This is a genomic window from Burkholderia territorii (assembly GCF_902833055.1).
GTDB lineage: Bacteria > Pseudomonadota > Gammaproteobacteria > Burkholderiales > Burkholderiaceae > Burkholderia > Burkholderia territorii.
In genome coordinates, this window is record NZ_CADFEJ010000001.1 from 571,001 (window position 1) to 628,424 (window position 57,424).

The window sequence follows — 57,424 nt, forward strand, 5'->3', positions numbered from 1 at the left end:
CGCCCCGGCACGGTGCGGCGGGCTGTGTACCGTGACGACGACGGTCGCGCGCGCCATCGACGAAGCGCGACAGGCCGGGAACCGGCGCGGCTTGATGTCGTGGTTGCGTGTTGGCACGGGCGTCTCTCCGTCGATTCGTTCGTCACAGGGGGGATTGTATGCAAATTTTCGGGAAAGTGAAGCGGAAAGATGATTCATCATGATTATTGCATCGGGAAAATTTGCGTCAAATATCGTGCGAGCGATGAGGAACGGCGGGAAAAGCGTGTAAATGTCCGGTATTTGGACGAGATCGTGTGCAGATTGTGCGTGTGAAACGGTTTACGACGTCAACGAATGTGGAATGGAGGATGGAATCAACACACCATGAAATGCGCCGGCGAGCAGGCCTATCCGATGCATGAGTCAAGATTGTCCCGGTTTTGCGTGTCACCGCGGCGAGACTCGATACACCGCGGTCCGCGCAAGCGGACATCACCTCGGTTTCACGACGCGCAATGCGAGCTGATGCGGGGGAGATCGAATCGCCTGGAAGCGATCGCATGCGTGAATCCGGGCTGCTGTGGGGAAGGGGAGTGGCCGCGCTGGCGAGCCCGCCTGCGCGATCCAGTCGTCAACGCGAATTCAGCGACGTGAAGCGTTCGTCTTCATATTCGACGGCGACCGTCGATTTCGGCGGCAACGTTCCGAGCAATACCGGACTTCCTCCCAAACCGCCTTCCATTTCTTTCTCCAGCTGAAAGGCAAGCCGCAGGTCTCGCATATCCTTTCAGGCAAGTGCGTGTTGTTGACCATCGCAAGTCTCGCGTCGAGAAGGCGCCGTGACGAACCCGCCGATCGACGCTACCCGCATCGATACGACGAGCCACTCGCCATCGCTCACCGTCCAGTCAGCGTCCATCGTCGCCCAGCAACTGACGGCGCAACGATTTTGCGCGCGTGCGCGGGTCGAGCCAGATCGCGAAGAACGCGCGCGCGAATGCCGTGTCGGTCACGTCGGCCGTGACGCGGCCGTTGGTGTAGAAGCGTGCGCCGCGCTCGGGAAAATACACGCCGCAAAGCACGTCGCCACGCGATACGTCGGTGAACGCACGTTCGAGGTCATGGCGCCATGCGTCGAGCGTCGCAGCCGGCAGCGGCACGGGTGCGAGGCGCTCGATCTCGTCCATGCCGGTCGACACGAGCCGCTCGCCTTTCACGTCGTGGCGGTAGGCCAGCGACAACGCAAACGGCGTGTCGAACCCGCCGGGAGGGCGGGGCGCCCAAAGCTGGGCGTCGTACAGACAGATGCCCAGCAAGCAGAACCGGCCCGATCCGATCAGGCGCGCCGAGGCGATATCGTCGACGCAGTTCGCGCCGGCGTACCGCGGTGCAGCCAGCGCCACGACCGTGGCGAGCATCGCGAGCCGGCGCCACATGTCAGCTGGCCGACGACACGATGAAATGCATCACATCGGTTCGTCGCTCGGCGAAACCCGCTTCGCAATAGGCGAGATACAGGCGCCAGGTGCGAATGAACGTCTCGTCGAACCGTTGCGCGCGCACCGAATCGACGCGAGCCTCGAACGTCGCCCGCCAGGTGCGCAGCGTGCGCGCGTAGTCGTCGCCGAATGCGAGCACCGGCTCGGCGGCGAGGCCGGCCCGCCGCGCCGCGGCGACGAAGCGTTCCGGGCTCGGCAGCATTCCGCCGGGAAAGATGAACTCGCGAATGAAGTCGCTCGACGCGCGGTACGCGTCGAACTGCGGCTCGGCGATCGTGATCGATTGGATCAGTGCGCGAGCACCGGGCTTCAGGCGCTGCATGAGCGTGTCGAAGTACGCCGGCCAGAACGTTTCGCCCACGGCCTCGAACATTTCGATCGACACGATCGCGTCGTATCGGCCGTCGAGGTCGCGATAGTCGCGCAATTCGAGTGTCACCCGATCGGACAGCCCGTCGCGCGCTATGCGCTCGCGGGCCAGCGCGTACTGCGCCTGCGAGATGGTGACGCCATGCACGCGGATGCCCTGCCGTGCGGCGTGCACGGCGAACCCGCCCCAGCCGCAGCCAATCTCGAGCACGCGCATGCCGGCGCGCAGGCCGAGCGAATCGACGATGCGCTGATACTTCGCCGTTTGCGCGTCGGCCAGCGACCGCTGCGCATCGCCGTCGAAGCAGGCGCTCGAATACGTCCAGGTGTCGTCGAGCCACAACCCGTAAAATTCGTTGCCGAGGTCGTAGTGCGCGTGGATGTTGCGGCGGCTGCCGGCCCGCGTATTCATCCTCAGCCGGTGGCGCAGCGCGTACCAGACGCGCGCCAGGCGGCCGCCGGTCACCGTCTTCGCGATCACCGGCTGGTTGCGGATCGCCGCGCGCAACAGCGCGACGAGGTCGGGCGTGTCGATCCAGCCGGCGCGAAAGGCTTCCGCGAAGCCGATGTCGCCCGCGCGCAGGATCGCACGGCACGCCCGCCAGTCGCGGATCTGCAGCGTCGCGGCCGGCTGGCAGTGCGGATCGCCGAACACATGCTGCGCGCCTTCAGGCGTCACGAGCGTCAGGTGACCGTCATGGATCCGCCGTAGCAGGGCAATGAACAAACGGGCCGAGAGCGGCATCGCCGGTTGCGATGCGAAAGACAGCAGGCGCAGCAAGGTCATGGACGAGCCTCGTGATCGGACATCGCCGAGCGGCCGCGAGACGGCGGGGCCGGCGAACGGGACAAGAACGAATCGGCAGCGGCGGAACGGCCGGGCGGCGTCTTGCCGTAAAACGGCACGCGCGCAAGCCACAACCGCAGCGCCTGCCAGTGGATGCGGACGATCACGTTGATCGCGTTCAGCGGCTGCCGGGCCAACGCACGCCATGCGCGTGCCGCGGTGAGCGGTGCGGACCGCATGCCGATCGCCGTGCGCAGCAGCGGGCCTTCGTCGTCGCAATAGTCGATCGCCACGCCCAGATGATCGCCGCGCTGACGCACGCGAAACGCGTAATCCCCGACGACGTCGCAAAACGGCGAGACATGAAACGTCTTGCGGCACACGAGCACGGTGTCTGCTTCGATCGGCGCGTGGCGCATCGCACTCAGCAGGTAGCCGTGGTGCGCGCCGAACGTGTTGCGTACGTCGGCGTACAGCGCGCGCAGCCGGCCCGCGCGGTCGTAGCAATACCAGAAGCTCACCGGATTGAATGCGTAACCGAAGATGCGCGGGATCGTCTGCAGCCAGATCGGGCCGTCGGCCGGAATGCCGGCCTGCGCGAGGACATCGCGCATCCACGGGCCCAGCGCCCGGCCGTCGCGCGGGCCGTAGTCGCGCGAAGCGAGCGCGAGCGGCGCCCAGCGATCGATGCCGAACCAGCTCGCATCGATCTCCCCCAACCGTTCGATGTCGCAGCAGACCTGGAAGATCGGATACGTGAACGCATGGCGCACCGGCCGCAGCCGTTCATGCATCACGGTGCCGACGAGCAGCAGGGCGGCCACGCCGTCGCGGACGAAGGGCGCGTTCATGGGCGAGCCCAGGCCGGCGCGATGCCGAAATCGTAGGCGACGCGCAACGCCGACTTCAGACCATCCTCGTGGAACCCGTAACCCGTCCATGCGCCCGCGAACCACGTATTGCGCCGCCCTTGCAGCATCGGCAGACGATGCTGCGCATCCACGGCCGCGAGGTCGAGCAGCGGGTGCTCGTAATCGTAGCGGCCGAGCTGCGTGCCGGGCGCGGGCTCGTCGACCGGATTCAACGTGACGACGACCGGCGAGCCGAAGGGCAGCGGCTGCAACTGGTTGAGCAGGTAGCTGACGCAGACCGGCGATTCGCCGCCGCCGTGCGCCGTCCGCCCGCTCAGATAGTTCCATGCCGACCATACGCGTCGCCGACGCGGCAGCAACGCCGTATCGGTATGAAGCACGGCGACGTTGCGCTGGTAGCGCACGGCGCCGAGTACGTCGCGCTCGGCGTTGCTGGCATCCGCGAGCAGCCGGAGGCTCGTCGGCGCATGGCAGGCGAGCACGACTGCGTCGAAACGCTCGTGACCGGACGTGTCGGTGGCCACCGTCACGCCCCCGTCGTCACGCCGTATCGTGCGGACCGGCGTATTCACGCGCACGTCGTCGAGCGTCGCGGCGATGCGCTCGACGTACTGCCGCGCGCCGCCCAGGACCGTTCGCCACGGCGGCCGGTTGTTGACCTGCAACAGCGCATGGTTCAGGCAGAAGCGCAGGAACGTCGCCGCCGGAAACCGCAGGATGTCGTTGGCCGCGCTCGACCAGATCGCCGCCGCCATCGGCAACAGGTAGTGATGCTGAAACGGTGCGCCGTAGCCGCCCGCGGCCAGCAGATCGCCGACCGAAAGACGATCGCGGCTCGCCGATTCGAGGTGATCGTGTGCGCGAGCATTGAAGCGCAGGATGTCGCGCAACATCCCGAGAAAGGTCGGCGAGAAAAGGTTGCGGCGTTGCGCGAACACCGTGTTCAGATTGCTGCCGGCCCATTCGAGCCGGCCGCCGTCGACCGAAACCGAAAACGACATGTCGGTCGAATGGGTGGCCACGCCCAGTTCGTCGAACAGTGCGATCAGGTTCGGATAGGTTCGTTCGTTGAACACGAGAAATCCCGTGTCGACGGGATGGCGTGCGCCGTCGAGCTCGACGTCGACCGTGTGCGTGTGACCGCCGAGATAGTCGGCGGCCTCGAACAGCGTCACGCGGTGACGGCGGGCCAGCAGATACGCGCTGGCCAAGCCGGCGATGCCGGCGCCGACGACGGCGATCCGCCGGCCGGGCGGCGACACTGAAAGATCCGGGTACATCGCGAATGGTCTCCGTCAATCACGAGAGCAGGTTGGGAACGACATGTGCGGATATACGGGGCGGGGCACGCAGCGGATGCACGTGCTGCCGATCATTCGCGATCGCCGGGCGACGCGAAGCCCGGCTTGCCGATCTGATCCGGCGTTTGCGGCACCCGCCTGAAGCGCGACGTGTCGTAGCCCATCGCATCGAGCCGCGCGAGCAGCGCGCGATAGGTGGCGTCGTCCATTGCCGGCTCGCGCGAGAAGATCCAGCCGAGCGTTTTGCCCGGGTAGCCGAGGATCGTGTACCGGTAGTCGGGATCGACGTACAGCGTCAGTTGCGTGACATATATCGGCCAGAACAGCCGCACGCGCCATTCGCCGCCGCCGCTGCCGGGCTTGACGGCGTCGACGAACCGATAGCGCTTCTCGGGCTGCGCAAAGCCGCCCTTGCGGCCGACGAATGCGTCGTCGATCCTGCCGTCGTCGCGCAGGCTCCATTCGGCCCGGCTGCCGACGAAATCGCGCTCGGCGAAGTACGGGATATTCGCGATCACGTACCAGCGACCCATGTAGCGCGGCAAATCGACGGGCACGGTCGACAGCGGAATGCCGGCGCGCGGATTCGGGTTCGGCGGGCTTTCCGAGCAGCCCGCAGCGCCGAGCGCGAGCGCCGTCGCGACCGTGATGGCGACGCGGCGGAACATCCGGCACGACACGGCGGGGCTCACGCGTGGCCCCGGCGCTTGTCGAACAGGTAGTGAGCGACGCCCCATTCCTGCCCGCCGGCATAGCCGAACAGCTCGGCGACAGCCATGTAGAACATCCGCCAGCGCTGGAACCAGATGCGGGCGTCGGCGCCGTACACCGTTTCGAGAATCGGCATGATCCGCTGGCGCGCCGCGTCGAGCGACTCGAGCCAATGATTGGCCGTGCGGGCGTAGTGCGTGCCGTCGAGCCACCATTGGCGAGCGATGCGCACGTCGTCCTGGAACCGCAGCAGCAGATCGGCGGACGGCATCGTCCCGCCCGTGAAGAAATGGCGCGACATCCAGTCGGTGTCGTCGCGCACCGCGAAGTGATAGGCGAGCAGCTTGTGCGCGAAGATGTGCACGAACAGCTTGCCGTCGTCGCGCATCCAGCGCGAGATCTTCGCGAGCAGTTGCCCGTAGTTCTTCATATGCTCGAACATCTCGATCGACAGCACGCGGTCGAACCCGGCCTCCGCGGGATCGAAGTCGAACTCCGCCACGTTGCCGGTCACGATCCGCAAATTCGTCAGCCTTTTCAGCGCCGCGCATCGTTCGATGAAGTGACGCTGACCGTACGAATTCGACAGCCCGACGATCTGCGCCGCCGGGTACCGCTCGGCGAGCCACAGCGACAACGAACCCCAGCCGCAGCCGAGGTCGAGAATGCGCTGGCCGTCCGCGAGCTCGGCGCGCTGCGCATACAACGTGAGCATTGCCTCCTCGGCCTGCGACAGCGTTTCGTTGCCGCGCGGGTAATAGCCGCACGAATATTTGAGCCTCGGGCCGAGATGCACCTCGAAGAAGCTGCCTGGCACCTCGTAATGCTGCGTATTGGCCGCATGCGTCTCGATTGCGATCGGGCTTGCTTGCAGCTCGTGCACCAGCGCGTCGAGCGCCGCGCTGCGCAGTTCTGCATCGTATGCGTGCTCGGCGCGCAGACGTTGCCGCATCAGTGCACGCATGCCGGCCCGAATCAGCGTATCGGGCAGCCAGCCGCGCTCGCAGCAGCGAATCAGCCAGGCGTCGTTGGGGGCGGACGTCGAGGCCGCGGAGGGTTGCGAGGTGGTGGCGGTCATGAGCGCGTACTCCGGTCTTGAGGGTGATCGGGGCGAGTGGGGGAAGTGTTGTCCGCCGGCCTCGGCGGCCACGGAACGAGGGCGCTGGTCGTGCGCATGTATTCGCGGTAGCCCGGACGCGTCTGCACCAGACGCGCTTCGAGCAACGGCAGGCCGGATACCTTGATCAGCAGCCATGCCATCAGGAAGGGCGGCATCAGCGTCAGCCATCCCCACGGCATTCCGATTCCCAGCGCCGCGTACGCGAGCCAGTGCACGCACTCGAAGAAATAGTTGGGGTGCCGCGAATAGCGCCACCAGCCGGCGCGGCAGACCTGGCCGCGATGCGCGGGATCCGCGAGAAATCGCTTGAGCTGGCGGTCGGCGGCAGCCTCTCCCGCGACGGCGACGATCCAGATCGCGATCGCCGCTGCAATCGCGAACCGGGACGGCGTTTGCGCGCTATATGCCGGGACGAAGAACGCGACCGACAGGAACATCGAGATCAGCGCTTGCAACTGGAACAGCCAGAACATGTTGCGCGACGCGGCGTCGCCCCACTGCAGACGGAATTGCCGATAGCGCGGATCCTCCGGCTGGCCGCGATTGCGCCGCCACAGGTGCCACGCGAGTCGCAGCCCCCAGATGCCGCCGCCCGCGGCCACCAGCGCACGGTTCAGTTCCGCGCCGGTAGCCAGCACCGCGACGAACATGGCGACGCCACCGAGCGTCGCGGCCCAGACCGGATCGATCATCCCGGCGTTCCGGGAATGCAATTGGGTGATCCACACCGCCGTGAACGACACGATCAGTCCGACCAGGGCGAGGAGGGCGACGGCGACGGCGGGCATACGGGCTCCGGGAACGCGATATTCCCTTATACGGAGCCGGGGACCGAACGGATGCAACCGGATGCGACGAGATCGCTGCGCACCCCGTCGACCGACAACGCAACGAACGCGCGCCGCCACGCTTGCCGTGTGGCGCGCGCGTCGCAGGCATCAAGTCAAGTGATGTGCATCGCGCCGGTGGCGAGCACCGGGCCGGTGGGTTGGCCGCTCGGGGAGCCGCCGTGAGGCTCGAGCGACACGGCGAGCACCGCGCGTGCGCCGAGTTGCGAGACGATCGCTGGCGGCAGCGTCATCGACGCGGGCGCATTGGACGCGAATACCCCGAGCGAGATCGGCTTCGCATTCGGCGGAATCAGCCACAGCTCCGTCGAGCGATCCGCGGCGATCGGCGGCGTGTTAGCCGGCACGACGACCATTCGGGCACGCTTCAGGTCGACCGTGGCGGTCCACTGTGCAGTGCCATCCGATCGTGCCAGCGTCGCCGCCATGTAGTGGCCGCCGTCGGCGGCCGGGCGCGGCGGCGCTTCGTCCATCCGGATCACGTTGACCGCGAGCAGCGCGAGCGCAGCCGCGCTCGCGCCGATGCCGACCCAGCACCACAGTCGAAGGCTGTTCCACCATCCGCCGGGCGGCGCGGCGTCGCGAGCGCGCGGCGGCGTGACGAAGCCAAGGTCGTGCTGGATCCGCGTCCAGATGCGCGCGGGCGGGTCGACGGGCGTGATGTCGTCCGCGAGCGGGGCGAAGCGGCGTTGCCAGCGCTCGAGCGTGGCTTGCAACGCCGGATCGCGCGCGGCGGACTGCTCCAGCTCGCGGCGTGCGTCTGCGTCGAGCACGCCGAGCGCGTATTCTGCGCAGCGCAATTCGGGATCGTGATCGGCCGGCGTATTCATTGCTCCAGGCATACCTTCAGCTGCATCAGGCTGCGCCGGATCCAGCTCTTCATGGTTCCGAGCGGCACGCGCAGCCGCGCTGCCAGCTCACTGTAGGTCGCACCGCTGAAAAAAGCCTCGCGCACCGCGCGACCCTGCTGCGGATCGAGCTGCGACAGGCAGCGCTCGAGGCGCTGACGTTCCTGTGTTGCCTCCGCCAGCGCGGCGGGCGTCGGATCCTCGTCGGGAAGCTCCAGCACCTGTTCGTCGTCGAGCTGCGCGTCGCGATGCTGCCGCAGACGGTCGATCGTCCTGTTGCGCGCCAGCGTGATCAGCCATGTCATCGCGCCACCGCGCGCCGGATCGAATGTCTCGATGCGTCGCCACGCCGTCGTGTAGACCTCCTGGAGGAGATCCTCGGCGTGGAGCATGCGCACGATCGTCCCGAACACGCGCGATGCGCTCAGCCGGTATAACTCCGCGAAGGCCGCCTGATCGCCGCCGGCTGCCCGAGCCATCAGCCGATTCAGATGTTCGCGGCGCGCGACATCCGCATCGGCATCGCGCGAAGGGGCTGACTGATCGAAGCCGCTGGCACCGCTCGGCGTGTCGCTCATGCGAAATGGATGGCGCGGATAGCCATGGTGTGAGTGTCGAGCGAAATATAGCACTGTCGGATGCATCCGATTGAACGATCGATGATGCGCGCCGCACGACGTGCAGGGCGACGCTCGTTGCAAGATCCTCAGTCAGATACGAGCGATGCGTCCGCGGGGATGCAGGCGCGCGTAACGCGGGGCGGATGCTGCGGACCATCGGTCGTTGAGTGCACAATGATCCGGTTTCGTGTCTGGAGAGATATTCAATGAAGCGAAGTATCGCTGGCCAACCGCGGAGGGCGGCGAGGGCGATCGTCGCGGGCGCCGCACTGGTGCTTGCGGGATGCGCAGGTGTCGCCGGCGGCCCAAGCGGCAATACGCACGTTCCGCAACCCGCGAAAGCCGTCGATCTCGATCGGTACGTCGGCAGATGGTACGAGTTCGCGCGCTATGAAAACCGCTTCGAGCGCGGATGCGACGGCGTCACGGCCGAGTATGCAAAGCGGGAAGACGGTCTCCTCGGCGTGCGCAATACCTGTCGCGAAGATAGCCCGGACGGCCGCGCGCGAACCTCGGACGGGCGCGCAAGGATCGTGGCCGACAGCGGCAACGCGAAGCTGAAGGTGTCGTTCTTCGGGCCGTTCTTCTTCGGCGATTACTGGGTGCTGGATCATGCCGACGACTACTCGTGGTCGATTGTCGGTGAACCGTCGGGTCGGTTCCTGTGGATTTTGACGCGCGACGCGAAGCCCTCAGCGGAACAGGCCATGGCGCTTGTCGAGCGCGTCCGGGCGCTTGGTTACGACACGACGATGTTGCGGCGTACTGCGCATTAGGATGACAGCACTGCGATCCGAGCGCGTGGCGTTAGCGAGCCTGGAATGACGCCGGGCCCGTACGCGACGAGGAGTTGTTCGCCACGTTCTGAAGAAGCCTCCGGCGCCGGGAAACCGGCGGCTGGACAGGCTTACGCGGTCCGAAAGCGGACATTTCTATGTAGCCAAAAGCGGACATTTCAATCTAGCCACTACAATCAATGTCATACCCGGATTCAGATGTCGTAGCGCCAGCTAAATACAGATGTCGCATGTTTCATCGACTTTCTCGTCATTCAGCGTTGAAGCGCCGAGCTTGAAGCAGCAGGGCGCTTACGTTCACCCGCGGGCCTTGGCAGACCGCCGCTCAGTTGCTGCTTTTGACGCAACTTCCAGAATCGCCGTTTCCATGTCAGCCACCGTGAACCGGCGGGGTTTCTTCGTGCCGGGTTGCGCTTCATTTGCCCGCACCGGCAGCCCGCGATGCGTTCGCGACGGCGCGGTGCCGATCCGCCGGCTGTCGCGCTGCGCCTGAAACGCTTGCGCCACCTGCAACGCGTGACTCAGCCGCTTGTGGTCCACGATTGCGCCTTGGTCGACCTCAGCCAGCCGGTCATAGGACTGAGCTGCCAGTATCTGACCGGCTGCTCGGATTTCAATCCGACCATCCGGGTACTCCCACACCTCGACGTCGCGATGTATCCACGCTCGATTCCCCGGCGTATCGTCCAGCAGGTACAGCACCCGGTCGTACTGCACCGTCAACGCCTTCGTCACCCGGCGTGTCTCACGCCAGGTCAGCAGCAGATCCAGATCCTCGTCGGATCGCAGCGGCCGATGCGCATCAAAGCCGCTGCGCGGCGGCTTCGCGAAGCGCGCGTTATACATGGCGATGAAGGAGGGCGCATACGCGTTGGCGTCAGCTACCGTGTTGATGCCGCGCAGTCGCATCTCCTTGACCAGCCGATCCTGCAGCGTCAGGTGGGCCCGCTCGACGCGCCCCTTGGCCGAGCTGCTGTTCGCGCAGAACGTGTCGATGTTCAGTTCGTACATCGCTCGGCCGAAGTGCGTCACGCTCTGGCCGGTCTTGCTGGCGCTCGTATTGCGGAACACGCTGTACTTGTCGCTGTAGAACGCCACCGGCTTGCCATGGCGCTCCAGGTACGTTCGCGTGGCCTCGAAGTAGCTGAAGGTCGATTCGGTCGCCGTAAAGTGCAGATGCATCAGCCGGCTCGTCGCATCGTCGACGTACACCAGCAGCGTGCAGGACGGCGCCCGTTCCTCGAACCACCGATGATCGCTGCCGTCGATCTGGATCAGTTCACCCAGGCAAGCCCGGCGCGCTCGCGGTTGATAGACCTTGGGCGGTCGTTGCCGACGCGGAATCCACAGCCCAGCGTCCGTCATCAGCTTCCTGACCGTTTCCTTCGACAACTGCAGCCCGTGGCATTCCCACAGCTTCTCGCAAGCCAGCGTCGGCCCGAAATCGGCGTAGCGCTCACGAATCAGGCTCAAGGCACGGTGCGCCAGATCCTCGGGCAATTGATGGTTGCTGGCGTGGCCACGGCGCTGCGAAATCAGTCCAGCCGGCCCCGCAGCACGATATCGGGTGACCAGCCGTTCAATCTGCCGTCGACTGATCCCGAGCCGCTCCGCGGCTCGCCAAGGCATCAGACGCTGCTCGATCACGGCTTCCACGACCTTCAGACGATCCAGTTCCCGCATGCTCATGGTGATCAGTCCAGGTTGGCCCACGATGCGCTCCAGCAGTTCAAACCGCCGCCAGCATGCGCCGAAACCCTCGAACCACGACATTTCAACTTTGCCCAGATGCGACATTACAACTTTGCTCCCACAATCAAAATCTGCGCTAATTCATGTTATGTAAAATCATGTCGGTATGCACCAAACGCTTCGCCAGCTTCCACTCGTCCACATGATCGCCCAACACGTCGATGCGACTTCCAGGCGACCGCACCTGAAAACTCTGCAAACACTCAACCTCTCGCGATCGGCGGTAGCCTCCGGCGAATCGAACCGGTTATGCAGCCTGCTGCGGAATCGTATCGCCGCCGAGGCAACCCACAAACAACAAAGCCGAGCAAAACGCCCGGCCCTCGTCAACGCTGCGCCGCGTGCGTACCGCGCAAGCCGCGGCACGCACGTGGTCAAACGCGAACGATCGTCAGACCGCCATCACCGTCACCGACTTCGTGACGAGGTACGGTTCCAGCGCTTCCGGCCCGCCTTCCGAGCCGTAGCCCGAATCCTTCACGCCGCCGAACGGCATTTCCGGCCACGGCGTCGCGGGCTGGTTGATCCACAGCATCCCGACTTCGAGGCGCTGCGTCAGCAGGTGCACGTTCGCGAACGAACGCGTGAACGCGTAGCCGGCCAGCCCGAACGGCAGACGGTTCGCCTCGGCGATCGCGTCCTCGAGCTTGTCGAAGCCGCGAATCGCCGCGACCGGGCCGAACGGCTCGTTGTTGAACACGTCGGCCTCGAGCGGCACGTTCGCGATCACCGTCGGCGCGAAGAAGTTGCCTTCCGAGCCGATGCGCTCGCCGCCGGTCTCGATGCTCGCGCCGACCTTGCGCGCGTTCTCGACGACGGACGCCATCGCGGTCAGCCGGCGCGGGTTCGCCAGTGCGCCGAGCGTGGTGCCTTCCTCGAGGCCGTTGCCGACCTTTAGCCCCTGCGCATGCTGGACCAGCGCGCGCGTGAATTCGTCGCGAATGCTGTTGTGCACGAGGAAACGCGTCGGCGAAATGCATACCTGGCCGGCGTTGCGGAACTTCGCGCCACCGGCGGCCTTCACCGCCAGCGCGACATCCGCGTCCTCGGCGACGATCACCGGCGCGTGGCCGCCCAGCTCCATCGTCGCGCGCTTCATGTGCTGGCCCGCGAGTGCCGCGAGTTGCTTGCCGACCGGCGTCGAGCCCGTGAACGTCACCTTGCGGATCACCGGGTGCGGAATCAGGTACGACGAGATTTCTGCCGGATCGCCGTACACCAGACCGATCACACCGGCCGGCACGCCCGCGTCGACGAACGCGCGCAGCAGCGCGGCCGGCGACGCCGGAGTTTCTTCCGGCGCCTTCACGAGGAACGAGCAGCCGGTCGTGAGCGCGGCGCTGAGCTTGCGCACGACCTGGTTGACCGGGAAATTCCACGGCGTGAACGCCGCGACCGGACCGACCGGCTCCTTCACGACGGTCTGCTGCGCGCCGAGATTGCGCGGCGGGACGATCCGGCCATATACGCGGCGGCCTTCGTCCGCGAACCATTCGATGATGTCGGCTGCCGACAGCACTTCGACACGCGCTTCCGTCAGCGGCTTGCCCTGCTCCTGCGTCATCAGCTGCGCGATCGTGTCGGCGCGCTCGCGCACCAGCGCGGCCGCCTTGCGCATCGTCGCCGCGCGCTCGTGCGCGGGCACCTTGCGCCATGCTTCGAAACCGCGCTGCGCTGCGGCCAGCGCGCGGTCGAGATCGGCGATGCCCGCGTGGGCCACCTTGCCGATCGTCTTGCCCGTCGCCGGGTTCACGACTTCGATCGTCTTGCCGCTCGCGGCGTCGACCCACTCGCCGTCGATCAGCAGTTGTGTATCCGTATAAGTCACGTTAGCCATCCAGACACCCCAGTTTTGCGTCGATAAATCGCGCGCTGCCGCGAACGGTCGCGCGCCGGTTGACAGAAAGCACTGCGTCGCCGGGGCGCCCTGCACCCGGCGACGTTCGGCGACGCGCACGCGGCACGCATGCACGTCGTCATCCGCCACGTACGGCCGCGCTCAGCGCGCAGCCGCCGTCGCCTTGCGGAGTTTCGCGACGTCCGCCGCCTGCACGGCCGGCGCGCCGTTGTTCCAGCCGGCGCGCATGAACGTCAGCACGTCGGCGATCTGCTGGTCGTTCAGCTGGTTCGCGAACGCCGGCATCGGATACGCGGACGGCACGCCGCCGATCACGAGAGACTCGCTGCCGTTCAACGTCACGTTGATCAGCGACGATGCATCGGCCTCGAGCACGTTCGGATTGCCCGCCAACGGCGCGAGCAGCGGCGCGTAGCCTCGACCGTCCGCGCCATGGCAATTCAGGCAGTAAGCGTTATACACCTTTGTGCCCGGATCGTTCGCCGGCCGGCCCAGCGCGACCTGGGTCGGCTTCGGATCATAACGGTAAGGCGGCGCGCCCGTGCCGCCCGCCGCCGGCAGCGATTTCAAATAGCGGGACATCGCCGCGAGATCGTCGTCGGTCAGTTCCTGCGTGCTGTGATTGATCACGCTGACCATCGAGCCGAACGCGGTCGCATGCCGGTTCGCGCCGGTCTTCAGGAATTGCGCGACATCGGCATCGCTCCAGCGGCCGAGCCCGGTATTGTGCTCGCCGGTCAGGTTCGACGCGAACCAGTTGTCGATCGACGCGCCCGACAGGAACGCCGACCCGCTTTCGTCCAGCGCCTTTTCCTGAAAGCCGACGCCGCGCGGCGTATGGCACGACCCGCAGTGCCCGAGCCCCTGCACGAGGTATGCACCGCGGTTCCACGCCGCATCCTTCGCTGGCTTGTCGGTGTACGGCGTCGTGTCCAGGAACACCGCGTTCCACAGCGCCAGCGGCCAGCGCATGTTCAGCGGCCACGGAATGTCGGACGCCCGGTTCGCCTGCTTCACCGGTTCGACGCCGTGCATGAAGTACGCGTAAAGCGCCTTCACGTCGTCGTCGCGCAGCTTCGCGTACGACGGATACGGCATCGCCGGATACAGGTGATGGCCGTCCTTCGCGACGCCCGAGCGCAGCGCACTCGCGAACTCGGCCTCCGTATAGCCGCCGATGCCCGTGTCCGGATCGGGCGTGATGTTGGTCGTGTAGATCGCGCCCATCGGCGTGACCATTTTCAGGCCACCGGCGAACGGCGCGCCGCGCGGCGCGGTGTGGCACGCCACGCAGTCGCCCGCTTTCGCGAGATAGGCGCCGCGTGCGACAAGTGCGCTTTCGGCCGGTGCGGTTTGCGCGGCATGCGCGGACGTGCCGGCCACCAGCGCGGCCAGCGCGAGCAACGAAGTGCCGAGCGTGCGAACGGCGCGATTCAGACTGTTCGGGGTAAGGTTTCGCATCGTGTGCCGCTCCCGTCAGGCCGTCTTCAGTTGATTGCCGACCGGGAGCTTGCGCAGCCGCGTGCCGGTCGCCGCGAAGATCGCGTTCGACAGTGCCGCCGCGGTCGCGGCGGTCCCCGGTTCGCCGATTCCGCCGGGCGCCTCGGCGCTCTTCACGAGATGCACGTCGATCGGCGGCGTCTCGTTGATGCGCATCATCCGGTAGTCGGTGAAGTTGCTCTGCACGACGCGGCCGTCCTCGATCGTGATCTCGCCATACAGCGCGCCCGTGATCCCGAAGATGATGCCGCCCTGCACCTGCGCCTCGATCGTGCCGGGATTCACGGCCATTCCGCAGTCGACCGCGCACACGGCACGCTTGACCTGCACTTCGCCGCCCTCCACCGCGACGTCGATGACGATCGAGAAAAAGCTGCCGAACGCATGCATCACCGATACGCCGCGCCCTTGCCCCTTCGGCAGCGGCGTGCCCCAGCCGGCCGCCTTCGTCGCGACGTCGAGCACGTTCAGCGCGCGCGGCGTCTTGCCGAGCAGCGCGCGGCGATACTGCACCGGATCGGTCTTGGTCTGCGCGGCCAGCTCGTCGATGAAGCTCTCGACGACGAAGGTGCTGCGCGTCGGGCCGACGCCGCGCCAGAATGCGGTCGGCACGTGACGCGGCTCCTTCCGCACGTAATCGATCAACTGGTTCGGCAGGTCGTACGGCAGGTCGGTCGCGACTTCGACTGCGTCGGGATCGACACCGTCCTTGAATGCGGGCGGTGCGAAGCGCGCGAGGATCGACGAACCGACGATCCGGTGCTGCCACGCGATCGGCTTGCCGTTCGCATCCAGGCCGGCGGAAATCCGGTCGTAGTAGTAAGGCCGATACATGTCGTGCTGGATGTCTTCCTCGCGCGTCCAGACCACCTTGACCGGCCCGTTGACCTGCTTGGCGATCTTCACCGCCTGGCCGATCATGTCCGTTTCGAGCCGCCGGCCGAAGCCGCCGCCGAGCAGGTGGTTGTGCACGACGATCTTGTCGGGCGCGAGGCCCGTGAGTTGCTGCACCGTGTCGCGCGCCCGCGTCGGCACCTGCGTGCCGACCCAGATCTCGCAGCCGTCGCCGCGCACGTGCACCGTGCAGTTCACCGGCTCCATCGTTGCGTGTGCAAGGAGCGGCTGTTCGTAGACTGCGTCGATGCGCGTCTTCGCATTCGCGAACGCGCGGCCGACGTCGCCGTCCTTGCGCGCGACGGCGCCCTTTCCGTTCGCGGCAGCCTGCGCGAGATCGGCGACGATGTCCTTGGTCGATACCTTCGCGCCCGCGCCCTCGTTCCACTTCACGACGAGCGCCGACGCGCCGCGCTTCGCGGCCCACGTGTGATCGCCGACCACCGCGACCGCGTTGTCCGCGCGCACGACCTGGCGCACACCGGGAATCTTCCGCGCGGCCGTATCGTCGACGCTCGCGACCGTGCCGCCGAACACCGGGCTGTTCACGATCACCGCGTACAGCATGCCGGGCAGACGCACGTCGAGCCCGAACTGCGCGGTGCCGTCGACCTTCTCCGGCGAATCGAGCCGCTTCACCGGCTTGCCGATCAACTTGAAGTCGGCCGGCTGCTTCAGTGCGACGTCCTTCGGCACCGGCAGCTTCGACGCGGCGTCCGCAAGCTGGCCGTACGATGCGCGCCGGCCGCTCGCGGGATGCCGCACTTCGCCGTTTTCCGCGACACAGGTGGCCGGATCGACGCTCCATTGCTTGGCCGCCGCGGAAACCAACAGCGTGCGCGCGGTCGCACCCGCGCGGCGCAGCGGTTCCCACGCGTAGCGCACCGACGTCGAGCCGCCGGTCAACTGGCCGCCGAGCAGCGGATCGAGGAACAGCTTCTCGTTCGGCGGCGCATGGTCGAGCGTGACGTTCGACAGCGGCACTTCGAGTTCCTCGGCGATCAGCATCGGCAGCGCCGTGTAGACGCCCTGCCCCATCTCGACCTTCGGCATCACCAGCGTGACCTTGCCGCTGCGGTCGATCTGCACGAACGCATTCGGCGCGAAGACGCCGGCGCGCGCATTCTCGTCCGCATCGCCGCCGATCACCGAGCGCCGTGCATCATCGCCCGCTGCCGGCATGCTGAAACCGAGCAGCAAGCCGCCGCCCGCCGCCGCGCCGAGCGACATGCCCGCCTTCAGGAACGAACGGCGCGACACGCCCGCGCCAGCCGCTTTCCCGGCGGCCTTCCCTGCTTCGATGAGTCCTCGCGACATGTCACGCCCCCTTCGCGGCTTGCTTGACCGCCGCGCGAATCCGGTTGTACGTGCCGCAGCGGCAGATGTTGCCGGCCATTGCCGCGTCGATGTCCGCGTCGCTCGGGTTCGGGTTCGACGCGATCAGCGCCGTGGCCGCCATCACCTGCCCGGACTGGCAGTAGCCGCACTGGACGACGTCGATCTCGCGCCACGCTTGCTGAACCTTCTGGCCGGCCGGCGTCGCACCGACGGCTTCGATCGTCGTGATCCTGCGGCCCGCGACGGCCGCGACCGGCAGCACGCACGAGCGCGCGGCGACGCCGTCGAGATGCACGGTGCAAGCGCCGCATTGCGCGATCCCGCAGCCGAATTTCGTGCCGGTCAGGCCGACGACGTCGCGCAGGACCCACAGCAGGGGCATGTCGTCGGGCGCATCGACCGTGCGGTTCTCGCCATTGATATTGAGGGTGACCATTCAGACTCCGGAGCCTGTGTATTGGGGGAACGGCGCGATCGATACGCTGCGCCGCGTTGTCGTTGTCATTGCCGTCGCGTCATGCGTGACGGCGGTCGCGCGGCGCGGGCGGGAACGCGCCGCGACAGCGGTGCTGCATCGTCACTCGGCCACGTCGATGCCCGACAGCACCTTGATGACGGGCGGTGCCGAGAACCAGTCGGCCGACTTCACGCGGAATGCCGTGAAATGCGGGCTGGCGAGATGCGCGTCGAACGCGGCCTGGTCGTCGTAGATCTCGTACAGATGCAGGTTCGGCGAACCGTCCTGCTCGCGGAACAGGTCGTAGCGCCGGTTGCCCGGTTCGACGCGCGTCTTGGCGACCATGCCGCGCAATTCGGCCTCGGCGGCCTGCGCGTGTTCGGGTTTCAGGAACAGGGAAGCAATCACGTGAAGCGCCATCTTGTCACTCCTTTCGAAACGGAATCGAGCATGCCACAAGCCGGCGTCTCGCGACGCCAGCATGCAATCGTCGTGTGTCGTGTTGCGCCAGTGTCAGGCCAGCTCGTCCGGGCCGACGCGCACGACGACCTTGCCGAAGTTCTTGCCGGCGAGCAAGCCGATCAGTGCCTGCGGTGCATCGGCCAGGTCGGGGACCACGTCTTCGAGCGTCTTCACCTTGCCCTGCGCGACCCACTCGCTCATCTCCTTCAGGAAAGATGCATAGCCGGTCGCATAGTGATCCAGAATGATGAAGCCCTGCATCCGGATGCGCTTGCGCAGGATCGTGCCCATCAGCGCCGGCACGCGGTCGCGGCCGCCCGATACCGCGGTGTCGTCGTACGCCGCGTCGTTGTAATGCGCGATGATGCCGCACACCGGCACGCGCGCATGATCGTTGAGCAGCGGCCACACCGCATCGAATACGGCACCGCCGACGTTCTCGAAATAGACGTCGATGCCGTTCGGGCAGGCCTCTTTCAACCTGGCGGCAAACTGCGGATCGCGGTGATCGACACACTCGTCGAAGCCGAGCGTGCCCTTCACGTACGCAACCTTCTCGGCGCCGCCCGCGACGCCGACCACGCGGCAGCCCTTCAGCTTCGCGATCTGGCCGACCACCGCGCCGACGGCTCCACTCGCGGCGGCCACGACGACGGTTTCGCCGGCCTTCGGCTCGCCGATCTTCAGCAGCCCGGTGTAAGCGGTGAACCCCGGCATGCCGAGCACGCCGAGCGCGTGCGACGGATGCGGGAAGTCGCGGCCGAGCGCGATGAGATCGCTGCCGTCGGACAGCGAATAGTCCTGCCAGCCGCCGCCCGCGACGACCAGGTCGCCTTCGCGATACGCGGGCAGGTTCGACGCCACGACGCGGCTGACCGTGCCGCCGACCATCACGTCGCCGAGCGCGACCGGCGGCGCATACGACGGCGCGTCGCTCATCCGGCCGCGCATGTACGGGTCGAGCGACAGCCAGACCGTGCGCAACAGCACCTGGCCGGGACCGGGCACCGGCACGTCGCCGGTTTCGGTACGGAAGTCGTTCGGGGTAGGCGCGCCGACCGGGCGCGCGTTCAGGATGATTCTGCGGTTTGCTGCCTTGCTTTGCGGCATGGGACCTCCGTCAACGGGAAGGGACGTGCACGGGGCACGAACGGATCAACCTGGACAACCGTGATGCGCGAGGCTGCGTGTCGTGCCGGAAATTCGGCCGACGGAGCCGCGCCCTCGCTATTCAAACAACGGGATTTCAGCGTAAGTAGACCAGTCGTCTAGCATTCATTCAAAAAACAAGGCGCGCCTGCGCGCGCCCACGTTACGACTGCGCTCCGTCTGGCTCGATGGACGGCAGATTCAGCATCCGCCGGGTCTCCAGCATCGCGCGTTCGAGCGGTTTGCGGTTCCGGTGGATCTTCTCCAGCAGCGTGGCACCCAGCCACAACTCATAGAGAATCGCCGCCGTATGCGCCGGATCGTCGACGCCGCTCAGCGAACCGTCGGCCAGCCCGGCCTCGATCCCGCCCGCGAGCCGCTCGATGATCTGGCCGGTGCCGCGCCGCAAGACCGCGCGCATCGACTCCGACAGATCGGACACTTCCGCGCCGAGCTTCACCGCGAGGCACTTGCCTTCCGGATCGTCCGCGCACTGCGTGTGCAGCCAGTTGCCCCAGTACGTCATCAGGCGCTGCGCGCCCGTGCCGGCCTGATGGCCCAGCAGGTTGTCGAGATGCGCGAGATAGCCTTCGAAATACGATTCGAGCAGCGCCTCGCCGAACGCCTCTTTCGAGCCGAAATAATGGTAGAACGAGCCCTTCGGGATGCCCGCCGCGGCGAGTATCTCGTTCAGACCGACCGCCGAGAACCCCTTGTGGAGCATGATCGGCTTCGCGATATTCAGGATGTGCTGGCGGACTTCCGCGCCTGAAGATGCATTCATGATGGCGTATCTTAGCAACGATTAGACCGGTCGTCTAGCAACGTCGAGCCGGCAAGTTGAGCCGCACTTTACCCGAATCGCGCCATGCCGCGGATGCGTTGTGGCCGCACCGTGGCGCCCATGTCACGCGGGTTTGGGAACGCGCTTCCTGGCGACCGGTTTCGCGACGCGCAGGCCGCCGCCCGCCGAGCGACCAGGCGCCCTGCGCACGACGGTCCGCGATGCACGCTCGGCCCGCAATGCATCGAGCTCGCCGACATACGCGACGTTGGCCGCGCGCATGCCGTCGAGCTGGCCTTCGAGCACCGCGCAGCGGCGTTGCGCATCGGCCAATTGCCCTTGCAGCGCCGCGAGATCCGTGCGGTGCTGCGTCTCGCGCTGTTCAGCGCGCATCGCGGCCGCGTCGAGTTCCTTTTGAACGCGTGCAGCCGCGAGCCGTTCGCGGTCGATTTCCTGAAGCGCCCGTTTCTCCGATGCGCGCAGGCGTTCCTCGGCGCGGCCGGCGTCGTCGCGCAACCGGTCGAGCTGCGACGTGAAATCGGCGCGCGCTTGCGCCAGCGCGCGATCGGCGTCCGCATTGTCGGACTTCAGCCGTTCGACCTCCGCCTGCAACGCGCGGCGCGATGCGTCGTCGGCCGCCCTCGCCTGCTCGAGTTCCTGGATGCGCACCTGGGCCGCCAGCAACGCGCTCGTGCGGTGCTCGAGCGCGGTTTCGGTGCGGGACAGGTCGGCCTGCGATGCGGCGACTTCCGCTTTCGCCGCCGCCCGCTCGGCTTCGACTTCGGCGCGTAGCGCATCGAGCGCTGCGGCGGCATCGGCAGTCGAGCGGCTCCACAACGCGGCGACGAGATCACCGGCCGCCGCCTGCAGGTCGGCCGGCAAGTCGGGATGCTCGATGCGTACGCGGCTCTTTTCCCGCAACTCGGCCCAGAACTCTGCGAGGACGGCCGTCGGCGTGCTCATGCTGCCCTTGCGCACGAGCTGGTAAAGGCGGTTCGCGGTGGGCGTGATGCCGAAGCGGAAGAACATCAACGCGCAGACCTCGCGATACAGCTCGCGGGTTTTCGGGAAATCGGCCTTCAGGCGGTCGATTTCGGCGGTCAAGCGGGATTCGTCGGCGGCGAGGTCGGACATGGCGGGTCACGTTGAGAATTTTGTGAATAATATAACGTAAACCGTTAGATATCCAATTATCCTCGGCATATAGTTTGACATTATTTCTATAATGTTGAGATTTATCGGTTGCGCTTCGTGATTTGCGAACGACGCGCGGGCACGCCGACCTCTTCTGGATCATCAAGCGGCTCCGAGAGTCGTCACGACGCGCGCGGCATCGTGATGCGCAATGACTGAAACGTTCGACGCCCGCCCAGTGAGAGCGCATGAAACGAAAGAGGCTCGCACCGCGCGAGCCTCTTCTTCATGATGCAGCGATCGCCGCAGCGCAACGCATCACATCGCACCGCCAACCGCAGTCGATGGATCAGCGAACAAATCCACACGCGATCGACGTACCGCCCCGTTCAACCGAGCGGCACGACGCTCCCCAGCAGGATCCGCACGAGCGTCGCCTGGCGCGTCACGCCCGTCTTCGAAAAGATCGCGCGCAGGTGCGTGCGCGCCGTGTTCTTGCTGATCCCCGACTCCTCCGCCGCCTCTTCGAGCGTCAGCCCGTTCGTCAGCAGCAGCGCGAGCGACGTCTCGGCCGGCGTCAGGTCGAACAGCTTGCGGATGATTTCCTGCGCGCCCTGCGGCTTGCGGTCCGGGTCGCGCAGGAACAGCGTGACGGCCGGCCGGCGCTTGTTGTCCTCCGACCAGTCCGACAGCAGCACGGTGCGCACCAGCAACCCGAGACGCGGCTTGTCGAAACTGCGCGTGATCGGCATCGCCTCGACGGTCGCCGCCGCCGTGCCGTGATGACCCATCACCGCATGGCGGATCAGCCGCTTGAGCGTGCGGTTCTCCTGCGCATCGGTCGCCTCGATCGTGCCGCGCGCAATCGTCAGACCGTTGTTCTGCTTGAGGATCTCGTCGGCGACGCTGTTCATGTCGATGATCGTGCCGTTCTCGTCGAGCGTGATCGTGCCGATCTGCATCCGGTTGATCGCGTTCGCGTAGATCGACCGTTCGACCTCGGCCGTGTCGAGCCGCGAATGCAGCTCGACCGCCCGCTTCAGATGCGGCAGCAGCAGCGCGCAGATCGCCTTGTCGCGCGCGGAGAACTGCTTGGACGCATGGTTGCGGCACACACGAAAGCGGCATTCGACGCCCGACGGCGTGCGCAGATCGGCGCCGAGGATATAGCGCACGTCCTGCGGCTTCAGGAACTGCTTGTACAGCTCGCTCGACAGCCAGCCCGTATCGCCGAACACGTCATCCACCGTGACCACGCGATCGGCCGGCAGGCCGACGAACGGGTCGAGCGAATAGTAGTAATTGTTGTACGACGCCTCGCCGTCACCCGGCACGACCGGGCCGAATTCCGACGCATGCACGGACAGCGGCGCGCGGCGATCGCTCGCGGCGGCGCGCAGGATCAGTGTCACGTAGTTGGCCTGCAGCAACCGGCGAACCAGCTCGAGCGCCCCCGCCCACGGCGGCGTTTCCAACGGTCCCTGGTAGATGCGCGCCATCAGTTCGCTGAAATCCGCGACGCCGATGCCGGCCTCCTCACTTGTTGACTGGCTCTCTTGCGTAGCCCATCTCGTCTCCATCAGCACGCTCCATCCTCCATGCAACTTGTGTCCGGTGCGATTCATCCGCGCCGCCATGATTAAGACGCGTCTTAATTCGGACGTCATCGGGACATTCACTGAATGGTGAGCTTTGGCCAATCGGACGCGCGATCCATCGTCCGATCGGATGATGTGGCGCCCTGCCCGCTGCGCTGGAATGCCCGTCAGGCCGTTCCGGCAAGCGTCCGGCGCGGCCTCAGGGAAAACCGCGACGCGGGTTTACCTGATTCAGACCGCATCCGATTCAGACAGGAGTTCCAATGCCGCTCGACCCTCAGGCGCAAGCGCTGCTCGCCGCGCTCGCCCAAGCGCCCGCGATCGATTTCGATCAACTGACCGTGCCTGCGTACCGCGCGAGCCTCGCCGCAGGCAGCGCGTTCGCGCCCGGCGACGCGGTCGCCGCCGAAGAGGACTGGCGGATCCCGGCACCGGGCCGTCAGTTGTCCGCACGACTGTATCGACCCGATGCCGGCGGGCCGTTGCCGCTGACCGTGTTTTTCCACGGCGGCGGCTTCGTCGCATGCGGTATCGATTCCCACGCGAACGTGTGCCGCAGCCTTGCCGCGCGGGCACGTACGCTCGTGCTGTCGGTCGACTACCGGCTCGCGCCGGAAGCGCGCTTCCCGGCGGCTGCTCAGGACGCATGCGATGCCGTGCGCTGGGCCGCCGCCAGTGCGCGCGATCTCGGCGCACGGGCCGGCGCGCTCGCCGTGGCCGGCGACAGCGCGGGCGGCAATCTGGCTGCGGTCGCCGCATTGCAGTTACGCGGGTCGGGCATCGCGATCGCGCACCAGTTGCTGCTGTATCCGGTCGTCGATTGCGCGACCGAGCATCCGTCGTACGAATCGCTCGGCGACGGCTATTTCCTGACGGCCGACGCGATGCGCTGGTTCAAGCGCCAGTATTTCGACGACGGCGCCGAGCGCGCATCGCCGCTCGCGAGCCCGCTCGCGGTGGCGGACTTGTCGGGCGCGGCGCCGGCCACGATCGTGAGCGCGGAGTTCGATCCGTTGCGCGATGAAGCCGAAGCGTATGCACTGCGGCTCGCGCAGGCCGGCACGCCGGTCTCGCTCGTGCGCTGGCCGGGGCAACTGCACGGCTTCGCGAGCATGCTCGGCGCGGTCGATGCGGCCGATCGCGTGCTGAGCTTCGGCGCCGACGCGCTGCGTCGCGCATTCGATGCGACGGAGGCGCAATGACGCTCGCCACGACGCTCGAAATCGTCGACGAGTTGCGCGCGGGACGAATGATCCTGCTCGTCGACGAAGAGGATCGCGAGAACGAAGGCGACCTCGTGATCGCCGCCGATCACGTGACGCCCGACGCGATCAACTTCATGGCGCGTTTCGGGCGCGGGCTGATCTGCCTGACGCTGACCGCCGAGCGCTGCGAGCAGCTGCGTCTGCCGCCGATGGCCGATCGCAACGGCACGCCGTTCGGCACCGCGTTCACCGTCAGCATCGAGGCTGCCGAAGGCGTGACGACCGGCATTTCCGCAGCCGATCGGGCGCGGACGATCCGCGCGGCGGTCCGTGCGGGCGCGCGCCCCGACGATCTCGTGCAGCCGGGCCACGTGTTTCCGATCGCGGCACGCCCGGGCGGTGTGCTGGTGCGCGCGGGGCACACCGAGGCCGGCTGCGATCTCGCGGCGCTTGCCGGGCTCACGCCCGCGTCCGTGATCTGCGAGGTGATGAACGACGACGGCACGATGGCGCGGCTGCCCGAGTTGAAGGCGTTCGCCGCGCATCATGGGTTGAAGATCGGCACGATCGCCGATCTGATCCATTACCGCCGCGAACACGAATCGCTCGTCGAACGCGTTGGCGAGCGGCCGCTGCATACGCCGTGGGGCAGGTTCCGCGCGATCGAGTATCGCGACACCGTGCAGGGCGCGCCGCATCTGGCGCTCGTGCGCGGCGAGCCCGATCCGTCAACGCCCGTGCTGACGCGCGTGCATGAATGCCATTCGCTGCTCGACCTGCTCGACGCGGAACCCTCCGCGCATTCGTGGCCGCTGCACGCGGCGCTGCAGCGGATCGATGCGGCCGGCTGCGGCGTCGCGGTGCTGCTCGACTGCGACATGCGCGGCGACGCGATGCGAACGCCCGCCGGCCACGCACGCCGCGACGGCCGTGTGACGGGGATCGGATCGCAGATCCTGCGGGACCTCGGCGTGCGGCGGCTGAACGTGCTGTCGAGCCCGTTCCGGCTGCCGGCGTTGTCGGGGCACGATCTGGAAATCATGGCGTTCATCCCGCTCGGCGACGACGATCCGGAAAGCGCGCGCGCCGCCGACGCGAGCGAGCTGCGGGCGGCGTGAAGCCGGGCTGGCGAGCACGGGCCGCCCGTCCGTTCGCCGATCCACGGGCTTTCGCTCGACAGGTTATCGCTTGTTTTTTGTAATTACAGTCTAGCGTTTGTATTTTGACGATACATACCATAGACTGTATTTTTCGATTACAAGCGATCGCCTGTCGTTTCGCGGAGAGCCCATGGCATTCCCTGTCCAGACCCTGAGCCAGTTGCGCCCAATCCTCGTCGGCTTCCGGAAGTCGGCGGGGCTCACGCAGGCGCAACTCGCCGCCCGCCTCGGCGTGACGCAACAGTCGTACGCGCAGCTCGAAGCCAATCCGTCCGCGGTCAGCATCGAACGGCTTTTCAAGGTGCTGAACGTGCTCGGCGTTCGCCTGACGCTCGTGCCTGGCACCGCGGACGACACAGCGGTGCCCGGCGCCACCGCGCCAGCGCGCAGCAGCACATCGGCCGCGCGTGGTCGGTCCTCAGCTACTTCCGGTTCGCCGGACGTGCCGGCCCGCCCGCCGGCCGCCGCGAAGGCGCCATCCGCCGCCGCGCGGAAACGGCGTGCTGCTGCGGCGCCGGCCAAGTCCCGAAACCGCACGCGGGAGGACTGGTGACGATGGGCCGCCGTCCCCGCCACGACCGCCTCGACCTGTGGATGAACGGCATCCCGGTCGGATACTGGGAAGCCCGGCGCGGCGTCGAGCGCCTCGTCTATCTGCCGGCGTGGGTCGACGATCCGCAAGGGCGTCCGCTGTCGCTGTCGTTGCCGTTCACGCCGGGCAACCAGCCGCACCAGGGCGCGATCGTCGCGGATTACTTCGACAACCTGCTGCCGGATAGCCAGCCGATCCGCCGCCGCATCGCGCAGCGCTACCGGCTCGGGTCGACGGCGCCGTTCGAACTGCTCGCGTCGATCGGCCGCGATTGCGTCGGCGCGCTGCAGCTGTTGCCGCCGGACGAAACCCCGGTCGACCTCGAATCGATCGACGGCACCGCGCTGGACGAAGCGGCCGTGGCCGACGTGCTGCGCCACGCGACCGCCGCGCCGCTGCCCGGCCACGCGGAGCCGGACGGCGAGCTGCGCCTGTCGATCGCCGGCGCGCAGGAAAAGACCGCGCTGTTACGCAACGGCAAGCGCTGGCTGCTGCCGGCTGGCAGCACGCCGACCACGCACATCTTCAAGCTGCCGCTGGGACGTGTCGGAAACATGCAGGCCGACATGCGCACGTCGGTCGAGAATGAATGGCTGTGCTCGAAGATCGTCGCCGCGTACGGGCTGCCCGTTGCCGCGTGCGACATCGGACGGTTCGACGACCAGAAGGCGCTGATCGTCGAGCGCTTCGACCGCCGCCCGTCCCGCGACGGCACGTGGATCCTGCGGCTGCCGCAGGAGGACATGTGCCAGGCGACCGGCACCCCGGCGGGCGCCAAATACGAATCCGACGGCGGCCCGGGGATCGCGACGATCATGGGCATCCTCGCGAATTCCGCCGATGCCGCACTGGATCGGCGGAATTTCTTCGTCACGCAACTCGTGTTCTGGGTACTCGCGGCCATCGACGGCCACGCGAAGAATTTCAGCATCGCGCACCTGCCGGGCAACACGTATCGCAGCACGCCGTTGTACGACGTGCTGTCCGCGCATCCGATCATCGGCACGCGGCGCAACCAGCTGTCGCCGCGACGCGCACGGCTCGCGATGGCCGTGTGCGGCAAGAATCGCCATTACGTGATCGGCGACATCCAGCCGCGTCACTGGATCGCGCAAGGCACGCGCGTCGGTCTGACCGAACACGACGTGCGCGCGGCCATGGCCGATGTGGCCGCCCGCACGGAACCGGTGATCGCCGCCGTCGCGTCGCTGATTCCGGCGGATTTCCCGGCGGACGTGGCCGATGCGATCTTCGACGGCATGCGTCGGCAGGCGCGCAAGCTGGCTGCCGCCGAGTAGGCGGTGCGGCCGCGGCGCCGGCGGCAAGTCGTCCATGTGGACGATGCGGCCCCGCACCGGCTCAGCACAATGGTCGGCGTGCCCATTCCGACGCCCGCCCGACATGGAACCCGCCACGTTCGAAACCGCATTCAGCCCGCTGCAGATCGGTCCGCTGACGCTGCGCAATCGCCTGATCAAATCCGCGACCAACGAAGGGATGACGCCGAACGGCGTGCCGTCGCGCGCGCTCGTCGGGTTTCATGAGCGCATCGCCGCAGGCGGCGCCGCGCTGACCACCGTCGCGTACTGCGCGGTCAGCGATGACGGCCGCACGTTCGTCGACCAGGCGCGCCTCGATGCGCCGACGGTCCGGCAATTCCGCGCGCTGACCGACGCGGTCCATCGTCACGGCGCGGCGGCGTCAGCGCAGATCACGCATGGCGGCTGCTTCACGTTCCTGCCGTCGCTGTCGACGAAACGGCCGTTGAGCGCGTCGGGCGGCTTCAACAAGGTCGGCGTGATGAGCGGCCGCTTCCTGAAGCAGGCGATGACGCGCGACGAGATGACCGCGATCGCCGACGAATTCGCACGGGCGGCGCGACATGCGCGCGACGCGGGCTTCGACGCGGTCGAGATCCACATGGGGCACGGTTATTTGCTGAGCCAGTTCCTGTCGCCGCTGTACAACCGTCGTCGCGACGCGTACGGCGGCGACGCGGCGCGCCGCGCGGCATTTCCCGCCGAGGTGCTGGGGCGCGTGCTCGACGCGGTCGGCCGCGATCTCGCCGTGGTCTGCAAGATCGGCGTGACCGAAGGCGTGCGCGGCGGCGGAACCTCCGACGATGCATGCGAGATCGCGCGGCGGCTCGAGGCCGAGGGTGCGCACCTGCTGGTGCTGAGCGGCGGGATGAACGTCGAGTCGGTGTGGCAGCTGTTTGGCAGCCCGCTGCCCGGCGATGCGCGCGCGAACGCCGACAACGCAATCGTGCGCGTCGCGATGGCGCTGCAAAAGCTCGCCGAGCCGAAGATGGGCGCGTTTCGGGAAATGTATTTCCTCGAGCATTCGAAGCAGGTGCGCGCGGCCGTCCGGATGCCGCTCGCGTACCTCGGCGGCGTGCGCTCCCGCGAAAACGTCGCGCAGGCGTTGCGCGAAGGATTCGACGCGGTGGCACTCGCCCGCGCGCTCGTGTTCGAGCCGGACTTCGTCAACGGGCTGCGCGACGGCCGGCTTGCGCAGTCGGGCTGCACGTCATGCAATCGCTGCGTCGTGTCGATGTACACGCCAGGCGGCACCGCATGCGCGCTCAAGACGCCGAACGACCCCGCGCCGAACCGCGTGCCCGCCGTGGGCGCGTGAGGTTACGCACAGGCTGACCCCGCTGTCGCGCTCGTGCGCGTGCCGCTCAACCGGCGTCGCGCGCGCGGGCCAGCGCCGCGAGGTTCCCTTCCCCGAATCCGTGGTGCCCCTGCCGCTGCACGATCTCGAAGAAGATCTCGCCGGGCCGGCGCTTGACGAAGGTCTGGAAGAACAGGCGCGGCACGCCGCCGCTGTCGATTTCGCCGTCGACCAGCACCGCGCGGCGGCGCAGCGCATCGAGATCGACGCCGTGCCCCGGCAGCCGCGCATCGACTTCGTCGTAATAGCGCGCTGGCGGCTCGATGAATTCGACGCCGTTCGCGCGCAGCGCATCGACGCTCGCCAGGATGTCGTCGGTCGCCAGCGCAACGTGCTGGACGCCCTCTCCCGGGTGATCGGGCAGATACGCGTGCATCAGCTCGGTGCGCCGCGTGCCTTCCTCGTAGACCGGAATCCGCACCGCGCCGCACGGCGACACCATCACGCGAGATTCTTCCGATACATGCCAGTGCGCGTCGATTTCGTGGATTTCGCGGAAGTGCAGCAGGTCGTGGTAGAAGTCGAGCCATTCGCGCATGCGCCCCGCGCCGACCGTCTGCGTGAAGTGGTCGACCTGCTGCAGGCCCGTGCCGACGCACTCGACATCCGTATGCGCGGTCGCGATGTCGATCGGCCGGAAGTCGATGTCGAAAATCGAGATGTCGCCGACGCCGCCGCGCTGGCCGTCCCGCCCGCGCCAGCGGTCGACGAAATAGAGGTGCGAATCGCCGATGCCCTGAATCGCCGGAATCTTCAGCTCGCCGACCCCGACCCGCTCGCCTTCGAATGCCCACGCGCCGAGCTCGATCGCGCGCTCGAACGCGCGGCGCGCACTGGCCACGCGCAGCCCGATCGCGCAGACGCCCATTCCGTATTCCTCCGCATAACGCGCGGCGAACGAATCGGGCTCGGCATTGATCAGGAACTGCATGCGTCCTTGCCGGTACAGCGTGACGTTCTTGCTCACATGGCGCGCGATCGCCTTGAACCCGAGTTGCTCGAAACGTTGCGCGAGCGCGTCCGGCACCGGTGCCGCGAACTCGACGAATTCGAGTCCGGCCATCCCGAGCGGATTGGCGGCCGGGTCGGCAACAGGCGGCGTATCGCTGGACAACGGGTGGGAATTGCCGGGCATTCCAGTCTCCGGGGGCATGCGTCGATGAGGATGACACCCGGCGCGTGCGGCACGCCCGGCCTGCGTCGGCCGGACGTCCGCCCGATTCGGGCGAGGTTTCGATGGTCCCGATTTTAACCAGATCGTTCACGGCGGCACACCCCGGCCGAACGGGATATGGGTGTCGCGCCTAGTGCAAACCCGGAAAGCGTTCGATAATCGCACATAACTGAACGATAATCGCGCACTTTGACCGATCGGCCAATTGCCGCCGTGCGCCGAGCGCCCTATTCTCCGTTCACCTCATCGATTTGAATGCAGCATCGGACGCGGCGCCGCCACGATTCCACGATGCGCCGAGCCAGGAGACATCGCCATGACCCCCACCTTCGACACCCTCGACGCCGCCGCCGGCGCCCGCGCGCGCAGCCAGGCCCGCAAGGCCGCGATCGGCAGCTTCGTCGGCGCCGTCGTCGACTGGTACGACTTCCTGTTGTACGGAATCGTCGCCGCACTCGTCTTCAATTCCGAATTCTTCCCGAAGATCAGCCCGACGATGGGCACCCTCGCGGCGTTCGCGACCTTCGGCGTCGGCTTCCTGTTCCGTCCGCTCGGCGGCGTCGTGTTCGGCCATTACGGCGACCGGCTCGGCCGCAAGCGGATGCTCGTGCTGACCGTCATGCTGATGGGGCTGTCGACGGTCGCGATCGGCCTGCTGCCGAGCTTTGCGACGATCGGCTGGTGGGCGCCCGTGCTGCTGGTGCTGATGCGTGCGATCCAGGGCTTCGCGGTCGGCGGCGAATGGGGCGGCGCGGCGTTGATGGCCGTCGAAAGCGCGCCCAAGCAGAAGAAGGCGTTCTACAGCAGCGGCGTGCAGGTCGGCTACGGCGTCGGCCTCGTGCTGGCGACGGGCATCGTGTCGATCCTGAGCCATACGCTCGGCGAGGCCGCGTTCAAAGCCTGGGGCTGGCGCCTGCCGTTCGTGTTCAGCATCGTGCTGGTGCTGATCGGGCTGTGGGTGCGCAAGAGCATGGACGAGTCGCGGGAGTTCGTCGAGAAGGTCGAGCACGGCAACCGCAAGCTGCGACTGCCGGTGCTGGAAGCGCTGACGCGCCATCCGAAGGCGTTCCTGCTGATCGTCGCGCTGCGGCTCGCCGAACTGTTCACGATGTATATCGTCACCGCGTTCGCGCTCAGCTATTCGACGTCGAACCTCGGCATGTCGCGCGACCTGTTCCTGAACATCGGCCTGCTCGTCGGCGCGGTCAGCTGCGTGACGATTCCCTGCTTCGCGTGGCTCGCCGACCGCTTCGGCCTGCGCCGCATCTACCTGATCGGCGCGCTGATCGGTCTCGCGTCGGCGGTGCCGTTCTTCGTCGCGCTCGAGTCGCGCTCGATCGCATGGATCGTGATCTTCTCGCTGCTGCTGGCGAATGCGGCGCACGACATGGTCGTGAGCGTCCAGCAGCCGCTGTTCACCGAGCTGTTCGGCGCCGAATACCGCTACAGCGGTGCGGGCGTCGGCTATCAGTTCGCGAGCGTGGTCGGCGGCGGGTTCACGCCGTTCATCGCGGTGGCGCTGGTCAGCATGGCCGGCGGCTCGTGGCACCTCGTCGCCGGCTATCTCGCGGTGGGCTGCCTGATCTCGCTGGTGGTCGCCGCGCGGATGCGCGCCGCGCAGTGAGGTCTTGACCGGATGGCCGGCCCGACATGCGCCGGCCATTTCCGCACCGGCGGCCATCCGCGGCCGTGCAGGCGCACATCGCCCCGCCCAACGTCAAACACGGTCAATCCCGCGGGCAGAAGCCCTTTTTCCCTTCTGAACATTCCACGCCGCGCGCCGACCAATGGCATCATATGGGCCTACGTCAGTCACCGATACGCCCCCATATCATGTCGAATCTCATCGTCCACGGCGGCACTCCGCTGCGCGGGGACATCAAGCCGTCCGCGAACAAGAACGCCGTCCTGCCGATCCTGTGCGCCACCCTGTTGACCGATCAGCCGCTGCGCCTCGTCGGCGTGCCCGACATCACCGACGTGCGCAAGATCCTCGACATCTTCCGCACGCTCGGCAGCGACGTGTCGGTCGACTTCACGACCGGCATTCTCGAGCTCCACCATCGCAACACGACGTTCGATCCGGCCGTTCACCGCCTGCCCGAGGCGATGCGCTCGTCGATCATGCTGATCCCGCCGCTGCTCGCGCGCTTCGGCGTCGCGCGCCTCGAGAACGACGTGAAGGGCTGCACGCTCGGCGTGCGCGAGATCGATCCGCACGTCGAAGTGTTCGAGCGCTTCGGCGCGCACATCCAGCGCACGCCCGATTCGCTGATCGTCCGTGCCGACGGCCCGCTGACGGCCAACGATCACTGGCTCGACTATGCATCGGTGACGACCACCGAAAACTTCGCGCTGTGCGCGACGGCGGCGAGCGGCACATCGACGCTGATGAACGCGGCGTCCGAGCCGCACGTGCAGGAGTTCTGCCAGTTCCTCGCGATGATCGGCGTCGCGATCGAAGGCATCGGCACGTCGCGCCTGTGCGTGACGGGCGGCGGCAAGCTCGGCGGCGGCGAATTCCGCTTCGCCGAGGATTTCCACGAAATCGCGACGTTCCTCGCGCTCGGCGCGATCACGGGCGGCGACATCACGGTGCGCAACTCGTCGCCGGAGCATTTCCCGCTGATCGACCGCACGTTCGCGAAGTTCGGCGTGAACGTCACGCACCGCGATGGCTGGTCGCGCGCGGAACGCGACGGCCCGCTGCGCGTGCGGCGGCCGTTCACGCAGAACATCCTGACCAAGGTCGAAGCCGCGCCCTGGCCGTACCTGCCGGTCGACCTGTTGCCGATCTTCATCGCGCTCGGCGTGCGCGCGGAAGGCAGCGCGATGTTCTGGAACAAGGTCTACGACGGCGCGCTCGGCTGGTCGGGCGAGCTGTCGAAGTTCGGCGCGCACGTGCTGCTGTCCGACCCGCACCGGCTGATCACGTTCGGCGGGCTGCAATTGAGCCCGGCGCGCGTCGAGAGCCCGTACATCATCCGTGTCGCGATCGCGCTGCTGATGGTGGCCGCGAGCATCGAAGGACGCTCCGAAATCATGAACGCGCTGCCGATCCGCCGCGCGCACCCGCATTTCGTCGAAAACCTGCGTTCGGTCGGTGCGAACGTCGAGTGGACGAGCAGCGAGTAACGTCGATCCGGATGCGGCGTGGACGATGTCCGCGCCGCGCCTCCTTTCACCGCGCATCACCGCGCGCGCCCGAACGAACAACGGCAGCGGCCACCCGTTCGAACCGGCCGTGCCGGCGCCACCCCGCGCCTTCGGCTCTCCTCGTCGCCCATCGCACGTCCACCCATCGCTTTCGCGCAATTCCGGATCTGCGCGATAATCGCCCATTCCTGCGCGAACACCGCACGCCGCCCTGCGTGCACCGACAATGAAAAAGCCCGACCTCGACCGACGCGACTGGATTGCCGGCCTCGAAAAAGGCCTGATGATCCTCGAAGCGTTCGACAGCCAGCACGCGCGCATGACGCCTACCCAGGCAGCCGCCCGCACCGGCCTCACGCGCACGGCCGCACGACGCTACCTGCTGACGCTCGAATCGCTCGGCTACGTGTACACCGACGGCAAGCTGTACGGCCTCACGCCGCGCGTGCTGCGGGTCGGCTGGTCGTACTTCGATTCCGCGCGCCTGCCGCGCACGGTACAGCCCTATCTGCAGCAACTGAGCGCATCGCTGAATGAATCGGCATACGTGAGCGTGCTCGACGGCTGGGAGCTCGTGTTCATCGCCCGCAACGGCGTGTCGCGCGTGATGACGACCGGCTTCGTGCTCGGCGCACGCGTGCCGGCCCCGCTGACGTCGCCCGGCGTCGTGCTGCTCGCGCATCATCCGGATCGCGAAGCCGTCCGCGCGTGGCTCGACGACACCGAACTCGCGCCGTTCACGCCGCACACGATCACCAACAAGGCGCGCCTGCTCGAACAGGTCGACCACGCGCGCGACGCGGGCTTCGCGGTGATCGAACAGCAGTTGCAGGTCGGCGTGCGCGGCATCGCGGTGCCGCTGAAGAACCGTCACGGCGAAGTCGTCGCCGCGCTGAGCACCAACATGCCGATCGGGGCCGAGACGACCGACGCGGCCGTGCGGCGCGTGCTGCCGCATCTGCAGGAAGCCGCGCTCGCGATGCTGAACGTGCTTTGAGAATTCACGCGGGCGCGTGCACGGCACGTGCGGCAGGTCAGCCGATCCGCCACCAGCGCGGCAGCAGATCGCGCACCTCGCGCCGCCGGTAACGATCGTCGATCAGATGCACGACGCCCTGGTCGTGTTCGGTACGGATCACGCGCCCGGCCGCCTGCACGACCTTCTGCAAGCCCGGGTACAGGTACATGTAGTCGTATCCGTTGCCGAAACGCGCATCCATCGCGCGCCGCATCTGTTCGTTGACGTCGTTGACCTGGGGCAGCCCGAGCGTCGCGATGAATGCGCCGATCAGCCGCTCGCCGACCAGATCCACGCCCTCCGAAAACGCTCCGCCCAGCACCGCGAAGCCAACCCCGCGCCCGCTCGCATCGAAGCGCGCGAGAAACGCGTCGCGCTCGCTTTCGGCCATGCCGGGCGCCTGCGCCCACACGGGCACGTCCGGGTGGCGCGCCTGCATCAGCGCGACGACGCGCCCGAGATAGTCGAAGCTGCTGAGAAAACCGAGATAGTTGCCGGGCCGCGTCGCATATTGCGCGGCGATCAGGTCGACGATCGGTTCGAGCGAACGGTCGCGGTCGCGCCAGCGCGTCGACACGTGGCTCGCGACGCGCACGGTCAGTTGCTCGGCGCGGAACGGCCCGTCGACGTCGAGCCAGCCCGTGTCGGCCGGCAGCCCGAGCGTGTCGCGATAGAAATGAAACGGGCTCAGCGTGCCGGAAAACAGCACGGTCGCGCGCGCGGCTTCGTAACGCGACGCGAGAAAGCCGGCCGGAATCACGTTGCGCACGCACAGCGTCGACTGGATGCGGCGCCGGCGCGCGGCCGGCGCGACGCCGTCGAGCCCGGACTGGCGCGGCAGCGGCTCGCCGTGCAGCGTCGCGTCGAAGATCGATGCATCGTCGAACGCGTCGGCGAGCACGCCGAACTGGATCGCCTCGAAATGAAAGCGCAGCAGCGCGTCGCCATTCGCACGCGGCGCGTCGGTCAGGTATTCGCCGGTCGCCGCGACGAGATTCTGCACGGCCGTCACGATCGGGCCGGGAATCTCCGGGTACGCCGCATAGCGCTCGGCCTGTGCGCGATTGAGTGTGCCCCACGCGCGCGCGAGCCGGTCGAACGCCTTGCGCAGTGCGTTGGGCGCCGCCTCCCGCGCGGCCGCGAACGCGAACGGATCGAGCGATGCGCTGTACATCTTGCGGGCGCGATCGAGCAGGTTGTGCGCCTCGTCGACGAGCACGCCGACGCGCCACTGGTTCTGCTGCGCGAGCGTATGCAGCATCGCGCTGCCGTCGTAGTAATAGTTGTAGTCGCCGATCACCATGTCCGACCAGCGCGCAAGCTCCTGCGCGAGATAGTACGGACAGACGCCGTGCGCGAGCGCGGCCTCGCGCACGGTGTCGCGATCGAGCAGCCCGGCGCCGATCGCCGCGTCGCGCGCCGCCGGCAGCCGGTCGTAGAAGCCTTGCGCGAGCGGGCACGATTCGCCGTGGCACGCGCGGTCAGGATGCTCGCAGGCCTTGTCGCGCGCGACGAGTTCCAGCACGCGCAGCGGCAGCGCCGGCGTGCCGGCGCCGAGCGTGGCCGCCGCTTCGAGCGCGAGCGCGCGGCCGGGCGTCTTCGCGGTCAGGAAGAATACGTGATCGATCACGCCCTCGCCGCATGCCTTCAGCAGCGGAAACACGGTGCCGAGCGTCTTGCCGATGCCGGTCGGCGCCTGCGCCATCAGGCACCGTTCGTCGCGCGCCGCCCGATAGACCGATACGGCCAGCTCGCGCTGACCGCTGCGGAATTGCCCGTGCGGAAACGTCAGCGCCCGCAGCGCCGCATCGCGGGCCGCGCGATGCGCGGTCTCGCGTTCGGCCCAGCCGACGAAGCACGCGCACTGCTCGGCGAAGAACGCGGCAAGCGCGCTTGCGCCGAGCGTCTCCGTCAGCACGGTCTCGCGCTCCGACACGATGTCGAAATACACGAGCGCGACGTCGATTTCCGCGAGACCGCGCGCGTCGCACATCAGGTGCGCATAGACTTTCGCCTGTGCCCAGTGCAGCGCGCGATGGTTGGCCGGCATCGCGTCGAGGCTGCCGCGATAGGTCTTGATCTCCTCGAGCCGGTTCGCGACGGGATCGTAGCCGTCCGCGCGCCCGCGCACGGTGAGCGTGCCCCACGTGCCGGTCAGCGCGATCTCGGTCTCGTAGCGCGCGCCCCGCTTCGACGTGACCGCGCCGTGGCCCGCGATGCCCTCGAGCGCGGTCGGCGCCGGCGTGAAGCGCAAGTCGAGATCGCCGCGCCGCGCGGTGAACTCGCACATCGCCCGCACCGCGACGACATAGCTCATGCGGACAACCCCGCCGTTTCGTCCTGCGACACGCCCGCGCCCGCCCACTCGACATCGACGACGCGCACCGGCATGCCGTGCGCGATGCAGTACGCGAGCCAGCGCGTCTGGTTGTCCTGCAGCCGGTCGCCGGGGCCCTTCACCTCGATCAGTTCATAGCGCCGCTCGCCGGGCCAGAAGCGGACGAGATCGGGCAGCCCGGAGCGGTTGCCGCGGATATCGGCGAGCAGGCGCGTGAACCAGAGCCGCAGATGCTCGGGCGGCAGGCAAGCCAGCGCCTCGTCGAGCAGTGCGTCGCTCAGCACGCCCCAGAACACGAACGGCGATTGCAGTCCCATCTTGGCCACGTAGTGCCGGCGGATCGTGTCGCGGTACACGCCCGAGTCGAGCTGCGCGAAACAGGCGGCGAACGCGTCGGTGCGGCGCAGCGCGAAATCGGGGGCGTGCAAGTCGGCCGGGCCGCGCTGGAACGGGTGAAAGAACGCGCCCGGCACGGCCGCGAACACGGCCTCCCAGCACAGCAACCCGAACAGCGAATTGATCAGCGTGTTCTCGACGTAGTGAACCGGCGCGTCGGGTCGCGCGAGATGGTCGCGCACCGCGTATTCGACGCTGACGAACGCGTCTGGACGCGCGAGCACGAGCGTCTCGCGCGGCACGTCGGCCGCGCGGCCCGCGCGTTCGACCCGCTGCCCGAGGCGGCGCTGCAGGCGCGGCAGCATCCGCTCGACGCGCTGGCGCTCCTCGTCGCTTTCGAAGCTGTCGCGTGCTTCGAGCGCCAGCGCGAGCGCATCGTCGTCGCGACCGCAGCGTTCGAGCACGCGAATGCGCCGGTGCCGGCTGCCCGGCCACGCGCTGCGCGCATACGCGTCGAGCGCGCCGGCCCAGTCGGCGCGCCGCTCGCAGGTCTGCCCGAGCGTAAACAGCAGCTTCGCACGGCGCGTCGCGAGCCACGGCTGCGCGCAGCCGATCGCGTCGATCGCGTGCAGCAGATCGTCGAACGGCAGGTCGTCGGGCCACGCATCGAGGGCTTCGCGGCACGTGTGCAGCGCGAGATACGCGTCGACGTCGTCGCGCTGCTGGAACGCACGCGACGACGGCGCGAACGGCACGCTTTCGTACTGGAACACGCCGAGATCGGCGAGCACGAATTCGCTCCAGTCCTGATGAAGATTGCCGAAGAACATCAACCGCAGCCGGTCGCACAGCGCGCCGACCGTCACGCGCAACACGCGATCGCCGGCCTGCGCGCACCATGCATCGAGCGGCTGCGCGACGTCGTGCACCGGCCGCAGGCGTTCGAGCCAGTCGGATTTGCGCTCGCCCGCGTGCGCGGCGAGCGACGGGAACACCTTCAGGAGATCGGCCTTGGTCGATAGCGCGAACAGCTCGTCGAGCGTGAGCGCGGGCGCCGGGTCGACCCAGCCGAGTTCGACGAGCGGCGCGGCCGCGTCGAGCGTGCTGCCGATCTCGTCGTACACGAGCTTGCTCGCGCGAAAGTCGGCGCCGCTGCGCATCAGCATCCGCACGAGCAACGCGCGCGACACTTTCGGCAGCCGCGCGAAATCCCGCAGGAACGCGTGTTCGCGCGTGTCGAGCAGGTCGTCGTAACGCTCGCCGAGCCAGGCCAGCGCGCGTTCGAAATTGGTCAGGTAGTAAAACGCCGGGGGCGTCGGCGATGCAGGCGTCACGGGGATCGATCACTGTACGTTTGTACAGGTCGGAATCATATCAAATGTGACGAAAAATACTGCACGCCGCGCACCGCGCGACTGCCCCGCCGGCCCCGATCAGAACTGGTAATTCACCGACATGTCGAACACGCCGTTCGTCGACTGCTGCGTGATCGGGCTGCGCCGTGCGCGGCCGACGAGCTGTTCGATCGCGCCGTCCATCGTCACGAACCAGTTCTTGTTGATGAACCAGACCATCGTCACGCCGGCGCCGAAGGACTTCATGCCCGCGCCCGGCGAGTAGCTCGGCAGCCCCGAGCGCGCGGACGCACCCTGGTTCACGCCGAACCAGCTGTTCATGTAGCGCGAATCGGCGAACGACACGGTCGGCCCCGCGAACCAGAAGAAATGCTCGTTGCTGCCCGGCATCGGCATGTACGCGGAGAAATCGCCGACCCAGCCGTTCGACCCGCCGATGCTGCGCCGAACATCCGCGCGCAGCACGAGCGGAAAGTCCTTCGAGATCACGTAATCGGCCGCGAGCTTCATCACCGGCGCCGCGTTGATGTTGTCGAGCCCGTTCAGATGGTCGAGATCGTCGGCCGACCGGCGCCCGAGGTCGTAGCCTACGGACAGGCTCGCGCGCCAGTTGGGGCCGCGCAGCACGTTCGCGCCGAGCCCCTCGCCCGTCGACAGGAAGAACAGGTCGCGATAGCGCACGTCGAGGTTCGGCCCGCCCATCAGGCGGTAGCGATCGGAACCCGCGTAGCGCGGCTGGAGCGTCATCGCCGCGCCGACGCTGACCTGCCACGTCGGCACCGTCGGACTGAAGAGTTTCTGCAGCGGGACACCCGCCGAGTATTGCCATTCGCCGAGCGGCGACGGCGTCTGCGCCGACGCGTCGCGGGCGCCGGCGGCTGCCAGCGCGGCGAAGGCCGACAGGCCGGACACGAGCCGGCGAATGCCGGGTGACAACAACGGGCGGGCAACGGTCATCAAGGTGGTCTCCGTCGGCTGCATGAAACGAACCTGAGGGAAAGCGCATCGCGGCCCGAACGGCTGCAACCGCGGGCAGCCGATGGCGCGAACGTAGCGTGCGCTGAATTGTGAACATCCTACGCGACGCGCGCGAAGCCGCAAAGCGCCCGTCGAGCACGGGCACTTTGCCGATTTCCGGTACGAACCGGCGCGGGATTGCGGAATCAGAAACGCTCGACGTGATAGTCGCCGGCGAGCGCGGCCGGACTGCGCTTGGCCATCATGCGCGAGAAGCCGTCGGCGAGACGCCCGAGCGCGAGCTGCTTCTGGCTCGCGTCCCAGTGCGTGTAGGTGTCGTAGGCGGTGTCGTCGAACGACACGGTGACGGCAACCGGGCGCCCGCTCGCGCGAAAGCCGATATGCAGCACGCCGCCCGGCAATTCCTCGATGTGATAGCGCAACGAACGCGACTCGAAATAGCGGCCCAGCACCTGGGCGATCGCGCGCTTGTCGGGCGATTGCACGTGAATGTCCATGATGGTCCTCCTTTCAGTGATCGCGCGGCCGGCCGTGGCTGGCTGCATCCGCCCGGCATTCGCATCGGCGGCGGCTGCGACGGCGGATCGCCTTGCGGCAGCCCCGGCGGCACGGGCGGATCGAACGGATCGTCGTGCTCGGGCAGCGCCGGGTCGGGATCGACGTCGGGCGTCGGCTCGGGACGGTGCAGCATGGATCGTGTGCTCATGTCACTCCTGCGCGGCGGCTCGCGCGTGTCGATAGGCGCGGCGAGCGTGTGCAAGCAGCGTGCCTGCCCGGTGCGAGGCCCGCACGGAGACTCACGCGTCGTATGCCGCCATGACCAGCCACAGCGTGCGCCCGTCGGCCGCGAGCCGCACCGCGAGCGCGAACGGATCGGACGGCGCGCATCGCGCGACGAGCGCCCGCTGCGCGCTTTCCGGCCCGGCATAGACGGTATGGTTCAGCTCGCGGGCTTCGTCCTTGCCGTCGAACACGCGCCGCTCGGGCCGATGGACCCGCGCTTCGCGCTTCCATCTGTCGAACCGTTCGCGCACGTCGCGGAAATCGCCGCCGCACACGTTCGCGTCGTAACGTATGCTCTTCCTGGATTCACCGGGTTCAATCATCACGATGTCCTCTCGTCCATACCGGCAGCAGGCGGCCCGTATGTCCGCCCGCCCGGCCGCCTCGACATCTGCAAGCGTCATGCCGCACACGCCGCGCGGGCATGGCGCTTGCGCCCCTCGTACGCGTAAGGAGGTTCGATCATGACCGCATCCGCCCCCGGCAGCCGCAACGCCGTGCCTCCGGCTGCCGGCCAACTCCCTCTGGCCATGTCGCGCAAGCCGTCCGAAGACAAGACGGAGAAACGCATCGACGAAGGGCTCGAGGAGACGTTCCCGGCCAGCGATCCGCCCGCCGTCGGCGGCGCGACTCGCATCGACCCCGCCAAGCCGTCCGGCGAACGCGACCGTCACGCGCCCGACACCCCACCACCGCCCCGCGATCACGGCTGACGGCGGCACCCCGGCCCGCGATGCGCGGCAGCGCGGCAACGGGCCGGCACAACCGGAGCGATCTGATGAAACGCATCGAACGTGCATGGCACGAAGTCAGCGGCGCCGCGGGCGTCGCGGCGCTCGCCGCGATCGAGAGCGCGGTCGTACTCGCCATCGTCGTGATGACGGGCGTCGGTCACTGAGCGTCGCTCACGCCCCTGCCACGGCTGCCGTCGTGGAAGATGTACAAGCCGGCTGGCAAATTTCTCCGTGGCGCGGCCGCGCAGGCCCGGCGCGTGCCGATCGGACGCGGCACGCGTTCTGCTCCCGCATCGTCTCGCTCACGAAGGAGGCGTTCATGTATCGCGTCAACGAAATCATGTCGCGCGACGTGGTGTGCGTCGCGCCCACCGACACGATTCGCCATGCGGCCGAATTGATGCAGCGCTTCGACATCGGCGTGCTGCCGGTGTGCGACGCCACCGGGCTCGTCGCGATCGTGACGGACCGCGACCTCGCGGTACGCGCGCTGGCGCACGGGCATCCGCCCGAGACCCCGGTGAAGGCGGTCGCATCGGCGCCGGTGCAGTGGTGCATCGAGGACGACGGCGTCGGCGACGTGCAGCAGCGGATGGCCGACATACAGCTGCACCGGATGCCGGTGCTCGACGCGAACCACAAGATCGTCGGCATGGTGTCGCTCGGCGACATCGCGACGCGCGCGGGCGGCCCGGCACGCGACGAGCTCGCGAATACGCTCGAGGACGTGTCCCTGCCGCGCCGCCGCTGAGCGGCCGCCCAACCCCGGGCTGCGCGCGCCGCAAGCGCCGCGCCGCTTCGACCAGGAGAATAGCGATGACAACGGACAGACCGTCGCGCACGCAGGCGCGCATCGTCGGCAAGCGCGGCCGTTCGGCCGGCGGGCCGGGGCCCGACGTGATGGCCGCCGGCACGTTGGAAAACGATCGTGTGCTGACGATGGACGGCGACGACATCGGCAAGGTCACGAACATCATGCTCGATGTCCGCTCCGGCCGGATCGCGTACGCGGTCGTGTCGTCGGGCGGATTTGCGGGGATCGGCGACAAGCTGCTCGCGGTGCCGTGGAACGTGCTGACGCTCGACGTCGAGCGCCGCTGTTTCGTGCTGCCCGTTCCGACCGACCAGGTGCGCAACGCGCCCGGCTTCGAGAAGGACCGCTGGCCGACGATGGCCGATCCCGCATGGGCCGAGGCACTGCACGCGCACTATGGCGCGTCGCCGTACTGGCTGGTCGAGGAAGGCGAGACGGCGCTCGACTCGCCGCCGTACGAGGCGTCGCCGGGCGGCCCGGACAGCGACACGCGACGCCACTGAACGACGCGACCGACGCGACGGACACGCGCGGTCGCCGCGCAGCGGATCAATGCGCGGCCGCGATCGAACGCTCCAGTGCGCGCGCCGCGCTCAGGTGCGCCTTCAGCGTCGGCAGCGTATCGGCCGCGAACGCGCGAAGCTGCGGGTCGCCGCCGTTGCGCGCTTCCGCTTCGTAGAGCCTGAGCGCCGCCTCCTGCGCATTCGATCCCGCCAGCGCGACGTAACCCTTGTCGAACGCTTCGCCGCTCATGGTCCGCAACGCCGTCAACGCCGGATCGACCTGCATGCGCGTCTGCACGGGCAGGCCCTTTTGCGCGCCGAGCCGGCGCAATTCCGCGGCCATGCGGGCCTGATCGTCGACCATCCGTCGCGCGTAGGCCTTCACCTCCGGATTCGACGATCGATCGAGCGCGAGCTGGCTCGCCTGCAGCTCCGTCTTGCCGATGATGCCCGCCTTGTCGACGAATTCCGCGTCGGTGCCTTGCGGCCGGCGCGTGATGCCCGCCTCGTCCGCCGTCTCGCCGGGACGGACGACGCCGGGTGCGACACGCACGGACGATGCAGGCGGCGCCTGCGCATGCGCCGCCATGAATGCCGACGCGCAGAATGCCACAAGCACGCCAGACACCAGCGAGCCCGCAGTGCCGGCAAACGAGATCCGTACGATCGGCGGCATGCGTCCGGCGCGCATCGGCTTGCCGCCGATGGCGTCGCATTGCGTATCGTTCGATCGCTTCATCGCGCCTCCTGGTTGCTTGGCGCAGGCCGCCGCGCGTCAGCGCTGCCGTCCTCCGCCCGCCACGTCGACGATCACGCTGGCCAGCGTCGGCATGTCGACCGGCTTGCACAGATACGCATCGAAACCGGCCGCCATCACGCGGTTGCGGTCCGCCGTGCCCGCGTGTGCGGTCACCGCGACGACGGGCAGGCGCCCGCCGCCGTCGGGCAAATGGCGGATATGGTCGAGCAGCCAGTAGCCGTCGCCGTCCGGCATCGCGAGATCGGACAGCACGACGCTCGGCGGCTGCTGCGCGACCACGTCGAGTGCGTCGCGCCCCGATCGAGCCGTCGACACCTGTGCGCCCAGCGTTTCGAGCGCCGCCGCGAGGCTGGCGCGCGACGTCGCATCGTCGTCGACCACCAGCACGCGCTGGCCGTCGAGCGCCACCGCCGTCGACGCGCCGCTCGGCCGTAACGGCTGGCCGGTCACATCGTCGGCGCTCCAGTCCACCGGCAGCATGACGGTCACGGTCGTGCCGCGCCCGGCACCGTCGCTCGCGGCCGCCACCTCGCCGCCGTGCAGCCGCACGATGTTGCGCACGATAGACAAACCGAGGCCGAGGCCGCGTTTCGGCGATGCGGATGCGCCCTCCGACCGGTTGAACGTGTCGAACAGATGCGGCAGGCGATCCGCGGAAATGCCCTGCCCCGTGTCGGCGACGGACAGCCGCACGCGCGCGCCGGCCCGCGTCAGCGATACCTTGATGTGGCCGCCCGCCGGTGTGAACTTGATTGCGTTCGACAGCAGGTTCGACAGCACCTGGCGAATGCGCTCGCCATCCGCGTTGATCACGCAGCTGGACATCGCGCACGCGGTGGACAGTTCGAGCCCGTTCGCCTCGGCGGTTGCGGCGAGCGCGCGCACGGCCTCGTGCACGATGCGCACGAGATCGACGGGTGTACGTTCGAGCCGCATCCGGCCCGTCGCGAGCGACGACGCGTCGAGCAGGTCGCCGACCATGCGCGACAGCGACCGCGCGCTGCGATCGATCGCGTCGATCGCCTGATGCGCGAAACCCTGGCCGTCGACGCTGCGCAGCACCTCGACCCAGCCGTAGATCACGTTCAGCGGCGTGCGCAATTCATGCGACACGGTCGCGAGCAGTTCGTCCTTCAACCGGTTCGATTCGTCGGCCTGCACGCGTGCGTCGCGCGCGCCGCGCAGCGAGCGCAGGTCGCGCCGCTCGTCGCGACGGCGGTCCTGCGCCTCGCGCAGCGTCATCGACAGGCCGGTGCAGTTGCCTTGCGCGTCGATGATCGGCGCTGCCTCGACGGTCGCGCGAAACCGCGCCCCGTCGCCGCGCACGCACAGAACGTCGAGCGGGCCGGTCGGCGCACGCGCGTTGGCGAACGATGCGGGAACCGGATGCAGCCGCAGCCAGCGAGGCGCGATCAGCGTCGTGACGTCGCGCCCGACCGCCGCCGCGACGTCGATGCCGAAGAGGCGCCGCGCCGCCGGGTTCCAGCTCGTGATCCGCCGCACGGCATCGACACCGACGATCGCGTCCGGCGATGCATCGACCACGCGGCGCAGCAGGACGTCGTCGAGTGCGCGCGGCGCGGGCGCCGGTTCGCGGCCCGGCATGCGCGCGTCGTCTGCTTCGGCATTGTCTGCTTCGGCCTCGTCGGCTCCGCGCAGCCGGTCGTTCGCAATCAGCGGCTTGACGGCCAGCACGAGCATGCATTCGACGAAGCCGATCGCGACGAAGACGCCGGCACGCATGAGCAGCACGGGCAGCGGCACATCGCGCCACCACCACGCGCCGATCACGGCCACACTCGCGGCGGTCGCGGCCAGACCGCCGCCGAACGAAGTCAGCCAAGCCGCAGCCGCGACACCGGCGTACAAAGGCAGCGGTGCAAACGGTTCACGCATGCCGACGACGTGAATCGCCCACACCTGTAGCGCGGACGCCAGCCCGACGGCCAGCACGACCCATGCGCCCTGCCGAAACAGCTCACGGGTAAAGGTTCTCATCGTGTTCCTGCATCGCCCTGCGACCGTCGCTCGACGGCATGCGGTCGAGCGGACGGGGCGAGCCTACGCGCTCAGCAACGCGCGTGCCCGCGACTGTGCGCCCGGTGCGTGCGCAGCCCGGACTGCGTCACCGGTGCCGCCGTGCGCTGCCGCGTCGCCCGACCGTTCGCAGCGCTTGCTGCGAATCGATGACACGTACCTTTCGATTTTTCAATCATCGGCTGTAAAAATGCACCGGCCGGCATGTCGGCTGCCGTCCGTCGGCGGATGTGCCGCGCCGATCGCCAATTTCTTCGGACATTGCCGCGGGCATTGGTAATTTCTAAATCGCGGCACCTTCCGTGCGCTTTCGCTGTCGATGATAGATATTGCAAAGAAGGGAATGCGCGGTGCCGATTTTCAAAACGGCCCGCCGACGCCTATGGCCGAATCCGCAAACCGTCCGAAGCAACGCGCCGACGCGCGCCGGCTTTCCGGCCGCTCCGCGGCGATGCGCACGTTGCTCTGCCGTATCGAGAAAATCGCTCCGACCCGCGCGAGCGTGATGATTGCCGGCGAAAGCGGGGTCGGCAAGGATATCGTCGCGCGCCGGCTTCACGACCTGAGCGCGCGACGCGACGGGCCGTTCGTGCCGGTCAACTGCGGCGCGATTCCGGCGGACATCGCCGAAGCGCAATTGTTCGGTCACGAGAAAGGCAGCTTCACCGGCGCAATCGCGCAACGCGAAGGATTCTTCGAAGCCGCGTGCGGCGGCACGCTGCTGTTCGACGAGATCGCGGAAATGCCCGCGCCGCTGCAGGTGAAGCTGCTGCGCGCGCTCGAATCGAACACGATCGTGCGCGTCGGCGGCACCGAGTCGATTCCGCTCGACGTGCGCATCGTGTCGGCGACCCGCCACAACCCCGCCGAAGCCGTGCGCGACGGCCGGCTGCGCGAGGATCTGTTCTACCGCCTTGCCGCGTTCGCGCTGTACGTGCCGCCGCTGCGCCAGCGCAGCGGCGACGTCGAGGCGATCGCGCACGAGTTCGTCGATGCGCTCAACGCGCGGCACCGCTCGCACAAGCGGCTGACCGATGCGGCGATCGCCGCGCTGCGCGCATATTCGTGGCCCGGCAACGTCCGCGAGCTGCGCAACACGATCGAGCGCGCGTACATCCTCGCGGACGACGGCATCGACATCGCACTGCCGAAGCCGACGATGCTGCCCGACCACACGTCGGACGACGCGATGGCGCTGCCGCTCGGCGCAACGCTGCACCACGCGCAGCAGCGCTTCATCGCGGCGACGCTGCAGCACTTCGACGGCAACAAGCCGCAAGCGGCGAAAGCGCTCGGCATCAGCCTGAAAACGCTCTACAACCGGCTGGCGCTGATGCGCGACGACGCGCGCGACTGAGCGGCGCCGCGCGCGCGGCGTGCGGCGCGTGCCGATCAGGCTCGCGTCACCCGATGCCGGTCACGCGACCTTGAACTGCCCGACCGTCGCCGCAAGCGCGTTCGCCTGGGTCTGCAGCGCGGTGGCGGCCGCGGTCGACTGTTCGACGAGCGCCGCGTTCTGCTGGACCATCTCGTCGAGCTGCGTGACCGCGCGGTTCACTTCCTGGATGCCGCGCGTCTGCTCGTTCGCCGCGTGCGTGATCTCGGAGATGATCGTCGTCACGTTCGCGACGTTCGACACGATTTCGCGCATCGTGTCGCCGGCCTGGCGCACCTGCCCCGACCCGGCCGACACGCTCGCCACCGTCGACTCGACCAGCACCTTCACCTCGCGCGCGGCCTGCGCGCTGCGTTGCGCGAGACTGCGCACTTCCTGCGCGACGACCGCGAAACCGCGCCCTTGCTCGCCGGCACGCGCGGCTTCCACGGCCGCATTCAGCGCAAGGATGTTGGTCTGGAACGCGATCCCGTCGATCACGCCGATGATGTCGCCGATCCGGCCCGACGCTTCCTCGATCTTCCCCATCGTGGACACGACGTCCGAGACGACCACGCCGCCGTGCGACGCGATCCGCGATGCCGCGGCCGCGCGTTCGTCGGCCTGGCTCGCCGCGGCGGCCGACTGACCGACCGTCGCGGTGATCTCTTCCATCGATGCGGCCGTTTCCTCGAGGCTCGCGGCCGCCGATTCGGTGCGCGACGAAAGATCCTGGTTGCCCGCGGCGATCTCGTTCGCGGCCGTGCGCACCGATTCGCTCGCGTCGCGGATCTGCCGCATCACGTCGTTCAGCTTGTCGACGAAGCTGTTGAACGAGCGCGCGATGTCGGCCACCTCGTCGCTGCCTTCGGCCGGCAGGCGCTGCGTCAGGTCGCCGGTGCCCGAGCCGATCGACGCCATCGCCTGGCGCACCTGCGACAGACGGCGGAACGCGGTTGCGGTGATCGCGCCGACGATCAGCGACGCGACGCCCACGATCACCACGAGCGTGATGAGCGACGCGGTCAGCAGCGAGCGCATCCCGGCCGTCGCTTCCGACTTGTCGAGCAGGACCAGCGCGTACCAGTCGGTGCCCGGCACGGCCTGCGCGCGCACCAGCTTCGCGTCGCCGCCCACGTGCACCTCGACCGGCGCGCTGGCCGCGGCCAGCGACGCGGCGCTCATGCCGCCGAGGTCGGGCGACACGTCGGCGACCGGCTTCAGCGTGAGCTTCGCGTCCGGATGCGCGACGACGTGGCCATTGCTGTCGATCAACATCCCGAAGCTCGCGGGCGTCGGATGAATCGACTTCACGTTCGCGATCACGCTGTCCATCGCGACGTCGGCCGCGACGACGCCCTTCAGTGCGCCGTCGCGCAGGATCGGCACCGCGAACGTGACGACCAGGTTGCCGGTGCCGGCATCGACGTACGGCGGCGTGACGACCGGCTTGCCGGCCTGCGCGGCCTGCTTGTACCACGGGCGGCCGGTCGGGTCGTAATCGGGCGGAATGCCGGTCGGGTCGGAGAAGCGGAACGCCTTGTCCGCGTAGCCCGCGTAGACGTTCGTGAAACCACCGGCCGCGGCCATCTGCTTGAACACCGGCAGCGGATCCGGCGACAGCGCGGCATCCTGCAGCGACGCGATCATCCGGCTGCGGGTCGCGACCCAGTCGCCGATGCCGACCACATGGCCGCTGGCGACGGATTTCAGGTTGCGGTCGATCGCATCGTCGTTGTACGAGCGCGCGATGAAGTAGTTGATCAGCGTGGTGGCGACGAGCGCGAATACGACGATGGCGACGCACGCGGCAAGGATGCGGGTGCGAATGGACGAGAACATGGCAACGACTCGGTAAGGGAGCGCGAACGCCCGGTGGACGAATTCACCGGGTAAACGGCATTCGCGCTACTTACTTGAGGCCGTTGTGTCGATTCGATGAAACGTATGACGAAAGTTGCCGTCGGCATGAAGGTGCGTGACGGCATGCTTGCGCGCAGCGATTGCCGACGGGGCATGCACGCGCGTCGGCATCGGGCTGCAATCGGCCGCGGTCAGCGCGTCGGTGGCGCTTGCCGCAGCGGGCCGCCTTCACAGACGGCGGCTGGTACCCGTGTCCGGCTCGCGGCGCGGCGTGCTGGCGTGCGTGTCGCGCTCGAGTTCGTCCTGTCGGCGCATCCGTTCGCGCAGATGGCGGATCGCGAACACATGGATGTAATCGTGCACGCGGGCATCGGACGACAACGCACGCATTTCGTCGTCGAGCATCGCGCGCAACTGGTCGTCGCCGATCGAGCGCTGTTCGGCGACGGCCTTCAAGGCCTCAAGCATATTGTCCTGTGACATCGACGGGCTCCTGGCGGTCGAGGAACGAAAGGAAATGATGACGCTACCGGAAGATTAGAGACTGGACAGCCGCCCGGCGTACGATGCGCCGAAGCGTGTTTGCGCGCGCTCAACAGCACGTTGCGTACCGCCGCACCGATCCGTCGCCGGATCGGCTCGCGCACAGGATCCGCGGTGCGCATGGCCCGCGGACGACTGGAAGATTACTCGCGCCACCCCGAGGCGCGGCACCGTCGATCGCGCGGACGATAAACCCTCGCACGATGCCGATGCAGTGAGGAAACTTAGACCGGCCGAAATTGTGCGTCAAGCGATGCGCGCCGCACGCGATTCGTCTGTTCGAATGCACCGGATCGGGGCGCCGCGCGTCGCGCGCCGCTGCAACCTGTCGTCGAACCTGCGTGTCAGCGGATTCCGATACGTCGCCCGCGATGTCTGACAGCGAGTTCAGCACGCGCCGATTGGCAGCGCGGGCTGCGCGGCGGATACTGACGTCATGAACGATGCGTTCATACCCGGTCATCGCTCAGCCGGCCGTCGAGCCGGCACGCGGGGTCGGGCGCAGGAGACCATCATGGCCCATCGCAACTTCCCGGCGCGGGACGGACAGCAGCGCACGCGCATGCTGTCCGCGCCTGCCGCGCCGGTCGCATTCAGCCCGCCCGACGACGATCTCGACGCGCTGCTCACGCTCGCGCGCGAATCCGGCTTGCTCATCACGCTCGATGGGCAGATCGGCCGCGAAAAATACCAGAGCGTCGCGGGGTCCGTGCTCGCGCTGCAGCGCTTCGCCGCCGCGCTGCGCGCGCGGGCCGGTGCCGGCGCACCCGTCGCAGTGAGGCCGCGCCGCAAGACGCGCCCCGGCTGGCCGCGGCTGCGCAATCGCATGCCGGGCGGACGAGGACGGCCGCATGGCGTGCGTCGGCGCGCACGCGTGTGCCACGCCGGCCGCCGACGGCACGATCTGCGAGTGCCGCGCGCGGCATAGGCGCGTGCACGCCGCCGACGCGGCACGGGCCAGCGCGACGTTTGCGAAAGCTGCCACGCCAATCGGCCGCGACCGCAGCGCGCCTGCACGTCGCATGCCGCCGCACGCCGTTGCGCACGGCCACTTCGCCCAGAACAACACCTGCGAGGAAAGTAGTCTGCACGGGGCCAGGAAGCGGACGGGGTGAAGTCACCCCGTCCGTCATTCCAAGGCAGCCGCAGGCTGCCTACCCTCGCGCCAGAGAGTTCGTGATGGGCCAATGCGCCACGCATCGCGTGGGACGGCTCCGGAATTCTGTTGAAGCGCGAGCGGCGTCGGGTATGCGCCCGTTCGCGCGGTGCCGGCCTGACGTGTCGAATCGCCGTGTCGCGCACGGACGATGGACAACCCGCCACGACGGACGTTCTGTCACTATCTCATGCAAGGCGCACGGCGTTTCTGACGCAAATCAACGAAAGTTCGATTCGCCACCATCGCGTCGAGAGACTTTCACTCCGCGCCGCGCACGAGCAGCACCGGCACCTGCGCCAAATGCGCGACCCGGCGCGCGACGCTGCCGATCAGCCAGGCGGCGATGCCACGCCGGCCATGCGTGCCGACCACCAGCAACTCCGCGTGCCAGTGCACCGCGTCGCGCATCAACGCATGGGCGACGTCGTCGCTGGTCGGCCGCGTTTCGATGATGCCGCGCTTGGTCGGGTTTCCCGTCGCATGGAACAGCGGGCCGATCCGCGCCAGCGCATCCTCGCCTTCCGCGCGATACGCGTCCTCGAGCGCGCGCACCGGCACGATATCCGTCAGACGAACCGCGCGATCGACGACATACGCCGCGTAGAGCAGCGTCGTCGGCGCCGCGAAGCCGAGCCCGACGCGCACCGCATGCAGCGACGGCTCGCTGCCGTCCACGGCAAACATCAGGCGCTGCAGCGGCCCGTCCGACGGCCGCGCATAATCGGCGGGCACGATCAGCAGCGCACAGCGTGCGCGGGCGGCGAGCGTGTCGGACACCGCACCCTCGACGAGCCGCAGCAGTCCATGGTGCGGATTGGCGCCGACCACGAGCACGTCGGCGCGCGATGCCGACGTGTCGTTCGCGAGTGCATCGGCCACCGTGCCGCCGGTAACCGACGTATCGATGATCACCTGCTCGATCTCCGCGCCGCTGCCGGCGAACAGTGCCGCGATGCGCTCGAGCGTCGCCTGCGCTTCGCGAGTCATCTCGTCGCGCGCCGAGCTCAGCAGTGCATCGACGCGCGGAATGTCGGGCAGCACGAGGCGCGGATTGTCGATTGCGCAGACGATACGCACATGGATGCCGGGACGCAGCAGCATGCGCGTGTAGCGCGCGGCGGCCAGCGACTCCGGCGTCAGGTCGACGGCCAGCGAAATACGGGCAAGCGGCGGGATGGTCGGGCTGGATGGCATGGCGAAGGTCTCCTGGCGGACGCGTCGTCGCGGACGACGACCGGAGCTTCGCGCGGACAGCGGCACGCGCCGGATGGAGGGCCGGCGCGGTCGCGGGGATCGGCGATCGGCGAACGGCCACGCGAAGCGCGGACAAGCGATTCAGACAGCATATGTCGCCCGCGCCGCACGTGCATGATCGCGATCAATGCACGTGCGGTTCGCAGCGCGCCGCGCGCACACGTGCGACGCGCGGCAGGCCGAGCGTCGCCCGGCTGGCTTACGACTTCGTCGATGCGGGCGCACCCGCGCGATTCGCATGGAACACCGCGTATGCGATACCGAGCAGCACGATCCACGCCGGGCCGATCACGAGCGCGACGCGCGTGTCCGGCGTGAACGCCATCAGCACGACGACCAGCGCGAGAAACCCGAGCGCGACGAAGGAGCCGAGCGGATAGAACGGCACGCGGATCGGCAGGCGCGCGATCCTGTCGGCCGACAGCGTGCGGCGAAAGCGCATCTGCGCGATCAGGATCACGCACCACGTCCAGATCGCGCCGAACGTCGACACCGACGTCAGCCACGTGAACACCTGCTGCGGCGCCAGGTAGTTGAGCAACACGCCGATCAACAGCAGCGCGACCGACACGGCGACGCCGTACACCGGCACGCCGTTGCGGTTCACGCGACCGAGGCGCGCCGGCGCCTGGCCCTGCTGCGCGAGGTTGTAGAGCATCCGCGCGGTGCTGAACAGCCCGCTGTTGCACGACGACAGCGCCGCGGTCAGCACGACGAAGTTGATGATGCCGGCGGCGGCCGGGATCCCGAGCCGCGAGAAGGTCATCACGAATGGGCTGCCCTGCGTGCCGATCTGGTCCCACGGATAGAGCGACATGATCACGAACAGCGCACCGATGTAGAAGATCAGCACGCGCCAGAATACCGAGTTCACCGCCTTCGTCAGCGACTTCTCCGGATTGCGCGCCTCGCCGGCCGTGAGGCCGAGCATTTCGACGCCGAGATACGCGAACATCACGATCGGCAGCGCGCCGATGACGCCGTCGATGCCGTTCGGCATGAAACCGCCATGCGCCCACAGGTTCGAGATGCCCGTCGCGATGCCGCCGTTACCGATGCCGAACGCGATCATGAGGCCGCCGCCCACGATCATCAGCACGATCGTGACGATCTTGATCAGCGCGAACCAGAACTCGAACTCGCCGTACAGCTTGACGGCGATGAAGTTCACCGCGCCCATCGCCGTGAGCGCCGCGAGCGCCCAGATCCAGTTCGGCACGCCCGGGAACCACATGTGCATGTAGACGCCGACCGCCGTGATCTCCGCCATGCAGGTGACGATCCACACGAACCAGTAGGTCCAGCCGGTCAGGTAGCCCGCGAGCGGGCCGAGATAGTCGCGCGCATAGCGGCTGAACGCGCCGGCGACCGGATTGGTGATCGCCATTTCGCCGAGCGCGCGCATGATCAGGAAAATCGCGATGCCGCCCAGCAGGTACGTCAGCAGGATGGCCGGGCCGGCCGTGCGGATCGCGGTGGCCGAGCCGAGGAACAGGCCGACGCCGATCGTCGCGCCGAGCGCCATCAGGTTGATGTGCCGCTCTTCCAGCCCGCGGTGCAGTTGGTCTTCCGGTTGTGTCAAGTCCGTCTCCTGGCAGCCGCGAACGGGCCGCCGTCATTGTCGATGTCAATGCGCGGCCGTTCATGCCGATACTGGCAAACCGAAAACGAAAAATCCCCGCCGCCGTTTCTGGATTAAAAACGTTGCGGATACTGCGTCACTCCGATTGGAATCGCCGTTGATTATCGGCATTTTCCGGAACAATCCGGAAAACGGATCGGTCTTTCACGGAATACGCCCGTGCGGCCCGTGCGACACGGCTGTGCGCGTGGCGGGCAGCAACGGGATCAATCGCCTTCGGCGCGAACGAGCGCGCGTCGAATGTGCGCAATCACGCGCACGCAATATGCAGGCGAGATTATAGGAATAATCAGACGATTCGTGTCAGCCGATTTTCTCGGCGGCGGGAAGCGTGAAATCGGACGTGAAATGCGGACGTGCGCGGAATCCCGCGCCCGATTTATTTCGACAACGTCGCGCGCACCGTATATTCACCGGCGAGCGCCGCATGTTCGGGCCGCACGAAATACCGCGATGAATCGAGATCGGCCGGCAGCGGCTCGACCGGATAGCCGTGCTTCTCCCACGCGTCGAGGCCGCCCTTCAGCGCCTTGATGTTGTGGAGCATCTTCTTGCGCTGCATCTTCGCGATCAGGCGCTTCGCGGTTGCCTCGTTCGGGCATACGCAATACACGACGATCGGCCGCTTCAGCAGCTCCGGATCGAGCAGATCCGGCGAATCGAGATCGACCGGCACCGCGCCGGCGATCCGGTACGGCTCGCGTTCGCGAATCGCGCGCGGCCGCGCGTCGAAGATCAGCGGCGGCTCGTTGGACGTCATCATCTCGACGAGTTGCGGCGGCGAGATGCGCACCTGCGCGAGGTAGCGGCGGAACTGCACGCGGCGCACCCAGCGATAAAGCAGGAACGTGATGAAGATCGCGAGGAACGCATCGAGGATCGTGCCGCCGCTCGCGCGCACCCACAGCACGAACTGGACGATCTGGTCATGCACGGCCGCGCCGCCGACGAGCCAGAACGCCGCCCACAGCGACGCGCCGGCCAGATCCCAGAACAGGAACACGCCGATGCCGATCGCCGTCGTGCCGAGCAGCGGCGCCGACACGAGGCCGAGGCCCGGCAGGAATTTGGAGAGGACGAGCAGCGGCGCGCCGTATCTTTCGAATACATTGCGCGCGAAGCGCAGCGTCGTGTCGAGCGACAGCGAGAATCGCACGAGGCCGTTCAGCAAGCGCCGGCCGCGCGTGCGGCCCATGAAGAACCACAGCGAATCGGCAAGCATCGTCGCACCGATCGCCGCCGCGAACATGCTCGCCCAGGACGCCTGCCCCATCGCCGCCATCGTGCCGCCGAGAATCAGCATCGGCACGGCCGGCACCGGCACGCCGAGCTGCGTGATCAGTACGCTCGCGAACACGGCCCAAGGACCGAGCGACGAGGGAATCGCGATGGGAAAGTGCCACACGGCGGCGCTCCTGGAAGACAGGCTGACCGTGCGACGGGGGCGGCCGTCGATACGGCTGGCAGCGATCGCCGCGGTACGTCCGCGACCAATCCTGCACCACCGTGCATTCTAAACGGGTTTGGCCGGGATCGCGCGGAAGGGCTGCCGTTGACGGCGGCCGCCATGCTCACGCATCGGCGCGCTGCGCGAGCCGCGCGACGTGCTCCGCGTACTCGGGAAACGCGGCGGCCAGTGCCGTCGCGTCCGCGAGTTCGAATTCCGCGAACTCGAACCCCGGCGCGACCGTGCAGCCGACCAGCGCGACATGCTCCGGCGACGCGCAGCGCGCGCCGAACCAGCGCCCTGCCGGCACGACCGCCTGGAATACGGTGCCGGGATGCGTGAGCGGGTTGCCGAGCCGATGGATCGTCAGGCCGTCGTGTTCGTCGAGGACCCACACTTCGAGCGGATCGCCCGCGTAGAAATGCCAGACTTCATCGGAACGGATCCGGTGCCACGACGAATACGCGCCATCGCACAGCAGGTAGTAGATCGCGGTCGACGCCGCGCGCGGCGCGCCGTCGGCCGGGCGCACGACCGTATCGGCCGCGCGGTAGGTTTCCCGGAAATAACCGCCCTCGGGGTGCGGTTGCAGATCGAACTGGCGAATCAGGTCGGCGGCGGAGATGGGCATGGCGAATGACGTCGGTGAAGGAGTGGACCGGGCACGCGCTACACGGGGGCCGCCCGGAAATCCCGTCGGCCGGGCTCGCGTGCCGCTGCGTCGATCGCCGCGGCCATGCACGCGGCGACGGGATCGCGCGCGCCACGCGGCGCGCGGCGATCAAGCGAACACCGGCCGATGCTGCCAGAAGTGCGGGCCGCGATGCAACCGGCGCCGCGCAATCATGTCGTCGGGACACGGCGGCGCAACGCATCGCCGCGTCGCGCGATGCGCCGCACCCGCCATCACACCGACATCCGCACCGCAGCCGCCTGCCCGCCGCTCATGGCTCGGCGCCGCACCGCCCCTTCACGCGGTTGCAGCCGCAGTCGGCTCGTCGTGGCGCACCAGCAGCACGGGCCGGTCGGCCGCGCGCAGCAGCGATTCCGCGACGCTGCCCAGCAACAGCCGGCGCAGGCCATGCCGCCCGCTCGTGCCCATCACGATCAGGTCGGCGCCGGCCTCGGCCGCCGTGCGCATCAGCACCGCGGCGATGTCCTCGCCGTACGCGTCGAGCGCGCGCACGGTGCCCGGCACGTGCCGCTGCGCGAGCGCCGCCTTCGCGTAGTCGAGCACGGGTGTCGCCGCATCGGCTGCCGCCGCGTCGCCGTCGTGTTCGGCCGCGAAGCCCGCATCGACGTCGACGAGCTGCGGCCGGTGCTCGACGACATACGCGCACGTGATCTCGCCGCCGGATGCCTGCGCGATCCGGATCGCCTCGTTCAACGCGAGACGCGCACTCGGGCTGCCATCGAGCCCGACGAAAATCCGCTTGTACATGGTCCGCCCTCCGACCGGGCGCTCGCCGCGCATCGCGCGAACGACGCCCTCGTCACCGCAAGCCGGCCCGATGCCGGCTCGCCTGCCGAACAGTCTGCCCCCACGTGACGACACGCCGGTTGACGCGTGTCAATCGCGGCCGGGACGCCAGTTGCACCGCCCGGCATCTCATTTTTAGCTGACCCTATTACAAAAAACGTGCAAAACGCGCACAATTTAATCTTGAAAATAGACGCCGCACGCGGCCGGTGCGATTTTTCCCCGGTTATGCCGCGCCGCCCGAGTGCCACGGGCGGCCCCGACACCAGAATGGCCATCGAATGACCGCCAGTGGAACCCCGCCGCGTGACGCCCGAGGGCCCACGCGTTTCCAGACCATGTTACGCCAGCCGCTCGCGGCTGGCGTCGTTACGCTGTTCGCCGGCGCCGTGCTGTCGCTCGGCGTCGCGCTGCTCGTTCGCGAGCAGTGGCAAGGCGCCGTCCATACGCGCTTCGAGCGGCGCACGACGCACGTGACGGCGATGCTGCGCCATGAGCTGCAAGCCGGCGTCGCCGTGCTCGAAAGCACGCGCGGCGCGTTCGCGCTCGCGCCGCAGATGACGCCCGAGCAATGGCGCCGATATGCCGACACGCTCGAGCTCGACAACGGGCGTTCGCCGATCCGGCAAGTCGGCTATGCGCCGCTGTCGCCCGCGGCGCGCAGCGCCCTCGCCGGCCACGCGCCGATGCCGGCCGGCCCGCTCGCGGTGGCGACGCTCGGCGCGCCCGCGTCGAGCTCGGCCGGCGTGCGCTTCGGCGCGACGGACCAGGCGCCCATGGCGCACGCGCTGCGCACGGGCGATGTCGCCCTCGGTGTCCATTCGGCCGACGACGATACGTCCCGAGATGCGCGTACCCTCACGCTGTTCCTGCCCGCGACGGCTTCACCGCGCACCACCGCCGCGCCGGCCGGCGCCCGCGAGACGGGCGCCGACGGCGTGCTGTTCGCGCAGGTGAGCCCGAATCGCTTGATCGAGCGCGCACTCGATGCGGAACGCGGGCTCGACCTGCGGATGAGCGCCGGCGACGATCCCCGGCCGATCGCGAGTGCCGAGACGACGACCGACGAAGCCTCCGCGTCGCCTGACCTGATGCGGCGCACCGACCAGCTGAATTTCGGCGGGACCGTGCTGACGCTCGCCTATTCCGCGGACGGCCGCCCGAGCGCGACGGGCGCGCAGCGCGCGGCGGGCACGGTGCTCGCCGCGGGCCTGATCGCGTCGTTCGCATTCGCGGCGCTCGTCCATGCGTTGCTGCGCGGCCGCGCCGGCGCCGCCGATACGGGCGCCAGCAGCCGCGGCATCCTGAACGAGGCGCGGATGATGGGCATCATCCGCTCGTCGATGGAAGCGATCATCACGATCGACGAGAAGCAGACGGTCGTGATCTTCAACCCGATGGCCGAACAGGTATTCGGCGTGTCGGCGATGGAGGCGATCGGCGCGCCGCTGTCGCGCTTCATCCCCGAACGGTTTCGTGCCGCGCACGCGAAGCACGTCGACCAGTTCGGCGTGACGGGCGTGTCGGAGCGGCAGATGGGCCGCCAGCGCGTGCTGTTCGGGCTGCGCGGCAACGGCGAGGAATTCCCGATCGAAGCGTCGATCTCGCAGATCCGCGACGCGTCGGGCAAGCTCTATACGGTCATGCTGCGCGACATCACCGAGCGGCAGCGCGCAGAGAATGCACTGAAGCAGTCGCGCGAGGAGCTGCGCGAACTGTCGGCGAACCTGCAGAACGTGCGCGAAGAGGAAAAGACCCGCATCGCGCGCGAACTGCACGACGACCTCGGCCAGCAACTCACCGCGCTGAAGATGGACCTGTCCGTCATCGAGCAGCAACTGCGTGCGCCGAACCGCGCGCAACCCGACGACGACGTGCTGTCGCAACTGCAGGGCATGCGCCGGCTGATCGACGCGACCGTCGCGTCGGTGCGGCGCATCGCAGCCGACCTGCGCCCCGTGATGCTCGACGATCTCGGCCTCGTGCCCGCGATCGAATGGCTGGCGAACGATTTCACGAACCGCTACGGCATCGACGTCGAACGCCAGATCGAAACCGGCGGCCTCACGTTCACCAGTACCGGGGCGACCACGCTGTTCCGGATCGTCCAGGAAGCGCTGACGAACGTCGCGCGCCATGCGGATGCGACGCGCGTCGCATTGCGGCTCGACATCGAGGAAGGCTTCTGCGTGCTGCGCGTCGCGGACAACGGCCGCGGCGCGGCACCGGGCGGCACCGCCCACGAGGACAAGTCGTTCGGACTGATCGGCATTCGCGAACGCGCACACATGCTGGGCGGGAGCGTGACGATCGATACCGCGCTCGCGCGCGGCTTCTCGATCACCGTCGCGTTCCCGCTCGG

Annotated in this window: 50 protein-coding genes and 1 pseudogene (2 of these 51 cut by a window edge); 15 read left to right on the top strand and 36 right to left on the bottom strand. The window is 68.0% G+C overall.

All coding sequences use genetic code 11. The annotated features are described in order from the left end of the window. The 11 genes and pseudogenes from HW466_RS02490 to HW466_RS02540 form a co-directional block, all read right to left on the bottom strand. Positions 1-201, bottom strand: the 5' portion of a protein-coding gene (locus HW466_RS02490; RefSeq protein WP_174905381.1) for a hypothetical protein. The gene continues 783 nt to the left of window position 1, outside the view; 201 of the gene's 984 nt are visible here — the first part of the coding sequence; its start codon is at positions 199-201; its stop codon lies off the left edge, out of view. 522 nt (positions 202-723) lie between these two features. Further along, positions 724-795: pseudogene (locus HW466_RS32230) on the bottom strand (DUF2256 domain-containing protein); the annotation flags it as partial. A gap of 95 nt (positions 796-890) precedes the next feature. Next, entirely contained in the window at positions 891-1,418 is a 528-nt protein-coding gene (locus tag HW466_RS02500) for a chalcone isomerase family protein (RefSeq protein ID WP_059800417.1), read from the bottom strand. Position 1,419: 1 nt separating this feature from the next. After that, positions 1,420-2,637 carry an SAM-dependent methyltransferase gene (locus HW466_RS02505; RefSeq protein ID WP_151003381.1) on the bottom strand — a complete coding sequence of 406 codons (1,218 nt, stop codon included), beginning with the start codon at positions 2,635-2,637 and terminating at the stop codon, positions 1,420-1,422. Continuing rightward, positions 2,634-3,488, bottom strand: coding sequence for a DUF1365 domain-containing protein (locus HW466_RS02510; protein WP_151003379.1), 855 nt, complete (start codon positions 3,486-3,488; stop codon positions 2,634-2,636). The genes HW466_RS02505 and HW466_RS02510 overlap by 4 nt, the downstream gene beginning before the upstream one ends. After that, the gene (locus HW466_RS02515; protein ID WP_151003377.1) at positions 3,485-4,789 is read right to left on the bottom strand and encodes an NAD(P)/FAD-dependent oxidoreductase; all 1,305 of its coding nucleotides are present in this window, start codon (positions 4,787-4,789) and stop codon (positions 3,485-3,487) included. The genes HW466_RS02510 and HW466_RS02515 overlap by 4 nt, the downstream gene beginning before the upstream one ends. A gap of 92 nt (positions 4,790-4,881) precedes the next feature. Next, positions 4,882-5,478: a lipocalin family protein gene (locus HW466_RS02520; RefSeq protein WP_151003398.1), complete on the bottom strand. Its 597-nt coding sequence runs from the start codon at positions 5,476-5,478 to the stop codon at positions 4,882-4,884. 20 nt (positions 5,479-5,498) lie between these two features. After that, a complete protein-coding gene (locus HW466_RS02525) occupies positions 5,499-6,599 on the bottom strand; it encodes an SAM-dependent methyltransferase (RefSeq protein WP_151003375.1) in 1,101 nt (366 codons plus the stop codon). Continuing rightward, on the bottom strand, positions 6,596-7,429 hold the full coding sequence (locus HW466_RS02530) for a DUF1295 domain-containing protein (RefSeq protein ID WP_059507421.1): 834 nt from the start codon (positions 7,427-7,429) through the stop codon (positions 6,596-6,598). The genes HW466_RS02525 and HW466_RS02530 overlap by 4 nt, the downstream gene beginning before the upstream one ends. Before the next feature lie 155 nt (positions 7,430-7,584). Beyond that, positions 7,585-8,319, bottom strand: coding sequence for an anti-sigma factor (locus HW466_RS02535; RefSeq protein ID WP_151003373.1), 735 nt, complete (start codon positions 8,317-8,319; stop codon positions 7,585-7,587). Further along, entirely contained in the window at positions 8,316-8,915 is a 600-nt protein-coding gene (locus HW466_RS02540) for a sigma-70 family RNA polymerase sigma factor (RefSeq protein ID WP_151003371.1), read from the bottom strand. Before HW466_RS02540 ends, HW466_RS02535 begins: the two co-directional genes overlap by 4 nt. A gap of 248 nt (positions 8,916-9,163) precedes the next feature. On the opposite strand from HW466_RS02540, the gene HW466_RS02545 reads away from it, so the two are divergent. After that, entirely contained in the window at positions 9,164-9,733 is a 570-nt protein-coding gene (locus tag HW466_RS02545) for a lipocalin family protein (RefSeq protein WP_151003397.1), read from the top strand. A 318-nt stretch (positions 9,734-10,051) separates the two neighbouring features. On the opposite strand, the gene HW466_RS02550 is transcribed toward HW466_RS02545, so the two are convergent. The 10 genes from HW466_RS02550 to HW466_RS02595 all read right to left on the bottom strand — a co-directional run bounded on the left by HW466_RS02550 (position 10,052) and on the right by HW466_RS02595 (position 22,662). After that, complete coding sequence (locus HW466_RS02550) at positions 10,052-11,443, bottom strand: ISNCY family transposase (RefSeq protein ID WP_151003369.1); 1,392 nt, start codon at positions 11,441-11,443, stop codon at positions 10,052-10,054. Between the two features lie 454 nt (positions 11,444-11,897). Then, the gene (locus HW466_RS02555) at positions 11,898-13,343 is read right to left on the bottom strand and encodes an NAD-dependent succinate-semialdehyde dehydrogenase (RefSeq protein WP_147957057.1); all 1,446 of its coding nucleotides are present in this window, start codon (positions 13,341-13,343) and stop codon (positions 11,898-11,900) included. 162 nt (positions 13,344-13,505) lie between these two features. Beyond that, positions 13,506-14,825, bottom strand: coding sequence for a c-type cytochrome (locus HW466_RS02560; protein WP_147957056.1), 1,320 nt, complete (start codon positions 14,823-14,825; stop codon positions 13,506-13,508). 15 nt (positions 14,826-14,840) lie between these two features. Beyond that, positions 14,841-17,075, bottom strand: coding sequence for a xanthine dehydrogenase family protein molybdopterin-binding subunit (locus tag HW466_RS02565; RefSeq protein ID WP_151003366.1), 2,235 nt, complete (start codon positions 17,073-17,075; stop codon positions 14,841-14,843). A gap of 1 nt (position 17,076) precedes the next feature. Beyond that, complete coding sequence (locus tag HW466_RS02570) at positions 17,077-17,532, bottom strand: (2Fe-2S)-binding protein (RefSeq protein ID WP_059467966.1); 456 nt, start codon at positions 17,530-17,532, stop codon at positions 17,077-17,079. Between the two features lie 141 nt (positions 17,533-17,673). Beyond that, the gene (locus HW466_RS02575) at positions 17,674-17,973 is read right to left on the bottom strand and encodes a putative quinol monooxygenase (RefSeq protein WP_059450300.1); all 300 of its coding nucleotides are present in this window, start codon (positions 17,971-17,973) and stop codon (positions 17,674-17,676) included. Between the two features lie 93 nt (positions 17,974-18,066). Further along, a complete protein-coding gene (locus HW466_RS02580; RefSeq protein WP_059507414.1) occupies positions 18,067-19,125 on the bottom strand; it encodes an NADP-dependent oxidoreductase in 1,059 nt (352 codons plus the stop codon). A 202-nt stretch (positions 19,126-19,327) separates the two neighbouring features. Next, positions 19,328-19,948: a TetR/AcrR family transcriptional regulator gene (locus HW466_RS02585; RefSeq protein ID WP_059507413.1), complete on the bottom strand. Its 621-nt coding sequence runs from the start codon at positions 19,946-19,948 to the stop codon at positions 19,328-19,330. A 123-nt stretch (positions 19,949-20,071) separates the two neighbouring features. Then, complete coding sequence (locus HW466_RS02590; RefSeq protein ID WP_151003364.1) at positions 20,072-21,082, bottom strand: DNA-binding protein; 1,011 nt, start codon at positions 21,080-21,082, stop codon at positions 20,072-20,074. A gap of 389 nt (positions 21,083-21,471) precedes the next feature. After that, positions 21,472-22,662 carry a helix-turn-helix transcriptional regulator gene (locus HW466_RS02595; protein ID WP_151003362.1) on the bottom strand — a complete coding sequence of 397 codons (1,191 nt, stop codon included), beginning with the start codon at positions 22,660-22,662 and terminating at the stop codon, positions 21,472-21,474. A gap of 281 nt (positions 22,663-22,943) precedes the next feature. Between HW466_RS02595 and HW466_RS02600 the strand changes: the two genes are divergently transcribed. From HW466_RS02600 to HW466_RS02620, 5 genes are all read left to right on the top strand, one after another. After that, complete coding sequence (locus tag HW466_RS02600; RefSeq protein ID WP_059507411.1) at positions 22,944-23,882, top strand: alpha/beta hydrolase; 939 nt, start codon at positions 22,944-22,946, stop codon at positions 23,880-23,882. Further along, complete coding sequence (gene ribBA / locus HW466_RS02605; RefSeq protein WP_151006951.1) at positions 23,879-25,003, top strand: bifunctional 3,4-dihydroxy-2-butanone-4-phosphate synthase/GTP cyclohydrolase II; 1,125 nt, start codon at positions 23,879-23,881, stop codon at positions 25,001-25,003. Before HW466_RS02600 ends, ribBA begins: the two co-directional genes overlap by 4 nt. Before the next feature lie 172 nt (positions 25,004-25,175). Further along, positions 25,176-25,598 (top strand): helix-turn-helix domain-containing protein, encoded by a 423-nt coding sequence (locus HW466_RS02610; protein ID WP_174905382.1) that lies wholly within the window; start codon positions 25,176-25,178, stop codon positions 25,596-25,598. Positions 25,599-25,600: 2 nt separating this feature from the next. Continuing rightward, positions 25,601-26,935 carry a type II toxin-antitoxin system HipA family toxin gene (locus tag HW466_RS02615; RefSeq protein WP_174905383.1) on the top strand — a complete coding sequence of 445 codons (1,335 nt, stop codon included), beginning with the start codon at positions 25,601-25,603 and terminating at the stop codon, positions 26,933-26,935. A 103-nt stretch (positions 26,936-27,038) separates the two neighbouring features. Next, a complete protein-coding gene (locus tag HW466_RS02620; RefSeq protein WP_151005446.1) occupies positions 27,039-28,274 on the top strand; it encodes an NADH:flavin oxidoreductase in 1,236 nt (411 codons plus the stop codon). Positions 28,275-28,320: 46 nt separating this feature from the next. Here the strand turns inward: HW466_RS02620 and HW466_RS02625 are convergent, their stop codons facing one another. After that, positions 28,321-29,448, bottom strand: coding sequence for a 4-hydroxyphenylpyruvate dioxygenase family protein (locus HW466_RS02625; RefSeq protein ID WP_059450290.1), 1,128 nt, complete (start codon positions 29,446-29,448; stop codon positions 28,321-28,323). Positions 29,449-29,803: 355 nt separating this feature from the next. On the opposite strand from HW466_RS02625, the gene shiA reads away from it, so the two are divergent. The 3 genes from shiA to HW466_RS02640 all read left to right on the top strand — a co-directional run bounded on the left by shiA (position 29,804) and on the right by HW466_RS02640 (position 33,640). Next, on the top strand, positions 29,804-31,111 hold the full coding sequence (shiA, locus tag HW466_RS02630) for a shikimate transporter (RefSeq protein ID WP_059541188.1): 1,308 nt from the start codon (positions 29,804-29,806) through the stop codon (positions 31,109-31,111). A gap of 209 nt (positions 31,112-31,320) precedes the next feature. Then, on the top strand, positions 31,321-32,622 hold the full coding sequence (locus HW466_RS02635) for a UDP-N-acetylglucosamine 1-carboxyvinyltransferase (RefSeq protein ID WP_059541183.1): 1,302 nt from the start codon (positions 31,321-31,323) through the stop codon (positions 32,620-32,622). A 247-nt stretch (positions 32,623-32,869) separates the two neighbouring features. After that, the gene (locus tag HW466_RS02640; RefSeq protein ID WP_059507405.1) at positions 32,870-33,640 is read left to right on the top strand and encodes an IclR family transcriptional regulator domain-containing protein; all 771 of its coding nucleotides are present in this window, start codon (positions 32,870-32,872) and stop codon (positions 33,638-33,640) included. 37 nt (positions 33,641-33,677) lie between these two features. On the opposite strand, the gene HW466_RS02645 is transcribed toward HW466_RS02640, so the two are convergent. The 5 genes from HW466_RS02645 to HW466_RS02665 form a co-directional block, all read right to left on the bottom strand. Then, entirely contained in the window at positions 33,678-35,978 is a 2,301-nt protein-coding gene (locus HW466_RS02645; RefSeq protein ID WP_174905384.1) for an ATP-dependent DNA helicase, read from the bottom strand. Then, the gene (locus HW466_RS02650) at positions 35,975-37,669 is read right to left on the bottom strand and encodes a VRR-NUC domain-containing protein (protein ID WP_174905385.1); all 1,695 of its coding nucleotides are present in this window, start codon (positions 37,667-37,669) and stop codon (positions 35,975-35,977) included. Before HW466_RS02650 ends, HW466_RS02645 begins: the two co-directional genes overlap by 4 nt. A gap of 99 nt (positions 37,670-37,768) precedes the next feature. Beyond that, positions 37,769-38,647, bottom strand: coding sequence for a MipA/OmpV family protein (locus HW466_RS02655; RefSeq protein ID WP_151006535.1), 879 nt, complete (start codon positions 38,645-38,647; stop codon positions 37,769-37,771). Between the two features lie 206 nt (positions 38,648-38,853). Next, positions 38,854-39,165, bottom strand: coding sequence for an ATP-binding protein (locus HW466_RS02660; RefSeq protein ID WP_044843100.1), 312 nt, complete (start codon positions 39,163-39,165; stop codon positions 38,854-38,856). 300 nt (positions 39,166-39,465) lie between these two features. Beyond that, a complete protein-coding gene (locus HW466_RS02665; RefSeq protein WP_151006536.1) occupies positions 39,466-39,774 on the bottom strand; it encodes a hypothetical protein in 309 nt (102 codons plus the stop codon). A 141-nt stretch (positions 39,775-39,915) separates the two neighbouring features. Between HW466_RS02665 and HW466_RS02670 the strand changes: the two genes are divergently transcribed. The 3 genes from HW466_RS02670 (at position 39,916) to HW466_RS02680 (ending at position 41,502) form a co-directional block, all read left to right on the top strand. Beyond that, positions 39,916-40,164, top strand: coding sequence for a hypothetical protein (locus HW466_RS02670; RefSeq protein WP_151006534.1), 249 nt, complete (start codon positions 39,916-39,918; stop codon positions 40,162-40,164). A gap of 340 nt (positions 40,165-40,504) precedes the next feature. Further along, positions 40,505-40,936 carry a CBS domain-containing protein gene (locus HW466_RS02675; protein ID WP_059507398.1) on the top strand — a complete coding sequence of 144 codons (432 nt, stop codon included), beginning with the start codon at positions 40,505-40,507 and terminating at the stop codon, positions 40,934-40,936. Between the two features lie 65 nt (positions 40,937-41,001). Then, complete coding sequence (locus HW466_RS02680; protein WP_059980670.1) at positions 41,002-41,502, top strand: PRC-barrel domain-containing protein; 501 nt, start codon at positions 41,002-41,004, stop codon at positions 41,500-41,502. A gap of 46 nt (positions 41,503-41,548) precedes the next feature. On the opposite strand, the gene HW466_RS02685 is transcribed toward HW466_RS02680, so the two are convergent. Beyond that, positions 41,549-42,193 carry a DUF4142 domain-containing protein gene (locus HW466_RS02685; RefSeq protein ID WP_414144365.1) on the bottom strand — a complete coding sequence of 215 codons (645 nt, stop codon included), beginning with the start codon at positions 42,191-42,193 and terminating at the stop codon, positions 41,549-41,551. A gap of 84 nt (positions 42,194-42,277) precedes the next feature. Further along, a complete protein-coding gene (locus HW466_RS02690; protein ID WP_151006034.1) occupies positions 42,278-44,260 on the bottom strand; it encodes a hybrid sensor histidine kinase/response regulator in 1,983 nt (660 codons plus the stop codon). Positions 44,261-44,681: 421 nt separating this feature from the next. Here HW466_RS02690 and HW466_RS02695 point away from each other — a divergent pair, with 421 nt between their 5' ends. Beyond that, complete coding sequence (locus HW466_RS02695; RefSeq protein WP_239005854.1) at positions 44,682-45,656, top strand: sigma-54 interaction domain-containing protein; 975 nt, start codon at positions 44,682-44,684, stop codon at positions 45,654-45,656. 60 nt (positions 45,657-45,716) lie between these two features. On the opposite strand, the gene HW466_RS02700 is transcribed toward HW466_RS02695, so the two are convergent. Next, positions 45,717-47,516: a methyl-accepting chemotaxis protein gene (locus HW466_RS02700; protein ID WP_059507395.1), complete on the bottom strand. Its 1,800-nt coding sequence runs from the start codon at positions 47,514-47,516 to the stop codon at positions 45,717-45,719. 249 nt (positions 47,517-47,765) lie between these two features. Next, positions 47,766-48,020, bottom strand: coding sequence for a DUF3562 domain-containing protein (locus HW466_RS02705; RefSeq protein ID WP_151006946.1), 255 nt, complete (start codon positions 48,018-48,020; stop codon positions 47,766-47,768). Positions 48,021-48,594: 574 nt separating this feature from the next. Here HW466_RS02705 and HW466_RS02710 point away from each other — a divergent pair. Beyond that, entirely contained in the window at positions 48,595-49,008 is a 414-nt protein-coding gene (locus HW466_RS02710; RefSeq protein WP_059507394.1) for a hypothetical protein, read from the top strand. Between the two features lie 489 nt (positions 49,009-49,497). Here the strand turns inward: HW466_RS02710 and HW466_RS02715 are convergent, their stop codons facing one another. The 5 genes from HW466_RS02715 to HW466_RS02735 all read right to left on the bottom strand — a co-directional run bounded on the left by HW466_RS02715 (position 49,498) and on the right by HW466_RS02735 (position 55,023). Further along, the gene (locus HW466_RS02715) at positions 49,498-50,433 is read right to left on the bottom strand and encodes a universal stress protein (protein ID WP_059450274.1); all 936 of its coding nucleotides are present in this window, start codon (positions 50,431-50,433) and stop codon (positions 49,498-49,500) included. 259 nt (positions 50,434-50,692) lie between these two features. Next, positions 50,693-52,075 carry an amino acid permease gene (locus HW466_RS02720; protein WP_060298545.1) on the bottom strand — a complete coding sequence of 461 codons (1,383 nt, stop codon included), beginning with the start codon at positions 52,073-52,075 and terminating at the stop codon, positions 50,693-50,695. A gap of 439 nt (positions 52,076-52,514) precedes the next feature. Beyond that, complete coding sequence (locus tag HW466_RS02725) at positions 52,515-53,540, bottom strand: DedA family protein/thiosulfate sulfurtransferase GlpE (RefSeq protein ID WP_059450272.1); 1,026 nt, start codon at positions 53,538-53,540, stop codon at positions 52,515-52,517. Between the two features lie 166 nt (positions 53,541-53,706). Then, on the bottom strand, positions 53,707-54,213 hold the full coding sequence (locus HW466_RS02730; protein ID WP_151006147.1) for a cupin domain-containing protein: 507 nt from the start codon (positions 54,211-54,213) through the stop codon (positions 53,707-53,709). A gap of 339 nt (positions 54,214-54,552) precedes the next feature. Beyond that, on the bottom strand, positions 54,553-55,023 hold the full coding sequence (locus tag HW466_RS02735) for a universal stress protein (protein WP_174905386.1): 471 nt from the start codon (positions 55,021-55,023) through the stop codon (positions 54,553-54,555). 320 nt (positions 55,024-55,343) lie between these two features. On the opposite strand from HW466_RS02735, the gene HW466_RS02740 reads away from it, so the two are divergent. Next, positions 55,344-57,424, top strand: the 5' portion of a protein-coding gene (locus tag HW466_RS02740) for a PAS domain S-box protein (RefSeq protein ID WP_174905387.1). It continues 31 nt past the right edge of the window; the window shows 2,081 of its 2,112 coding nt (coding positions 1-2,081); it begins with the start codon at positions 55,344-55,346; the stop codon falls past the right edge of the window.

Coding starts and splice junctions, on each gene's coding strand:
- HW466_RS02500 (WP_059800417.1), bottom strand. CDS start 1,418: ATGTGGCGCCGGCTCGCGATGCTCGCCACGGTCGTGGCGCTGGCTGCA.
- HW466_RS02505 (WP_151003381.1), bottom strand. CDS start 2,637: ATGACCTTGCTGCGCCTGCTGTCTTTCGCATCGCAACCGGCGATGCCG.
- HW466_RS02510 (WP_151003379.1), bottom strand. CDS start 3,488: ATGAACGCGCCCTTCGTCCGCGACGGCGTGGCCGCCCTGCTGCTCGTC.
- HW466_RS02515 (WP_151003377.1), bottom strand. CDS start 4,789: ATGTACCCGGATCTTTCAGTGTCGCCGCCCGGCCGGCGGATCGCCGTC.
- HW466_RS02520 (WP_151003398.1), bottom strand. CDS start 5,478: ATGTTCCGCCGCGTCGCCATCACGGTCGCGACGGCGCTCGCGCTCGGC.
- HW466_RS02525 (WP_151003375.1), bottom strand. CDS start 6,599: ATGACCGCCACCACCTCGCAACCCTCCGCGGCCTCGACGTCCGCCCCC.
- HW466_RS02530 (WP_059507421.1), bottom strand. CDS start 7,429: ATGCCCGCCGTCGCCGTCGCCCTCCTCGCCCTGGTCGGACTGATCGTG.
- HW466_RS02535 (WP_151003373.1), bottom strand. CDS start 8,319: ATGAATACGCCGGCCGATCACGATCCCGAATTGCGCTGCGCAGAATAC.
- HW466_RS02540 (WP_151003371.1), bottom strand. CDS start 8,915: ATGAGCGACACGCCGAGCGGTGCCAGCGGCTTCGATCAGTCAGCCCCT.
- HW466_RS02545 (WP_151003397.1), top strand. CDS start 9,164: ATGAAGCGAAGTATCGCTGGCCAACCGCGGAGGGCGGCGAGGGCGATC.
- HW466_RS02550 (WP_151003369.1), bottom strand. CDS start 11,443: ATGAGCATGCGGGAACTGGATCGTCTGAAGGTCGTGGAAGCCGTGATC.
- HW466_RS02555 (WP_147957057.1), bottom strand. CDS start 13,343: ATGGCTAACGTGACTTATACGGATACACAACTGCTGATCGACGGCGAG.
- HW466_RS02560 (WP_147957056.1), bottom strand. CDS start 14,825: ATGCGAAACCTTACCCCGAACAGTCTGAATCGCGCCGTTCGCACGCTC.
- HW466_RS02565 (WP_151003366.1), bottom strand. CDS start 17,075: ATGTCGCGAGGACTCATCGAAGCAGGGAAGGCCGCCGGGAAAGCGGCT.
- HW466_RS02570 (WP_059467966.1), bottom strand. CDS start 17,532: ATGGTCACCCTCAATATCAATGGCGAGAACCGCACGGTCGATGCGCCC.
- HW466_RS02575 (WP_059450300.1), bottom strand. CDS start 17,973: ATGGCGCTTCACGTGATTGCTTCCCTGTTCCTGAAACCCGAACACGCG.
- HW466_RS02580 (WP_059507414.1), bottom strand. CDS start 19,125: ATGCCGCAAAGCAAGGCAGCAAACCGCAGAATCATCCTGAACGCGCGC.
- HW466_RS02585 (WP_059507413.1), bottom strand. CDS start 19,948: ATGAATGCATCTTCAGGCGCGGAAGTCCGCCAGCACATCCTGAATATC.
- HW466_RS02590 (WP_151003364.1), bottom strand. CDS start 21,082: ATGTCCGACCTCGCCGCCGACGAATCCCGCTTGACCGCCGAAATCGAC.
- HW466_RS02595 (WP_151003362.1), bottom strand. CDS start 22,662: ATGGAGACGAGATGGGCTACGCAAGAGAGCCAGTCAACAAGTGAGGAG.
- HW466_RS02600 (WP_059507411.1), top strand. CDS start 22,944: ATGCCGCTCGACCCTCAGGCGCAAGCGCTGCTCGCCGCGCTCGCCCAA.
- ribBA (WP_151006951.1), top strand. CDS start 23,879: ATGACGCTCGCCACGACGCTCGAAATCGTCGACGAGTTGCGCGCGGGA.
- HW466_RS02610 (WP_174905382.1), top strand. CDS start 25,176: ATGGCATTCCCTGTCCAGACCCTGAGCCAGTTGCGCCCAATCCTCGTC.
- HW466_RS02615 (WP_174905383.1), top strand. CDS start 25,601: ATGGGCCGCCGTCCCCGCCACGACCGCCTCGACCTGTGGATGAACGGC.
- HW466_RS02620 (WP_151005446.1), top strand. CDS start 27,039: ATGGAACCCGCCACGTTCGAAACCGCATTCAGCCCGCTGCAGATCGGT.
- HW466_RS02625 (WP_059450290.1), bottom strand. CDS start 29,448: ATGCCCGGCAATTCCCACCCGTTGTCCAGCGATACGCCGCCTGTTGCC.
- shiA (WP_059541188.1), top strand. CDS start 29,804: ATGACCCCCACCTTCGACACCCTCGACGCCGCCGCCGGCGCCCGCGCG.
- HW466_RS02635 (WP_059541183.1), top strand. CDS start 31,321: ATGTCGAATCTCATCGTCCACGGCGGCACTCCGCTGCGCGGGGACATC.
- HW466_RS02640 (WP_059507405.1), top strand. CDS start 32,870: ATGAAAAAGCCCGACCTCGACCGACGCGACTGGATTGCCGGCCTCGAA.
- HW466_RS02645 (WP_174905384.1), bottom strand. CDS start 35,978: ATGAGCTATGTCGTCGCGGTGCGGGCGATGTGCGAGTTCACCGCGCGG.
- HW466_RS02655 (WP_151006535.1), bottom strand. CDS start 38,647: ATGACCGTTGCCCGCCCGTTGTTGTCACCCGGCATTCGCCGGCTCGTG.
- HW466_RS02660 (WP_044843100.1), bottom strand. CDS start 39,165: ATGGACATTCACGTGCAATCGCCCGACAAGCGCGCGATCGCCCAGGTG.
- HW466_RS02665 (WP_151006536.1), bottom strand. CDS start 39,774: ATGATTGAACCCGGTGAATCCAGGAAGAGCATACGTTACGACGCGAAC.
- HW466_RS02670 (WP_151006534.1), top strand. CDS start 39,916: ATGACCGCATCCGCCCCCGGCAGCCGCAACGCCGTGCCTCCGGCTGCC.
- HW466_RS02675 (WP_059507398.1), top strand. CDS start 40,505: ATGTATCGCGTCAACGAAATCATGTCGCGCGACGTGGTGTGCGTCGCG.
- HW466_RS02680 (WP_059980670.1), top strand. CDS start 41,002: ATGACAACGGACAGACCGTCGCGCACGCAGGCGCGCATCGTCGGCAAG.
- HW466_RS02685 (WP_414144365.1), bottom strand. CDS start 42,193: ATGCGCGCCGGACGCATGCCGCCGATCGTACGGATCTCGTTTGCCGGC.
- HW466_RS02690 (WP_151006034.1), bottom strand. CDS start 44,260: ATGAGAACCTTTACCCGTGAGCTGTTTCGGCAGGGCGCATGGGTCGTG.
- HW466_RS02695 (WP_239005854.1), top strand. CDS start 44,682: ATGGCCGAATCCGCAAACCGTCCGAAGCAACGCGCCGACGCGCGCCGG.
- HW466_RS02700 (WP_059507395.1), bottom strand. CDS start 47,516: ATGTTCTCGTCCATTCGCACCCGCATCCTTGCCGCGTGCGTCGCCATC.
- HW466_RS02705 (WP_151006946.1), bottom strand. CDS start 48,020: ATGTCACAGGACAATATGCTTGAGGCCTTGAAGGCCGTCGCCGAACAG.
- HW466_RS02710 (WP_059507394.1), top strand. CDS start 48,595: ATGGCCCATCGCAACTTCCCGGCGCGGGACGGACAGCAGCGCACGCGC.
- HW466_RS02715 (WP_059450274.1), bottom strand. CDS start 50,433: ATGCCATCCAGCCCGACCATCCCGCCGCTTGCCCGTATTTCGCTGGCC.
- HW466_RS02730 (WP_151006147.1), bottom strand. CDS start 54,213: ATGCCCATCTCCGCCGCCGACCTGATTCGCCAGTTCGATCTGCAACCG.
- HW466_RS02735 (WP_174905386.1), bottom strand. CDS start 55,023: ATGTACAAGCGGATTTTCGTCGGGCTCGATGGCAGCCCGAGTGCGCGT.